We start from the raw sequence: 57,671 nt of genomic DNA, 5'->3' as shown, positions 1-57,671 counted from the left end.
TGATCGCGGTTGACGTGGGGTGAACGGCGCCGAGCGTGAAACAGCGGACGCGCCTGGGCGAGCTTAGACTCGAGAGCCTGCTCGGCTGTCTCTGGCTCAGCCAACGCGGGTACCAGCGGTGCGACTGCTGCAATCTCTCGAGCAGATGAGTCGCGCGTCGTCGTCGATGACGCGGCCAACGGGGCCGCCGTTGGCGCTTCAACCACGGCCAAGTTGTTCTGAGAATCACTGTTATCGGAAAGGAGGCCGTTGGCAGCGTTGCGCGTCGAGCGTTGCCCCGTGAACTTCTCCAGACTGCGCCGAAAAGTTGCGATAAGTGCCATCACCGTCGGTGTGAGTCGCACCCCTTGAAGTGACCTGATGGTGCATTTGTCTGCGGATGCCGACTGCGTCGATCGTCTCGGCCGCGGTCGGCGTCGTAGCCTGAGCAGCGAGCTAAAGGGGCTCTTCGGACATTTGGTGGGGGTGAGGCGCGCCGGGTGATGGTGAGCGGGTAGGGGCCGAGGTCCCCGAGGATCAGAAACGCTAACTCACTGATCATCACGAGGACCTCGACGTGCTTCACCCTACTTCGGGGTGCGCTGACGCGCGCTCCGCCGATCCGTGTTCCCGCTGTGACGTCCTGCTCGGACTGGATGGCGTCCACGTTGAGCGCGTCGATCGCTCTGATGTGCTGCTGCTGGTGACGGTCTCGACACCGACATCGCTGACAGGATGCCCGTCGTGCGGAGTCATCGCGACCGGTCGCGGACGCCGACGGCGGGTGCTGCATGACGTGCCCGGGACCACGCGGGTCCGGATCGTGTGGCGGCAACGGGTCTGGCGGTGCGACGACGACGGCTGCCACCGGAAGACGTTCATGGAGCAACTGCCTGCGCTGGTCGCCCGGCGCGGATCGATCACCACGCGCGCCGTCGGCTGGGCGGTCGGGCAGTTGCGCCGCGAGCACGCCACCCTTCACGGCCTCGCCCGTCAACTCGGCACGTCATGGAAGACGCTGTGGCGGGCGGTCGAAGCCGAACTCGTGCGACTCGCCGCGGATCAGTCCCGGTTCGAGTACGTGACCGCGCTCGGCGTTGACGAGCACATCTGGCATCACGTCGACCGATCTGAGCCGCGACAGCCACGGGAGAACGCGGGCGCGGCTGCTGGATCTCGTGCCCGGCCGGTCAGGCAACGCCTACAAGACGTGGCTTCAGGACCGCGGCGACGCCTTCCGGCAGGGCGTGAAGATCGCCGCGTTGGATCCGTTCGCCGGTTCCAAGACCGCGATCGACGACACGCTCGAGGACGCGACCGCCGTGCTCGACGCGTTCCAGGTCGTGCAGCTCGGCACCGCCGCCGTCGACGAGGTCCGCCGCCGCGTACAGCAGGACACCCTGGGCCATCGAGGACGCAAGGGCGACCCCCTCTACGGGATCCAGAACATCCTCCGCGCCGGCGCCGAGAACGTCACCGACAAACAACGATCCCGACTCGTTGCGGCGATCGAGGCCGACCCGGCACACGACGAAGTGCTCATCACGTGGCAGTGCGCAGGAACTCCGCTCCGCCTACCATGCGACAGATCTCCCAGAGGGGCGACGCATCGCCGAGAAAGTCATCGACACGTTCCACACCTGCCCGATCCCGGAAATCGCACGACTGGGCCGCACGCTCCGCAGGTGGCGGTCATCGTTCCTGGCGTACTTCACCACGCAGCGGGCGAACAACGGCGGCACCGAAGCCATGAACGGCATCATCGAACTTCACCGCCGCCTCGCCCGCGGCTACCGCAACCGGCACAACTACCGCCTCCGCATGCTTCTCGCCGCCGGAGGCCTCACACCCTGAGCCCCACCAAATGTCCGAAGAGCCGGTGAACTCGATCTTCAAAGCCGAATTGATACGCAACCGTGGTCCTTGGCGCGATATCGAGGACCTCGAGATCGCGACGGTCGAGTACATCGACTGGTTCAACCCAGGACGTCTAGCCAGCCCGAGGCGATCACGACGACGGGTAGAACGCTTCGCTACTGTTCTCGGCTGGCGACGACGGCGCGTCCGCAAGGGAGCAGCCCGCCCGGATGTGGCGTAGTGGATCGGGCGTCCTCGACCGTATCGATGTGCCAATCCGGTCGAGCGTGCGGCAATTTCGTCTGTGAGTGCGGCACGGACAGAGATACCAGCAGATTGGAGTGAAGCGTGAGACTCCGCCTCATGCTGCCGTTGGTGGGACGGGCTTCGATCCCGCGGCGACGACCGGCTGGTCGGACCCGAGTCAGTGCGTTCTGCCGACAGGTTGGAACACCGCGACGACGGCCGATGTGGGCACCATTGCGGCGCCGAGCAGGACCGCCGTACGTGCGGCGTCGACGTGGCCCGGGAGGCGCGCTGCTAGCCCGCACCGCGCCTCCCGTCTGCGACGCACGCGCTGGCTGGCTCGGCCAGGGTCTAACAGGCCGGCGCCGGGTCGACGTGCCGTCACTGACGACCCCGACCGAGGAGCACAAGTGACGAATGACTGGCCGCTGTCTTCGCAGAGCTTGAGGTCCGTCTCTGCTCGTGTCGAATCACTCACAATGACTGGCTGCGCTTCCGGGAAGCCTGTCCAGGCTCCTTGACGTACGGGCATTGTGTGAAGGTAAGCTTCACATGTGTCCGACGACCTGTACGAACTCGCCACCCAGCTGTACCGGGATGTCGGCGGCATCATCGCGTCTCCTGTGCTGCAGGAAGCCGATCAGCCGCTCGACCGGATCGCCGCGGTGCGGGCGCTCGGGGACCAGACCACGGCGATGCTGTCCGCCGCGGTCGTGGCCGCGCGGCGGTCCGGAGTCACCTGGCAGCAGGTCGGAGAGGTCCTGGGAGTCAGCCGACAGGCGGCGTTCCAACGGTTCGGCCGGCCCCAGCCGGTGTCGGGCCACGAAGCGGAGCCGCCGGTCGCTGCCGAAGAGGCTGTGGTCGAGCGTGCGACCACCGTCGTCGACGAACTGGCCCGCGGTTCCTGGCAGGCCGTTGTCGATCGGTTCGATGACGCGATGCGTGCCCGCCTCTCGGTGGACGGTTTGGCTGCGGCGTGGTCGCAGGTGGTGGACGCTATCGGTGCGTTCGACCATGGTGGTGAAACCCGGGTGTCACGCGCTTCCGGGTTTACGATCACGACCACGCCGCTCCGGTTCGAGCAGGACGAGTGCACCGCCCGGATCAGCTTCTGGGACGACGGTCGCATCTCCGGGCTGTTCATCCTGGCGGGATCGCCGTCGTGACCGATCTGCAGCGCACTCAGGGGAAGCCGATGGTCGACATCGACGGAGTCGTGGTCGTCGTGGACGACATGGTCCTGCTGCCGCCGACCAGTGCATCCGTCCGCGCGGGGGAGGCGCTGGTGGTCCGAGGGCAAAACGGGGCGGGCAAGTCCACGCTGCTCAAGGTGCTCGCTGGAGTGCGCACGCCCACGGGAGGATCGGTGGCGATCGGCGGGGAACCGGTCGACCGCCGGGACCGAACACTCCGACGACGAGTCGCGTCACTCCTCGGGCTGCCACCGACCGCGCCGGACCTGACCGTCGAGGACCACGTGCGTCTCGTCGCGGCGACGTGGTTCCGCGAGCGGGACGTTGCTGAGGAGACTGCTCTCGGTGGGCTGGCGGAACTGGGGTTGAACGGACTCCTCCGTCGGTTCCCGCACGAGCTCTCGTCGGGACAGCAGCAGCTCTTCGCACTTGCGCTCGTGCTCGCGCGACCGTTCGACGTCCTCGTCCTCGACGAACCGGAGCAGCGGCTCGACGACGAGCGCGTCGGGGTGGTCGGCGACGTGCTCGCCCGCCGTCGGTCGGGTGGCGCGGCGATCGTCGTCGCGACGCACAGCTCGGCCCTGACGGAGCGCCTCGCCGACCGCGTGCTTGAGCTGGACCGATCGTGAATCCGCGTCTGCGAGCCGCGACGGCGATTTGGCGCGGGCGACAGCAACGAGCGGCCGGTGACCGTGCTTTCATCGCGTACTCGCTCGTCCTGTTCGCCCTCATCGTCGGCGCACCCGTGCTGCGAGCCGCCTGGTTGGCGGTCACCGAGCGGACCACCGCGGTCGCGATGACCGAACCGATCGCCGCGGTCACCGCAGCGGCAGTCGTGCTCGCGGTCTGGTCGACTGCACTGATGGTGGGCAGGAGTCGCGGCCCCGCGGTCGCAGCGCCGTTCCTCGCCCACGCGCTGACGTCAAGTGACCTCCCCGGCCGGACCGCGTTCGGTCGGCAGACCCTGGTCGGGGTCGCAGCTCTGGCGGCCGTGGGTGGCGGCGCAGCGACGTTCCTCGGGGCAGCCTTGGCATTCGTCGGACTGGTGTCCGAAGGGAGCGCGCTCGGCTTCGCGGTGCGTGGTTTGCTCATCGGCGTGCTGACCGGACTGTGCTGGCTCCTCGGACAGGCAGCCCCGCGTGCAGCAGCGGTCCTCGCCGCGGTCCTCGCGATCGGGGCCGCCGCGCTCGCATTCCTCGGCACAAACGCTGCACCGAGCGCCTGGGCATGGGCCACCCCGACGGTCGACGTCCCGGGGATCGTCGTCCTTGGAACGGTTGCGGTCGTTGGTGTCGTGGTGATGCCGTGGCTGCTCGACAGGATTCGCGGGGCAACCATCGCCGCACAGTCGGCCCAGTGGAACGTCGCGATCGCCCACGCGGTCAGCCTCGATTTCGCTGCCGCATCCGAGTCATACCAAGCGCTCCCGACGGCAGGACGTCAGTTGCGCGCGGTACTCGACGGTGCGTCGCCCGTCGTGATGGTGTTGGTCCGTGACGCCGTCGGCGCGTTACGGACGCCGGCTCGACTCGTCGGCGGGGTGCTCACGATCGCTGCTGCCGGTCTGGCGCTCGTCCTCGCGGCGCAGAGTGTGACGGCAGCGCCCCTCCTCGGAGCGGTCGCCGCCGCCCTGGTGTACGTCGGGGCTGGCGCCTCGACCCGCGGCGTCCAGCATGTCGCACAGGTGTCGCGCGACCAGCCCTTGTACGGCTTCAGCGACGGATCGTTGCTCCTCCTGCACAGCATCTTCCCCGTAGCGTTCAGCGTCGTCATCACACTCGCGTCCACGGTCGGCGTCGGCACGTTCGTCGCTGCCAGTTCCCTCGCTGCGCCGATCTGGGGGGCAATCGCGCTCCCGACGGTCGTGGTCGCGGCGCGGGTCAGCAACGCCCTCCGGGGCCCCTCGCCGCTCTTCTTGATGACACCAGCACCGTCCGCGGTCGGCGATCCGATGCCGTTGCTTCGGATCCTCTGGGCTCTCGATGCCCCGCTCCTCGCGATCCTGGCGGGCTCATCCGCGGGGGCGGGATCCCTGCCGTCGGTCGTGGCGGTCGCCGTGGTCATCGCTCTCTTCCTGCTCGTCCGGTGGGCACGCCGAGGCTGACCGTTCTCCGTGGTGGACAGGTCGTTCTGCGTCTGTTAGCGTGCCAGCCATGGCACCCTTTCAAGGGGGAGTGGTGCCAAAGGCACGAGGCTCGTGGACCACGGCGGTCCAGGGCCCGGCGTCTGAAAACATGTCGAGCGGGGGCTTCGAGTGATGTTCAGTACCGAGTGATCTCGACTGCAGCCGCGCTGATCGGACCCGCGCGTGCTCGTCATCTCGCACTCCGCCACGCCGAGCGTTGAGCCGCAACGCCTGACGTCCCGTCGCACCGCACGCTCCCCGTCGGTGCCTCCCGCGCGCCCGGATGCCGGTCGCGCACGCAGCATGCTCCGACTGCGAGGCGCTGCCCCATTGCCACCTCCTCACGAGGTGCACCATGCCGGGACGACCGTTCCGGCACACGAGAAAGGGAATCCGATGAACAGTGAAGTCCTCGAAGTCCAGGCGTTCGCAAACACGGCGCTGTCGTCCGCAGAAGCAGGCGCACGCGCCGATGCCTCCATCCCGGCCATGACAACCCCGACGATCGTCGCCGCGGCCGAGTTCGTGGTCGCCGGCAGCACCATCTGCCTCATCTGCTAGGACTCGCGGCTCCCCGCTCGGCGACGAGCGGGGAGCTTCCCTCCTCGTCCGCACCCTCCGGAGGCCAACGTCTTGCTGCTGCACCGCATCCGTCCACCCCGCCGATCCGTCAACGACCCACGGCAACGTGCGATCAACGCCACCATGGCGCCGATCGCCGTCGGCCAGATCCTCAGCTCGGTCGAGGCGCTCACGATCGGACCCCTCTACCGGCGCGACGGGCTCCTCCGGGGCGTTTCCGCGCGCGGCACCGTCCCCGGGACGCTGCGGCACCGCCTGGCGACCGCCCTCGACGCCCCTGCCACCCCGAAGGTGCTGGCCGCCGTCAACTTGGCGGCGTCCGTTGCGCTCCTGCTCGGCCGGAACCGTCGCCCCGTGCAGATCGCCGCTTCGGCGGTAATCGGTGCATGCAACCGCTTGAACGAGGTACGCACTCCGTACGGCCGGGACGGCGCTGACCAGATGACCGCCGTCATCACGCAGTACCGGGCTGTCTCCGCACTCATCCCGGGTGCCGAGCGCTCGGACGACCTGTTCCTCCGTGCCGTGAACCTGCAGGCCGGGCTGAGCTACTTCGTCTCCGGGTTCGCGAAGTTGTTTGGGTCGAGCTGGGTGCAGGGCGATGCGCTCGGCGAGGTCGTCCAGACCCAGGCGTACGGCAGCGGTCCCGCGGCGAAGTTCCTCAAGTCGCGACCGCGGCTGACCCGGGCGCTGACCTGGGCGACGCCGGTTTGGGAGATCGCGTTTCCGATCGTGTACGTCGTCCCCGAGCGGTGGGGCAACGTCCTGCTCGTCGGCGTCAAGGGCTTCCACGTCGCCGTCGCCGCGGTCATGGAGCTTCCGCGCTTCATCTGGGGCTTCACGGGTTCGCATGGCGCGGTCCAGTACGTGGTCGGTCGGCATGCGCTGCCCTCCGTCAGGCTCGAGCGTCTCGTCCTGACGGCGGCCGTCGCGATCACCGCGACGACTGCCACGTACGCGGCCGGACAACGGGCGATCGACGTCGAGCGGCGGTGCGGCTTGAAGGGGACGGCGCTGCTCCCGGTCGGTGACGGCGAGGTCGAATATCTGCACAGTCCGCCGACGGCGGCCGGCACCGACCCCGCGACGGCACCCGTGGTGATCCTCGAAGCCGGCCTTGGCAACCCGCTGGACGCCTGGGCTTGGGTGTCCGCGATGGCCCGCTCCGACTTTCACCTCGTCGCCTACCACCGTCGCGGGTACGGTCAGACGACCTCGTCGGCGGACCCGCACACCGCCGTCGACGCGCTCGTTCGGCAAACCGGGTCGTCCGGTCCGCTCGTCGTGGTGTCCCACTCGATTGGTGTGCTGGCGCTCGCCGGCTACGCCGACCGTGACGTGGCCGGCCGGAGGATCACATCAGCGGTCGTGGTCGACGGGACTGACCCCGACCTCCTCGCGACCGACCGACGAGACCGCAAGCGGGTCGGGTCGTTCCTGCAGTCGCAGCTGCGCAGCATGTTCGCCGCGCTCACCGGCATCTACAACTTCGCCCCGCACGCCGTGGACCGCCAGTCCCGGTACGAACCGGACCAACAGATGGGCACCGTGCAGTTCGTATTCAGTCCGCGCAACATCTACCGCGCGACCCGCGAGTACTTCGAGTTCGACACGGATCGGGCGCTCGAGGTCCTTCGGGGCATCCCGAATCGGTATCTCGTCGCCTCCCAGGAGAACGCCGCACAGCAGGCCGAACTTGCCCGGAAGCTCGGCGCGGCACACCGACTCGTCGCGGACTCATCGCACCGGTCCGTCATCGGGTTCCGTCAGAACGCCGCACAGGTGGCAAAGGTCGTCGAGGAGGCCGTTGATGCGGCTGCGTAGAGTTCGCCGAGCGATCGGTGCGGTGGCCGCCGGCGCGCTCACCGCGCACCTCATCGCGACGACTTTGTTCAACACTCCGGACTCGTTCAACCTCGACCTCCGGCGGTACGTCGGTGGATGGACGCTGCCCGGCTGGCGGTTCTTCGCACCGAACCCCGGCGTGCAGAACGTCCACCTCCTCGTCCGGACTGGCGACGGTGACACGACGGGGACACCTTCCCAGTGGCAGGACATCACGCCGACAATCGGTCACCACATCGCGAACGTCGTCTTCCACCCGCGGAGCCGCGGGCCGAAGGCGCTCTTCGACGCCATGCAACAGCTGTCGGTGATGAAGGCCAACTACTCGCGGTTCGATTGGATCACGTCGAGCACGCCGTACGAACTCGTCACCGATGCCGCGCGCGGTCTCCTCCCCTCACGCACGGACGAGCGCTTCCAGTTCCTGCTCGTCAATTTCTTCCCTTCCGCAGTCGACGACCAGCGGGTACAGCCGATCCTGGTCTCCGAGTGGGAACACATCAGGCCAGAGGGGCGCGTCACGACTGGGGAGCGCAATTGACCACGCAGTCGTCGCTAACGCCCTTCGCAGGCCACGAGCTGCACCTGCACGTGTCGGGCTCGATCTCAGCCTCGCTCGTGCCCTGGTGGGTCAACTGGCTGCGCTTCACCACCCCGGACGTCGTGGTGAACCTGTCGGTCTCGACCCGCGCGACGGCGTTCGTGTCGGTCAATGCGCTCCGAGCCCTCGCCAACGGCCAGGTCTGGCTCGACGACTGGGACGAGCCGTCCGTCCCGCACTCCTGGCGGGACGGACAGAGCGGTACCTCGGAGTGCTTCGTGGTGTTCCCCGCGACGCTCGACACCGTGATGCGCTTAGCTCAAGGACGCGCTGATTCGCCAGCCCACATGATGCTGCAGATTACTGATTTACCCATCATATTCGCCGACGTCTTCCCCGCTGAGAACGAGGTCATCGAACACTGGCTTGAGGTCCTGCGCAAGCGTCCGAATGTGTCGTTCGCCCCGCGCATCGAGACTCCTCGAGTGACTGACCGGTCGACCACCTCGAGCGGTTTCAACCTCCCCGGTGCGCTGGCGCTCGCGAACCAAGCGATCGCAGATCGGCGAGGGTGACGGCGTCACACTCCTGAACACGACCACTGCGGACGGCAGGCGCGGTCTCGAAGCGCCTCGCGTCGATCCGGGCCGGCGCCGAGCAGCTGTTCGACGTCTAGTCCGAAGCCCCTCCTGATCAGGGTTTACCCGAAAAAGTGGGAAAATCGAAGCCGGCCCAGGGGAAACCCAGCCAGCGAGGCCGAGCCGGGGTGCCTGCGTCCGCCCAACCGCGCGGGTCCCCGAGAGCTGCAAAGGACCCGTCAGTGTGATCGATCTGCAGTCCGATCTCCAGTAAAGCTCTCGGCCTCGGCCGGGAGCTTTCTCTGGTTGGCGCCCACGGTCTCGACGATCCTCATCCTGCTGGCAGTGTTCGATCTTCTGCTTGCTCCTCATCGGAACGGCGCGTGGCTCCCACTGTTGGTGGTCATGCCCTGCATTCTTTGGCGTTCGCCATCGAGCGACCGGCGCGACCGACCCCGCCTGCTGGTGTTCCCGCTGAGGTTGTCGTTCACCTGAAGAAGTCGGCGTACTTCGGCCCCATGTCACCGAAGGGCGGTACGTACTCGCTGCGGTCTTCGATCGCGTCTGCGGCTTGCGGACTGACGGTGGTCGAGCTGTCCTCGCGGAGCCGAGCTTCGATCATCGCCGCGAGTTCGCTCGGAGGCGTCAGCCCTCGGCGTCGCCACTCCCGCGGTGACCGCCGCAAGGCATCGAGTTCCGAGTTCCCCAACTTCATCTGACATTCCCTCTTTGCGTGTGGTGATCGCGCCAGACGGAGCGGCAGCACACGATGAGCATGTGCTGCAGTGCCATGCCGCACAGCATCCGTGTCTGGCCCTGAGGAGCTGCATCTCGTGAGCGCCGCGGGCTCCGCGGAGCGTTGCCTCGCTCTGCCGCTGCGATGCGCGGCGCGTCCTTCACAGACGGCTTCTCGTACCCCGCCCGGAGGACGCCGCCCTCGAAGTGCGCGTCGTCCAGGCGCGGGAAGGATTCGGAGGAGCCGAACGCGCCCGTGCGAGTGGTGACCATCGCGGCGCGCTGCGTCTCGTTGTCGACGGAGACCTGGCCGACCGTTCCGGCGTTCGCGTCGTCGGCCCCGCGAACGTCGGCGCCGGTGAGCTCGTTGATGCCGCTGTTGTCGATCACGTACTTCTCCTTCTCAGCGGCGTCGTCGTCCGAGCGCCGATGCGGCGCGTCTCGAGGTGCGCGCACCGGGCACGCTCGTCCGGCTTACGGCGTAAGTCATGTCGGAACTTACGCCGTAAGCGCGGGTAACGTCACGGGGGCCGGTCCGCGCCTCCCGGTGCCGGCAGGCGCGGGATCGCGAACCAGCAGGGAGGCGTGTCCGTGGCGGAGCATCCGAGGACGAACCGATCAGGATCGGGAGCGCTGAGGCTCAGTCGCGACCTCGTGGTCGAGACCGCGCTCGCGCAGATCGACCGGTCCGGCACGCAGGGCCTGTCGATGCGATCCCTCGCGCAGGAACTCGGTGTCGAGGCGATGTCCCTCTACCGGTACGTCCACGGGAAAGAGGACCTCCTCGAGGGGGTCGTCGCGTCACTGATGGGCGAACTGACCTCGCAGCTCGAGGAAGCGCAGGGGGAGCACTGGCAGGTCTTCCTGCAGACGGTCGCGCACGAGGTACGACGGATCGCCGACAGCCACCCGAAGGCGTTCCCGCTCGTGGCCACACGCCACCCGGCAGCACCGTGGCTGCGTCCGCCGCTCCGGAGCATCGAGGTCGTCAACACGTTCCTCACCGCGCTCACCAGGAACGGTTTCACCGATGCGCAGGCCGTCAACGCCTACCGCGCCTTCAGCAGTTTCCTGCTCGGGCAGCTGCTGCTGCAGTCCGTCGTCCGCGGAGCCGAAGCAGGGCCCGCTGAGGAACCCCTCGACGAAGGAGGCGCCTCGGTCCCCGAGGGAGATGGATCGATGTCGTTGGACGCCGCGCCGGAAGTCCGTCGACTCCGGGCGTTGCTCAGCGAGGACCGGAGCGACGAGGAGTTCGAGGTCTCCCTCGAAAGTCTCCTCGATCGTCTCGACCGCGAGCTATCGCAATGAGCACCGCCAGAGTCGCCTGCTGTCAGGAGGGGGCCCTGGTCACGCGACACGCTCCGGGCCCGCCGACTCGGTCGGGGCAGCCCCACCCGTCGACGAGCGCGATGAACCTGCTGCCGATGCCGTAAACCTCGCTGCGCGTGGATCCCGGAGCGGGTGCCGGCGCTTCGTCGGGAAGGTGGTGGTCACAGACCAGGAGGTCCCAAGTCGGCCACCTTCTCTTCGACCGTGCTGCTTCGGAGTACCCGCACACCGCGCACTCGAGGTGCACCCAGACCTTCTTCGCACCGATGCGGTTCGCCCGTGACTGCACGAGCCAAGCGGGCGGGTCCTGCTCGATCGCGGGGCGAGGTCGGCCTCGCTCAGGTGCGCCGTCAACGGCGGTGTCGTTGTTGACACGTATCCGGGAAACGTGGCAATAGCGGCGACGCTGTTGACGTGCATCGGGGGAAAGTGGCAACAGCGGTGCCGTTGTTGACACTAGGCCGCGACAAGTGTCAACAACAGGCGGGATGCCGCCACAGTGGACGTGGCGGCGACCTCCCGGGTCAGGCAGGCAGGAAGCGCTGGCCGATGGCTGCGGCGGTGGCGGCGACGTCGACCTGCCCGTCGAGCGAGATGAGCCGCTTCGCGAGCTTCTTCGGCCAGCAGACCTCGACGCCGCGGGTGCTGAAGGAGCCTCCGATGAGTGGCCAGTCCGCGTCGACGAAGCAGAGTGCACCGGACACGGGGACCGGGTCGATGAGCTCTCGCACGAGTTGCATCTGGTGGAGCACGCTGTCGACGAGTCTGGTGCGGTCGCCACCGACCATGAGCTTCTCCACCCGCGGCCGGAACAGCCCGCCTTCGACACGTAGCGACGGGCGCTTGTCGCGGTAGCGCTTGGCGTCGACGACCCAAACGCCGGAGCGCGTGACTGCGATGTGGTCGATGTTCGCCCGGGAGCGGGGGATGCGGCGGTCGTGCAGCACGACGAGGTCGTCCGAGGCGATCGCATCGAGCGTGCGGCCGACAACAGCTTCCCCGACAGCGCCAGACTTCCACGCGACAGTGCTCTGGCGTTCGCTCGAGAGCGCGACCGCCATCGTGCCGAGGCGTCCCTCGCCCCACGTCTCGCGGATCTTGGCCTCGTCGCGCGCCCGTCGCCGGTCGTATTCACGCTGCGCGGAAGCGCCAGCGCTGGTGGTGTCGTTCGTCCCCATGGAGCAATCCAGTCAGATCAGGAGGTCCGGCGACAGCCCCAGAGCGCGGTGCATGAAGCAGCGCTCTGGAGACCACCTCAGTGCTGGATGGCAGGCACCAAGGGCAGGTCGCGTTCGGAGTCCAGCTGAGCCGCGAGGTCGTTGTGCAGGTCGATGAGCTCGGCGAACGGGACCGGCCGTTCGCTGGCGGATCTGACGTTCATGGCACTGATGGGTGCAAAGGCTCGGACGCTTGCCGACGCGGTGATCGATGAGGGTCCTGACAGCAACTACGTCCTCGGCCGCGGAATCACTGGGGACCCCTCGGACAGGGGCGCCCAGCGCTGTCACGCTGCTCGCTAGCATCGCGCCTGAGTGAGAGTCGCTCGTACTTCTCACCGATCGCACTCTGGGGGAAGCATGGCCGGCATCGTGGCGCGGGCGTATCGGCTATCGGCGTCAGCCGCATGAGCCACCACGGACGTGGCCTGCGCTCGAGAGCATCTCTGAGTCGGGCTGCCGTCGTCACGATCGGAGTCATGGCGGTCGTCGCAGCCGCGCTGACCGCGACACCGGCGACGGCCGCGTCGCTCAGCGCGGCCCCGGGGACGTCGGCCACCGGCCACGTCGCGAGCCCGGCGCTCGTCGCCGCCGCGCCGGCATCCTCCACGAGCGTCAGCACGCCCGCCGTCAGCCGGCCCTCCGGGACGTACACGGTGGCCCTGAATGCGACGCGCTGGACCGCGGTCGGCGGGACTGGCATCCAAGTCAAGTCGCAGGGCAGTTCGTCCAGTGCGGTCCGGAGCGTCTCGATCAGCGTCGTGAGCTCGACCACCGCCCAGACGCGACACCTCGACGGCCTGGCCCTCGACATCAAGCGGACCGATCGCACCACGAGGTCCGGGGCGGTCCAGCTCCAGGTGCCGAGGAGCCTGCTGACGAACGCCGGCGGCGCTGACGTCGCGGACCGGACGACCTGGGTGACCCTGCCCGCCGGAGCGGCGCTCTCGGCGACGAACGCGACGCCGGTGACGACGACGGCGAGCTCGGGCTCCGTCGTGCTCACCCCGAAGATCACCACGACGGCGGCCACCGTCGCGGCGACGAGCGGACCGGTGTCGGCGAGCGGCACGGGGTCGTTCGCCGCGGCCCCCACCGTGCCGACCGCGGCCCCCACCGTGCCGGCCTCCGCTCCGACCGTTCCGTCCTCCTCCCCGACCGTTGCGTCCTCCGCCGCGACCGTCCCGTCGTCCGCCCCGGACGTCGCCGCGCAGACGGGGTCCCTCTCGTGGACCTACCCGATGACGGTCCCGCCTGCGGCCGCGGGCCCGACCCCGCATCTCGCTCTCGCGTACGACTCGCAGTCGGTCGACCGCGAGACGGGTTCCACGAACAACCAGCCCTCGGCGATCGGCGACGGATGGAGCCTCACCGGCGGCGGCTCCATCCAGCGACAGTACGTCTCGTGCTCGCGGGACGACAGCGCCGCCGTCGCGACCTCCGGCGACCTCTGCTGGAGGACCGACAACGCGACCCTCGAGCTCGACGGTCACAGCACACCCCTGGTCCGCGACAGCGCAACGGGTGCGTGGCACCTGCAGACGGACGACGGGTCCCGCCTCGAGCACCTGGTCGGGACGGCGCACGGCTGCGCCGCGAACGGGACGTCCGACACCGACTGCTGGCGCCTCACGACCACCGACGGCACCCAGTACTGGTTCGGGCTGAACGAGCTGCCCGGCTGGGCCAAGGGCAAGGCCACCACGAACTCCGCCTGGACGGTCCCCGTGTTCGGGAACGGTGCCGGTGAGCCCTGCCACGCGTCGACCTTCGCGTCGTCCTCGTGCATGCAGGCGTGGCGGTGAAACCTCGACTACGTCGTCGACACGCACGGCAACGCCGAGGCGTACTACTACGACGCCGAGACGAACAGCTACGGGAAGGACGGCAGCAGCACCACCTCGTACATCCGCGGCGGACAGCTCGACCACGTCGACTACGGCCTGACCAGGAGCACGGTGTACTCGTCGAACGCGGCCACGGCCCGGGCCTCGTTCGGTTACGACGTTTACGGCCGGTGCAGCGACACCACGCACAAGACGTGCACCAAGGAGAGCATCACCGCGGCGGCGACCAAGCCGGCCACCGCCTCCGCCTACCCCGATGTGCCCTGGGACCAGTCGTGCAGCGCCAGCTGCTCCGCGCACCGCGTCCCCACGTTCTGGACCGACGCGATGCTCGACACCGTCACCACGAGCGTCCGTTCGGGTTCGGGTTCGGGCTACGCGACCGTCGACAAGTGGACCCTGTCGCACTCGTTCCCCTCGCCCGGCGACGGCACGAGCGCGGCCCTCTGGCTGACCCAGGTGCAACACACCGGGTACGCCGGGAGCACGAGCATCAGTGAGCCCGCGACCAGGTTCGCGGGTGTCAGGATGCAGAACCGGGTGTCCGCGACGGGCGGGCTGGCGCCGCTCGACAAGTGGCGGATCTCGTCGATCACCGCCGCGACGGGCGCGGTGACCTCGGTGAACTACTCCGCACAGCAGTGCACCGCAGCGCGGGCATCGGCGATCGAAGCGGCAGCGGCGAGCAACGACGAGCGGTGCTTCCCGCAGCCGTGGGCATCGTCCGTGGTGCCGGCGGCCGCAGCGCGCCAGGACCTGTTCCACGAGTACGTGGTCACGAGCGCGGTCCGCGACCCGAAGACCGGCGGCGGGAACGACCCCGCGCAGGAAACCGACTACGTGTACACCGGCGCGCCGGCCTGGAGGTACGACACGAGTCCGTCGACGCCGGCCGCGCAGCGCACGTGGTCGGTCCCGGTGGGCTTCGACCGGGTCGAGGTGCGCGAGGGCGCGCCCACGACACCGGCGGCCCAGAAGACCACGGACTACACGTTCTTCCGGGGCCTCGACGGCGATCGCGCTGCCGCCAGCGGTGGGACGAAGACCGTCGCCGTCACCGGGACGACGATCCCTGACGCGCGGTGGTTCGCGGGCCGGGTGTACGAGGAGAAGGACCTCGACGGGGTCGGCGGCTCGCTGTTGTCCGACACCGTGCACACACCGCGGGCCGGGAGCGTCGAAGCGGACGACGGCCTCGACACGGCCCGGGTCGTTGCCGACGGGAACAGCACCACCACGGAGCCGATCGCGTCCGGTGGGAGCCGCACCACGCAGACCACGGCGACCTACGACGCCCACGGGGACCCGACGTCCGTGACCACCGCGACGTCGGACGCCGGCACCACGTGTGTCACGACGTCCTACGCGCCGGCGAACACCGACGCTTGGATCGTCGACCTGCCACAGGAGGTGACGGAGACGGGCGCTGCCTGCGGTGGCGACCCGGGCCTCCCGGCCGATGTGGTGTCGGACACCGAGACGAGCTACGACGGGCACGCGTTCGGCGCCGTGCCGACCGTCGGCGACGCGACGTCGACCCGCAGGGTCACGTCGTACAGCGGATCCACACCCGTGTGGACGACGACCGACACGAGCACGTACGACGCACTCGGTCGGAGGACCGGATCCCGTGACGCGCTCGGCCGGACGACCACGACCGCGTACACGCCGACGGTCGGCGGGCCGGTCACGCGCGTGACCACGACCAACCCGATGGGCTGGACGAGCACCACCGGGTACGACGGCACGCGCGGCGAGGTCCTCACGCAGACCGCGGCGGACGGCGGTCTCACCACGACCGCGTACGACGCCCTCGGGCGCCGTACCGACGTGTGGCTGCCCGGTCGGCCACGCGCGACGTACCCGACGTCGCCGTCCTCGGCCTACGCCTACACCGAGTCGCAGACCGCGCCGTTCGCGGTCGCCACCACCACCTTGAACGCCACCACGAGCGTGACGACCGACACCCTGTTCGACGGCCTCGGGCAGCAGGTCCAGACGCAGGCGCCGTCGCCCTCCGGCGGCTCGATCGTCACCGACGACCAGTACGACGCCCAGGGGCGCGTGGTCGTCGTCGACCACGACTACTGGGCGAGTGCGGTGGCGCCGTCGGCCAAGCTGTTCGTGCCCGCGAACCAGCAGCAGATCCAGTCCTCGACCCAGACGCAGTACGACGCGGCCGGCCGCACGCTGGCGACGGCCACGCGGTCCTTCGGCAAGGAGCTGTACCGGACGACGGACACCTACCCGGGGAGCGACGAGGTCGTCACCACGCCGCCGAGCGGTGGGATCCCGACGGCGACCTCCACGGATTCCCTCGGGCGGTGGACGAAGCTCGTGCAGTACCTGGGCAGCACCCCGTCGAGCAGCACGGGAGCCGACACGACCACGTACGGGTACGACGCAGCCGGACGGATGACGTCGATGACCGACCCGGCCGGCAACGAGTCGCGGTGGACCTACGACCTCCAGGGCGACCAGGTGTCCGCCCTCGACCCCGACTCCGGGACGACGACCGCCACCTACGACCCGGACGGCGAGCAGCTCACCCGGACGGACGCGCGGGGACGGACGGTCGCGTACACGTACGACGACGACGGCCGGAGGACCGCCGAGTACGACGGCAGCACCAGCGGCGCGCTGCTCGACTCGTGGACCTACGACAGCCGCAAGGTCGGTCAGCTGACGTCATCGTCGAGCTACACGGGCTCGGTGCCCGGTGTTCCCGGCGCCGCGTACACGACGTCCTACTCCGGGTACAACGCGTACGACGAGCCCACGGGCGAGACGATCTCCATCCCGTCGTCGGCACCCGCGTTCGGTGGCACGACCTACACGCTCGCCTACGGGTACGCGGTGGATGGTTCGCTCCTCGCGACCACGTACGGAGCGATGGGGGGCCTCGCGGCCGAGAAGGTCGTGACGAACTACAGCGCGCTGGGTGACCCGGTCGGGATCGGTGGTGCGGCTGATTACGGTGACGTCCTCGTGAACGCGCTCGGCCAGGTCGCGCAGATCGACCGCGGCGGAACCGTGGCGAACTCCTCCGCCTACTCGTACGACGAAGCGACCGGGGCGCTCACCGGCATCGAGGACCGGACCGGCACCGGATCCGCCACCGTGGTCCAGGCCGACCGGACCTACCACCGGAACGACGCCGGCGTCATCACCTCGGCGGTCACGACCGGTGCGGCGGGGGCCGAGACGCAGTGCTTCGGACACGACTCGCTCCAGGAGCTCACCGACGCCTGGACCCCTGCCTCGGGTGCCTGCGCCAGCACTCCCACGGCCGCTGGCCTCGGCGGCGCTGCGCCCTACTGGCACAGCTACACCTACGACACCGGCACCGGGAACCGCCTGTCGGAGACCGATCACTCCGTGACCGGCGGTCCGGACACGACGAGCACGTACGCCTACCCGGCAGCGGGCTCCAGCCAGCCCCACGCCGCGCAGTCGGTCACCACGACCGACGGGACCACCACGACGACCGACCAGCTCACCTACGACGCGGACGGTGACACCACGAGTCTCGACGGGCGGACCGTGGCGTACGACGCCGGAGGCAGGGTGCAGTCGATCAGCACTGTGGACGGCACGCAGACCCAGGGCGACGTCTACGACGCCGAGGGCGACCTGCTGCTGCAGGATGACCCGGTCGACGGCGCCTCCCTCCTCATCGGCGACACCGAGCTCCATCAGGCGCCGGGGTCGACCACCCTGACCGCGTCGCGCACGTACTCCGTCCGGGGCATCCCCGTCGCCGAACGGGACACCGACGGCACCGGTGCCGCGACCGTCTGGTTGCTCGACGCCGACGTCGACGGGACCGTCGACCTCGAGAGCAACTCGAGGACCGGCGCGGTCGTGCGGCGGTGGTTCGACCCGTTCGGCGTCGCCGTCAGCAGCGGTGCCGGCTGGAGCTCCGACCACGGGTTCCTGGACCAGCGGACCTCGAGCTCCACGGGGCTGACCGAGGTCGGACCGCGGGTCCTCGACACCGCGCTCGGGCGGTACCTCGCCCCCCAGACCGTTGCCGGAGCCGGAGCCGGAGCCGACCCCGGACCGACGGGCGTGCAGCAGACGAACCGGTACACGTACGGCGCGAACGACCGGGTGACGCCGACTGGTCCGGGCGGCGCGTGGTCCTCTACGGTCACTGGCCCGCAGGCGTCGGCCGGCCTGGAAGACTGCCTCGACCATCACCTCTACGAGTGCGGATGACGGGATTCGGGTTGTGGTGAGTCGGGAGACGGGCCGAGTTGTGGCGATGAGACCTCAATGATCGACGACGGTACGCGTGCTCGAGGCAACATCGCTCACGCCCAGCGTCTCATCCTCCTATTGCAATCCGGAGCCACGTCGTTCCGGGTTTTCTGCTCGGAGATCGAGAATTCGCTGCGAGAACTCGACGGATACTTCGATGCTCATGGGTCGCTCATCGATAGTTGGGAGTACTTCGAGACCGTGAATGCCCTGATGCTGGAGAGTGAAGCTTTTCGCCCAGACGTACGGACGGTAGAACAGCACGTGAATAGACTGCGCGAAAACCTCATGCGCCTCTCCGAGACGTCATCAGGAGAATGACGGCATGGGAGTGCAGCGAGAGCGAACACGGAGTCGGCTCAATCCTTCTGCGCCTTTTCGCTGCTTGCTCCGGTCCGCGTGTTCGGGTCCCGACAGTCCCGTCTCGGTCCCGACCGTCAGTTCGCCGCCGAGCGCGCGAACCAGCTCGATGCGCTGACTGGGATTCGGGGATCCGTCGGAAGTGATGAACAAAAAGGAGATGGGATGGCTGGTCGAACGGCCCGCGATGCACTCGAGCAGTACGCTCCCGTTACCTGGTCGATAGGGCTACTGCAAGCACCGGCTGAGCAGGTGGCCGAGCAGCTGTGCAGTTGGCGTGAGGAGATCGGCCGAGCGGTCACGTCTGCAGCGCTGCCGTCAGGGCTGGGCGCAGCGATCGACGCGCTTGCTCCATACACCGCACCCTGGACTCGCGAGGTGGTGCTCGGAACGAACGGACAGTGGTCGGCGATCTTCGACAACAGCGCCATCGGCGGGGACCCGACGTCGAGTGTGAGTTACCTAGCGGGACGGCTGCGAGTGCCAGGACTGGTCGTATTGAGAACGCCTTATCGACCTGACGCGAAGGGTGCGCGACATTCGTACCAAGGGACCGCGTTTCGCCTGTACAGCCCAGATCCTGTTCCGGGCGCTCGAGATGGCAGTGGCCTGCGTTCGGTAGACCTCATCCAGGATGACAACCGTTGGCATTTCGGCGCATGGGGTGAGCAACAAGAGTACGAAGACGTCGCTCGCTACGCGAGTCGGCGAGTACGGGACAGGTTCGACGAGGAACTCCTCAGGACGTACTGTTCCGCTCTCGGCGCGGACTACCTGGCGGACGACTTCTTCCGTGGCCCCTCGTACCTGATCCGTTCACACCCCGCGCGCGGCTTGCGGAATGCCGGGAGTACGTTCGCCGAGATCCGACAGAGTGCGGGACTGCCGCCCGATTGGCCCGAATCCCCGAGCGTTCCCGACTGATCGAGTCCGAGGAGGCGCGCTCGCATCTGCTGAGGATGGGTCCTGCTCAGGGTGCCCCAGAGTCAGAGACAGCATCACCGGGCTGCTTCGGTCAGGGCTGATCAGCTGACCCGCACAGACCCCGTCTCGATCCCGACGTTCCCGTGCCCGTCGAGCGCGTACACCGCGATCTTCCACACGCCCGCCGTGCTCGGCGCGCTGATCCGGAGGGTGCCGGCGCCGGTGCTCGTGGCCGAGACCTGCTGCATGGCGGCATTGCCGTCGATGTACTTGCTCGTCTCCCATACCTGGTAGGTGATCGGGTCGCCGTCGGGGTCGGTCGCGGGCGCAGAGACCGCGATGAACGAGCCCGGGGCAGCGCCGGTCGAGGGCGTCAGCGTCAAACTCTGGATCACCGGCGGGGTGTTCCCGGTGACGGACCCGCGGTAGGCCTTCCCGATGGCGTAGTAGCCGAGCCGCTTGAGCCCGTCGGTCCGCAGGTTGAGCCAGACGCCCGGCTCGTCGTTCTCGGTGCCGTAGTTGAACATCGTCGCGCCGAGCGCCACTCCCGGGTCACCGACGATGTCGCTCCAGGCGTTCGTGTAGGCCTGGGCGGCCGCGGTGTCCGTGGGCTGGCGAGGGATGCCGTTCGCGTCGTCCGCGACCTCCCACGAGCCGGCCGGCCCGGTCTCGGTGACGAGGTAGGGCTTGCTGTACCCGCCGCTCGCCCAGGCCTGCTTGACGCCGGAGATCCCGTTGTAGGTGTTCACGGCGTACAGGTCGAGGTCCGGCGCGTACTTGGCGTAGTACGCCCAGGCGCCGGTCCAGGCGTCCGTCGAGGTCACCGGGTGGTTCGGGTCGATGGCGTGGATGGCCTTCGCGACCTGCTCGACGTACTTGGCGTACGCCACCCGCTCGGTCTCGCTCTGCCCGATCATGACCTCGTTCCCGACGTCCCACATGAGCAGGCCCGGCTTGCTCCGGTAGGCCGTGACCGTCGCCTGGATGCTGGCGAGCGTCGACGACTCGTACGACGTGTTGGTCGCGTAGTCGGCGTTCTGGTCGAGCCACAGCCCCGCGACGACGTGCAGGCCGTTCGCCGCGGCGGCGTCGAACAGCTGCCCCGACGACGAGTCCGTGCCCCAGGTGCGGACGGTGTTCGCGCCCATCGCGGCGATGTCCGCCAGGTAGGTGGCGGCCTGCGCATTCGCGGGCCCGAACGTCACGCCCTTGACGAGGTACGGCTTGCCGTCGACCGCCAGCTGCCAGTGCCCCTGCGTGCCGGTGACGTGCACCCCGGTGGTCGGGGCGGCGCTCCGGGTCGGGGTGGGCGTCGGCGTCGCGGCGACCGGGGTGCCCGACACCTGGAACTCCCACAGCGAGTACCCGTACTGCGTCGCCCGCTTGACGCCGAGCATCCGCACGTAGCGACCGGTGGCGGCGACCTTGGTCGTGGTGACGCCACCCGTGCCGGCGGTCGTGCTCGCGACGGTCTTCCAGGTCGTGGCGTCGCTCGAGACCTGCAGTTTGTAGGCCTTGGCGTAGGCGGCCTCCCACCGGAGCGTGATGCTCGAGATCGCGGCCCGCGCGCCGAGGTCCACCCGCAGCCACTGCGCGTCGCTCCGAGCACTCGACCATCGCGTCGTCGTGTTGCCGTCGACCGCCATGGCCGCCGTGTGCGCCGAGCTCTCGACCGAGGACGCCGTGACGGGCTTGCCCTGTGACAGGAGGGTGGCGGCCGCGCTCGCCGAGGACGGCGTGCGAACGGCGGCCAGCAGGACGGCCAGGAGGACCGCGGCGGCCACCATGACCCCGGTCCGGACAGCGGCGCTGGCGCTGGTGTTGGATCGCATCGAGTTCCTCCCGTCGGCCGGACCAGGGTAGGCAGCGCCGCGCGGATCACGCGACCCTCGGACGAGGGGATGTGGTTGAACAGCGAGCCGAAGGCCTTGGTCGCAACTGATGACCACACCTCCCTGCTCCCGCACATCGAGTTCTGCACACCCTGGACCCCACTCGACGCCACTGCACCGAATCCGGGCGGTTGCACGAGAATGTTCCGCGTGCGGGAGTGCGAGAGCTGCTGCGATGATCGACAGGGGACGGTGGTGGACATGGTGACGATGTACCGCTGTCCTGTGTGCAGATATCCCGGCTTGTACGAGCCGGCGCGTAATCGGTACGGTCTTCCCTCGTTCGATATCTGCCCCTGTTGCGGCTATCAGTTCGGAGTGTCGGATGACGACAGGGGCATCGATTACGACCGATGGCGGCAGAACTGGCTTGATTTTGGTGCGCCTTGGTGGTCTCGCGAGAGTCCACCAGAAGGATGGGATCTCGAGCGGCAGCTCAGGGATGTGTGAGCGTGAAGATCACGGATCTGGATCAGCCCGTCGCGTTCGGGACGCGCACGTTCCCCCTCTCGACCCTGATCGAGGATTGGGCGGCCAGGGTTCTGAAGTTCGCCGACGACTCGAGGACGGAGACCGTGCGCCCGTGGACGCTCGACGACTACCTCGGCGCGCTTCACCTCCGCGACGTCATCGACCGTGAATTGGTCGGGTCTGCCTCAGGGACAGCGCTCCCCCCGACGTTGCGGCTCGCGGATTGGGTGCTCTCCGACATCTCCGAGACCGTCGAACCACTCGTGCTCGAGGCCGATGTGGGGGAGGCGGCGACCCGTTGGTGGTGGTCACGGATACCCGCAGCTGGGCCCGTGGCGGAGGACTATCGCGAGAGTATGGAATGGCAGCGCGCGTCAGCGCGGGAGCAGGCAGACAGCGAGATCCTCACGGCACTTCGGGGCGTTGGTATCGACGTCGGGTCGGTCCTCGAGATGACGGAGTTGACTCCGGAAGGAGCCCGCGTGCTCGCCGAGTCGTTGCGAGATCGCGAGCTCAGCGACCACGTCGCGAGCGATGTCGGCGCAACGCTGGCGCGTCCTGGTGGGCAGACTGCGTGGAAGCTCATGGTGGAGGCGTACACGGTCCTCTCGCTGTATCCGAATAAGGCGATGGGTCTTGCTGCGGCGCTGGCCGAGCACGTCACGCCGGACACCGTGGACGATCTCTTCCCCCTCGTTTCCGATGTCCGCCGGTACAACCGCGACTGGTTGGTCAACGCGGTGTTGCGGGCGGGTGGCGCACGCGGTCGCGACGTCCTGTTCGCCCTGCGTGACGATCCGCAGATCGGGGGGATGGTGAAGGCCGATCTCGAGGACGAAACGAATAGGTGATCCAGTGGCCGGCTGCGCGCCCGGAACAGCGGTCGTGGTACTCGCAGGCTGCTCCGCACTCAGCCTCGCTCGACCCCCGCGTAGACCGCCCGCCGAGTGAGCAGGTGGTCTCGCTCGGCCGCGTTCTCGACCAGGGCGAGTGCGCGATCGCACGCGACCACGGCCTCCTCGGGCTGCCCGCTGCGGTGGAGCAGCTCGGCGCGCGTCGCCGCGAGGTGGTGGTTCCGGGCGAGCTGGGGATCGTCTCGCAGCCGGTCGAGTTCGACGAGCGCGGCGTCGGGGCCGTCGACCTCGGCGGTGGCGACCGCCCGGGCGAGCAGGACCATGGGGGACGGCCACGCGCGGACGAGCGCGTCGTACAGCGCCCGGATCTGCCTCCAGTCCGTTGCCGCGGTGGACGGCGCCTCGGCGTGCAGGACGGCGATGGCGGCCTGCAGCGCGAAGCGTCCGGGCGGGGGCCGGAGTGCCCGGAGTGCTCGGGCGCGCGCCTCGTCGATCATGGCGCGGTCCCACCGGCTCCGGTCCTGGTCGGCCAGGGGGACGAGCGCGCCGGCGGCGTCGACCCGCGTGCTGCGTCGGGCGTCGGTCGCGAGCATGAGCGCGAGCAGGCCCTGCACCTCGGGGTCGTCGGGCAGCACGGCCACGAGCATCCGTCCGAGTTCGATGGCCCGGTCCAGGAGGTCCGGCTGCAGCAGTCCCGCACCGGACGGAGCCGTGTGGCCGGCCGTGAACACGAGGTGCACGGTGGCGAGGACCATCGGCAGCCGGTGCGGGAGCTCGGCGGTCGGCGGAGTGCGGAACGGGATCCGCGCGTCGTGGATCTTCCGCTTCGCCCGGGTGAGCCGAGCCGCGACGGTCGCCTCCGGCACCAGGAGCAGCCGCGCGGCGTCCGCGGTGGGGATCCCGCACACCAGACGGAGCGTCAGCGCGAGCTGCGACTCGGGGGCGAGCGCGGGGTGGCAGCACAGGAACACCAGGTCGAGGCGGTGATCGGGGGCGTCCCGCGGCTCCGACGGGGATGGTGACCGATCGGGCTCGACGAGCAACGGGAGCTTCCGCCGCAGCGTCACCGCCCGGCGGACGGCGTCGAGTGCGCGACGACGGGCCACGGTCGCGAGCCAGGCCACCGGGTCGTCGGGCACGCCGCCGGTCGACCAGGCCTCGATCGCCGTGGCCGACGCCTCCTGCACGCACTCCTCGGCCAGGTCGAGATCGCGCGTCACCCGCGCCGTGGCGGTGAGGAGGCCCGCCCACCCGCGGCGGTGGGCCTCCTCGAGCGCTGCGCGCACGACCGCCGGGGTCGTGCCCGTCATGCCCCGTCGGCGGCGGGGACGCCAGGAGCCTGCCCGGAGGCCGCTCTCACGTCGCCTCGGACCCATCCGCCGACCACCGGCCGGACCTCCACCGCGCCGCCCTGCCACGTGGCCGGGTTGCGGGCGGCGATCGCGAGTGCGGCGTCGAGGTCGGGCGCCTCGATGATGCCGAGGCCGGCGATGACCTCCTTCGTCTCGGGGAACGGGCCGTCGCTGACCACGCCGTCCCGGACCGTGGTGGTCACCTCGGGCGGTGTCAGTGCGAAGGCCGCCACGAGCGCGCCCGACGCGATGAGGTCGGCCGCGTGCTGGTCGTGTTCGGCGAGGTCCTCGGCGGTGGCCGGACCTGCACCGGGGTAGATGAGGATCGCGTACTGAGTCATGTCGTCTCCCGTCGTCGTCGCCGGTGGTTCCACCGGTACTCCCTTGTCGAACGGGGTGTGCGGGAATCGACAGGCGGCGGGGACGACGTTTCCACAGGGGCAGGGTCGGGACGGACTCCGACTACCCGCGGCGCTCTGCCGTGATGGCGTTCCGGATGCGCAGGTCGAGGTCGTCGAGTTCGTCGAGGACGTCGCGCGCCGCGAACACACGGTCACGCTTCCGGTCCGTGACCTCGTGGATCACGCCGGAGTCCTCGAGTCGAGCGACAGCGCGGAACACCGTCTGCTCGTCGCGATGCGTCTCATGGGCCATCTGCTCGACGGTGAACACCGGGAGCGCGAGGAGATGGTCGATGACGTCCTCCGCGCCCGAACCCCGGCGTGGGCTGGCGGCGGCACGCCAATCGGAGGGCAGGGTGCGGAACAGCGCGGCCGTGTGCTCCGACTCACGGGCGGCGATCTGCGTGGAGAGCGCGATGTCCTCGACGATGCGGTCCGCGTCGCCATCCCGGTAGGCAGTGAGCGAGTCGAAGTAGTGCTCTGTGTCGGCCGAGAGCGCCGAGGCGACCGGCACGACCGTGCTCCGGGCAACGCCGCGACGGCGGAGCACGGCACCGAGGAGCGCTCGTCCGATGCGGCCGTTGCCATCGGTGAACGGGTGGATGGTCTCGAACTGCGCGTGCACGATCGCGGCCTGCGCCACGGGATGGACGTCGTCGGCGTTCGCGAACGTGATCAGGTCAGTCATGAGGTCGTCGACGGTCTCGGCCGGTGGCGGGACGTAGAGCGCGCCTCGCGGACTGTGGTCGCTGCCGCCGATCCAGTTCTGGACGTCGCGGAGTCGCCCGGCGTAGATGCGCTCGGACGGATCTTCCGACATCAGGGCGTGGTGCGCGGCCAGGATCGCGTCGAGGGTGATCGCCGGGTGCGCCGTGTCGATCAACTCCGTCATGGCGCGACCGGCGGACACCATCGAGACGGCCGACGAGTTCGACCGGACCCCGCCCAACGCACGCGCGAAGTCCTCGACGGACGCCGTGACGTGCTCGATCTTCGACGAGGCGACGGACTCGGTCCTGACGAGGAACCCGGCGAGCGGTCGGAGGACGTCGGCGTAGGTCTCCTCGAGCGTCCGCACCTCGCGCATCGCGCGCTCGAGTTCTCGCGTGGCCACGGCCGTGAAGGGGAGCCCGGCGATGTGCGGTGGCACCGAGACGTCGACCTCGGTCAGGCGCCGATCGGCAGAGGACCCACGCCGTGAGGACGGAGTCCACGGAACGGTCCGGAACGTCCGCGCGGGCCAGGACACCACGTCTCCCTCCTGCACACAACTGACATCAGCGAGGGTCAAACTATCAGTTGTGGCCCGTAAGTGACAGTAACGGCGCCGCTATTCTCACTTAGAAGCGACAAGTGACAGTAACGGGAGCGTTGCTGTCACTTCCGAGGCCAGCGGGCGGGCCCCCGCTCAGCGTCTCAGCGTCTCAGCGGCACCGCGGATCGCGACTCGGCACGAGCCCCTGCACGAGGTACGCGTCCACCGTGTCGTCGACGCACTCGTCGCCGTAGTTGTACGCCAGGTGCCCCTCGCCGACGTGGGTGACGAGGTGCCCGGACGGGAACAGCGCGGCCAGGGTCTTCGCCTGGTGGTACGGGGTCGCGGGGTCGCCGGTCGAGCCGATGACGAGCACGGGGTCCTGCCCGCCGTGTGTCGGGGGCGGCGGGGACGCGACCATGCCGTCCGGCCACTGCCCGCAGGTGACGTCGCCGTACGCCTGGTAGCGGCCGAGCGTCGGTGCCGCGTGCGCCAGCTGCTTCGCCTCGTGGCGCATGTCCGCGGTCACGTCGTCGGCGCCGCCGTCGAGGCAGCCGATCGCGGTGAACGCCTCGGTCGCGTTGTCCCAGTACTTCCCGTTCGATCGCCGGCCGTTGTAGGCGTCGGCCGCGTGGAACGCCTTGGCGGGGTCGCCGGCCGCGACGCCGCGGAGCATGGTGGTCAGGGCGGGCCACTCCGTGGTGCTGTACAGGTCGTTGACGATCGCGGTCGAGAGCGTCGCCCCGTCGAGCCGCCGACCGTCGCTCGCCGTCAGGGGATCCGTGTCCGCCGCGTGCAGCAGGTGACGGATCCGGCTCATCGCGTGGTCGACGGTGCCCGTGAAGGGGCAGGTGGCGTCGCCGACGACGGCGCTCTCCGATCCGCGGACGCAGGCCCGGGCCCAGGCGCGGAGGTCGCCCTCGAAGCCCTTCGCCTGCGCCACGACGCCGTCGGTGGAGGTCGGGGTCCAGATGTCGACGGCGCCGTCGAGCACGAACCTGCCGACGTGGTGGGGGTAGAGGGACGCGTAGACGCTGCCGAGTTCGGTGCCGTACGAGTACCCGAGGTAGTCGAGGCGCCGCGTGCCGAGATCGGCGCGGAGGAGCTCCATGTCGCGGGCGGCGCTCACCGTGTCGACGTGCCCGAGCAGCGCTCCGGTGTGCTCGGCGCAGTCGTGGGCGAACGTCCGGGCACGCTCGCGGTCCGCGGCGAGCCACGTGCTCGATCCGATGGTGCCGGGGAGGACGCTGTAGAGGTACCGGTCGAGCTCGGCGGCGCCACCGCAGTGCACCGCGCTGGAGTACCCGACGCCGCGGGGGTCGAACCCGACGACGTCGTAGTGCCGAGCGACCGTGGCCGTGACGGCGTTCCGGACGCTGCTCCCGACGAGGTCGACGCCGGATTCGCCCGGCCCGCCGGGGTCGACGAGCAGCGTACCGAGGCGCTTGCCGGTGGCGCGGTGCTCGATGAGCGCCAGGTGGATCGCGCGCGTGCCCGGGTCCTCCCAGTCGAGCGGGGCCTCCACGGCGGCGCAGCGGTCGTGACCGCACGCGGTCCAGTGGACGGCCTTCGTGAACTCGTCGAGGACCAACCGGTGCGCGATCACCGGCCCGGTCGTGAACGCGGCGATCGCCCCGCCGATCAGCCCGGCGAGCACCGCCACCACGATGAGCAGCAGGACACCCCCGGTACGGCGTTCGGTGGTCCCCGGATGCTCCCCAGTCGTCCAGTAGGTCACGTGCTCCCCCTCGTCGGCCCGGGAACGCTACCAGTCGTGCCGTCCGCCGCGGTCCTCCCCAGAACGGGGATGTGGAGGGTCCCCGCAGCACACCCGGTGGGGAGGGCCGTCACGGCCTCACCCCGAGGGTCCCTCCGCGTGGACCCTCGGGGTGGGCCGTCTGGTCAGGGCAGGCGCGTGGCGCGCACCACGACGTCGTGGAGCACGACCGGGCCGCTGCGGCGCACGATCTCGCGCCGCGGCTCCTCCGCGCGGTCGACGCGCCAGTCGGGTCCGTCGAACAGGGCGGCGACGTCGGCGGCACCGACCGTGGCCTCCTCGGGCGGTGCGGCGTCGTGCCGGTGGTGCGACCCGTGTCGATGCCCGACGACGAGCAGCGTGCCACCGGGCGCGACCCACCCGCCGATCCGCTCGTAGAGCGCGAGCTGCGGGATCGTGGCGTGCGCGTAGGCGGTCGTCACCAGGTCGAAGCGGCGCTCGGGTTCCCAGGTGGTCAGGTCCGCGGCCACCCAGCTGACCGCGTCGGGGACCTCCGCCACGGCTGCGCGCCGTGCGGCGCGTTCGAGCGCGGTCGGCGCGATGTCGACGCCGGTCACGTGCCAGCCGTGCTGCGCGAGCCACACCGCGTCCGTCCCGGTGCCGCACCCCGCGTCGAGCGCGGAGCCGGGAGGCCCGGCCTCCGCCGCCTGCACCAGGTACGGGGTCGGAGTGGTCGGTCCCTCGGCTTCGTCGCCGTCGGCGTCGCGCCAGTGGGCGTCCCAGGAGTCGCGGTCGAAGCCGATGGTCATGACGGCATCATGCACCCCGGGCCGCGCCCGGGCGAGCCGTGCGTGGGCGACTCGTGCTCGGCCGACCTCGCGCGGGGGCCCGGGCGCGAGGGCCCGGGCGCGCAGGGCGGAGCCGTCAGGGACGCCCGGTCGCGTACTGGTTCGCCGTGATGAGCCGGTACGTCACGTCGGGGCCCGAGTCGGCGACCTTCACCCACACCCGCTCGCGGTCGCTGAACTTCATCGACACGCGGTCGTAGGCCTCGCCGCCGATGCGGTGCCCGGCGAAGTACGACGGCCGCCCCTCGGTGCTCGACAGCAGGACGCCGACGAACTCCGCGTCGGTCGGGGGTTCGCTCAGCAGCTCCGCCGGGTCGAGCTGCAGGATGATCACCTCACCGCGGACCACGTTGCCGGGGGTGCCGTCGGAAGCGTTGCGTTCGGTCATCGTCGACTCCTGCTCTCCGGGCGATCTGAGGACAGCGTAGGCGCGGGCCGATGGAAGCGGTAGGGCCGCGGGAGCGGTCGGGCTGCAGAAGCGACCGTGCCGCAGAAGCGACCGTGCCGTCGATCGCGCCGGACGGGTCAGGCGTCGAGCTCCGCGACGAGCGCCGTGACGCGCCGCCGGATCTCGTCACGGACGGGCCGCACCTGCTCCAGCGGCAAGCCCGCGGGATCGGTGAGCTCCCAGTCCTCGGAGCGCTTGCCGGGGAACACCGGGCACGCGTCGCCGCACCCCATGGTGATGACGACGTCGGACGCGCGGACGGTGTCCGTCTCGAGCACGGTCGGCCGACCGGCGGTGATGTCGATGCCGTCCTCGGCCATGGCCGCGACGGCGACGGGGTTGATGTGGTCCGCCGGTTCGCTGCCCGCCGACAGCACGGTCACGCGGTCGCCCGCGAGGTGCTGCAGGTAGCCCGCGGCCATCTGCGATCGCCCGGCGTTGTGGACGCACACGAACAGGACGGTGGGGCGGTGGTCGGTCATCGTGCTCCGGGGCCTCGTGGGGCGGTGCGTGCCGCGGGACGTGCGGCACGGTGAGCAGGTTGCCCTCCCCGTCGCTCCGGTGCAACCCGACCGGCGGCCGATCTCGGGAACGTGCCCCCGGCCCTCCCGGCTGGCGCTACGTTGGGGGCGTGACCAGCGCTGGAGCCGCCGAGGACGCCCCACGGCGCGGGTACCGCAAGGGGGCGGAGCGGCGCGCGCAGATCCTCGACGAGATGATCCGGATGGTCGCCGAGCAGGGGGTCGACGCGTCGTCGATCCGTTCTGTGGCGGACGCGCTCGGCATCTCGCACGCGGCGCTGCGGCACTACTTCTCGTCCCGGGACGAACTCCTCGTCGCCGTGTACCGGGAGCACGAGGTCCGCACCGTCTCGGCGGCCGACCCCCCGACCTCGGCGATCGGGGACATGCGCGAGAGCACCGACCGCAACCGGTCCGTGCCCGGGCTGGTGCAGCTCTACACGACACTCGCGGCCGACGCGGTGCAGGAGGGCCACCCGGGGACGCGGGAGTTCATGCGCGAGCGTTTTCGATCGCTGCGCCACGACCTCGCCGAGCTCATCCGACGCGACCAGGAGGCCGGGCGGATCCGCGCGGACCTCGACCCGCAGGACCTCGCCTCGCTGAGCATCGCGGCGTCCGACGGGCTGCAGGTGCAGTGGCTGCTCGACCCCGAGGCCGTCGACGGCGCGCGGGTCCTCCGGCTCCTCGAGTCGATCGTGCCGCCGGGGCCGGCCGCCTGATCGGGACGGCGCTGCCGATGGGAACGGGGCGGGGCCGCGCCGGATCACCCGGTGCGGCCCCGCCGTCGAGCTCAGCTCAGTGGTCGTTCTCGCGCAGCCAGGCCAGGGACTCGGCGATGCCCTCGAACACGTCGCCCTTGTAGGCGTCGAACTCGACGACACGCAGGGCCTGCGGGGCCGCGGCGAGGATCGCGGCGACGTCGACGTCGCCCTGACCGGCGGGGGTCTGGTTCTCGAACGCCGCCTTGAGCGCGTCCGGCACGACGAGCGCGCTCTCGCTCGACGGGAGGGCCGTGGCGATGTCCCCGGTCACCTTGCCGTCCTTGACGTGGATCGCGACGACGCGGTCGCCGAGCCCGCGGAGCACGGCCGGTGCGTCGGCACCGCCGACGGTGGCCCAGAACGTGTCGACCTCGAGGACGACCTCAGGGGCGAGCTGCTCGACGAACAGCTCGTAGATCGGACGACCGTCGACCTTGTTCGTGAACTCCCACTGGTGGTTGTGGTATCCGAAGCGCAGACCGGATCCCGCCGCCTGCTCGGTGAGCGTGTTGACGCGCTCGGCGAGGCGCTTCGCGTCGTCAGCGGTCTGCCACCGGTCCGTCGGGATGAACGGGTCGATGACGGTCGTGATGCCGAGGCGCACGGCGGCCTCGAACACGGCCTCGGGGGCCTCCGAGTCGATCACGGCGGCGTGACCGGACGGCGCGGTGAGGCCGGTCGCGGCGAACACGCGCTCGTAGTCGTCGACGCGCTCCTGGAACGCGTACGGCTCGACGTGCTCGTAGCCGATCTCGCGGACCCGCGCGACGGCGGCGTCCAGGTCGGCCGCGACGGCGTCCCGCAGCGAGTACAGCTGCACGGAGGTGGTGGGCATTCGGAACTCCTTCGGTCCTGGCAGGGGTGTCCACCCGTCGCGGCCGTGGGATGCTCCGGCGTCGTCGACAGGATCGGGACGACGCTACACGCAATACCTTCCGGTGTGTAGTTTCCCCGGCGCGTCCCGCGGCGCCGTTACGATCCGGAGCGTGACCGACTCCCGTTCCGGTGCCGACGCCGTCGTCGACCGCCGTGTCCTCGTCCGATGGCGGACCGCGATCATCGTCGCGTTCGGCATCGGTGGCATCACCCTCGCCGCGTGGGGACCGCGCCTGCCGGAGCTCCGCGCGGAGCTCCACGTGACGACCGGCACCATCGGCGTCGTGCTCGCCGCCGTCACCGTCGGGTCCGTCGCCGGGCTGCTGCTCGCCACCCCGCTGCTGCGGACGCTCGGGAGCCGACGTGCGATCGCGAGCACGATCCTCCTGGTCGCCGTCGCGCTCGCCGTCATCGGCCTCGCCGCCGCCCTCGGGTCCGTTCCCCTGGTCGCCGTCGCGTTCGTCGCGGCCGGGCTCGGGATCGGGTCCCTCGACGTCATGATCAACGTCGAGGGCACGGCTGTCGAGGCCGCGATGGGCCGCACCTTCCTGCCACTCATGCACGCGGCATGGTCGGGAGGCGCGGCACTCGGGTCCGGGATCGGTGCGGCTTGCGCGGCGCTCGGCATCGCACCGTCGGTCCAGTTCGTCGGCGAGGCGGTCGCGATCGCCGTGGCGGGCCTCGTCCTGACCCGCTCGATCCCGGCCGGCGCCCGGACCGAGGGGCCGGGGGAGCCCCAGACCACCGGCCGCAAGGTGCTCGAGTGGCTGCGCGGATGGGCCGACTGGCGGCTCCTGCTCATCGGGGTCGTCATGCTCGGCGTCGAACTCGGCGAGGGGTCTGCGAACAACTGGCTCACCCTCGCCACCCGGGACGACCACGGCGAACCCGCAGCGGTCGCCGCGCTGTTCTTCACCGTGTTCGCGCTCACCGAGGCCGCCACCCGGGCACTCGGCGGCCCGTTCGTCGACCGGTTCGGCCGCGTGTGGACCGTCCGCGTGACGGCGGCGCTCGGCGTGCTCGGCGCGGTCGCGTTCATCCTCGGCGGGACCTGGTGGATCGCGCTCGTCGGGGTGCTGCTCTGGGCGGTCGGGGTGTCGATGGGGTTCCCGCTCGGCATGTCCGCCGCGGCCGAGTCCGGCCCGGACCCCGCCGCGCGGGTCAGCGTCGTCGCGTCGATCGGGTACTTCGCGAACTTCGCCGGTCCGCCGGCCATCGGGCTCCTCGCCGAGCGGTCGAGCGTCCTCACCGCGCTGTGGCTCGTGGCGGCCGCGTTCGTCGCCGCGTTCGTGGCCTCCGGGGCGCTGCGGCCGCGGACGGCCGGGCCGAGGGGAGCGGCGGCGGCCCGGGCCTGAGTGCGGTCGGACGGGGCTGCGTCGTCGGGCTGCGCGCGGGGACGGATGCTGCTGCGTCGTCGTGCTGCCCGCGGTCGGCTGCGTGGTCGTGCTGTGCGAGGGCGGCTGCGGCGCCGGCGTCGTCCGCGGCGTCCTGGGACCGGTGGACCCAGGACACCGCCGCGCCGGTCGCGGAGACTGGACGGATGCAGACCTGGGAGTTCGGACGGACCGTGCGGCGCTGGCGAGACCGCGTCGCGCCCGAGACCGTCGGCGTGCCCGTGGGCGGCCGCCGACGTGCGGTGGGCCTCCGGCGCGAGGAACTCGCAGCGCTCGCCGGGATCTCCGCCGACTACCTGACCCGGCTCGAACAGGGGCGGGCGACCTCGCCCTCGGCGCAGGTCGTCGAGGCGATCGCCCGAGCCCTGCGGCTCTCCGACGCCGACCGCGACCTCCTGTACGACCTCGCGGGACACGCCGCACCCGGCCCCGACCTCGTGCCGTCCCGGATCTCGGCGAGCGTGCAGCGCCTCCTCGACCGGCTCGCGACCACCCCGGTCGCCGTGTACGACGCCACGTGGACGCTCATCGTCGCCAACGCACCGTACGACGCGCTCATGGGACCCACCTCGACCTGGCGCGGGATCGAGCGCAACGCAGTCTGGCGCAACCTGATCGGCCCCGGCACCCGCGTGGTGCACAGTCCGGAGGAGCTCGCCGCGCTGCAGGCCGGACAGGTCGCCGAACTCCGTCGTACCGCGAGCCGCTACCCGGCAGACCGGTCCGTGCAGGCCCTCGTGTCCGAACTCGCCGCCGGGAGTCCACGGTTCGTCGAGCTCTGGGAGGCGGAGACGGTCGCCGGGGACCGTGGCACCGTCAAGCGCAAGGTCGTGCAGCACCCGACCGTCGGGCCGATCGCGCTCGACTGCGACGTGCTGGTCGTGGCCACCGACGACGTCCGCATCATGCTCTACACGGCCGAGCCCGGCACCGAGGACGCCGAGCGGCTCGCCCTCGCGATCGTGCTCGGGACGCAGACGCTCGTCGACTGAGCCCGCGTCGGACGGAGGTCCGCTGCTGCGGTGGGCGCGCCTCCCGGATGGCTGGCGAGTCCGGTTGCCGCTCGAAGGTGGGTCGCGGGTTCCGGCTGCCGCCTCGGGTGGCTCGGGGCTCGTGGGGCTCGGGCGGCTCGGGGAGGGGCTCCCGGGTGGCTCCCGGGCGCGCTCGGCCAGGATGAGCCGATGGACACGCGACCCCGGACCGCCTCGAGCCGGGCACGCGTCGCCACCGCGGGTGCCGTGCTCGTCGCGCTCGTCCTCGTCGGCGTCGTCATCACGCACGACGCCGACTGGCACGCCGCCGAGCTCGCCGTGGACCAGGCCGCGATCGACGGCGCGCCGCCGTGGGCGCACGCGATCGCGCTGGTGATCGGGATCACCCTCGCCCCGGGTGGGGCCACCGTCATCGTCCTCGTCATCGCCGCGATCACGTGGGCGGTCCGGCGCCGGTCGGAGGCGGTGCTGACCTCCCTGGCGCTCACCGTCGTGCCGTGGTGGGCGACCGAGGCGCTCAAGCTCATCGTCGAGCGGCCGCGTCCAGCCGTGCGGGGCGTCGCGGCGATCTCGACCCCGTCGACGTGGTCCTACCCCTCCGGTCATGCCGCCGTGGCGACCGCGCTCGTGATCGGCGTGCTGGTCTTGCTCGCGCCGACGCTCCGGGAGCGGCCCGTGGCGCGGCGGGTCGCCATCGGCCTGGGCGTCGTGGTGGTGGGGGTGGTCGCGGTGTCGCGTGTGGTCCTGGCGGTGCACTACCCGAGCGACGTCGTGGCGGGACCGCTCTGCGCGGCCGCGTTCGCCGTCATCGTGGGGGAAATCCGCCGGGCGATCATGCGGCGGAGCGGGCGCGCGTCATCGCGTCGGTGACGAAGCGGGAGCGGAGGCCCGACCGGACGACCGGCTCGAACAGCCCGGCAGCTCCGGTCAGGCGTCTCGGCGCTCGGCGGCGAGCACGCCGAGACCGACGAACACCCCGGCCCAGAGCCCGAGTACGAGCGCGGCTTGCCAGGGGTCGAGCGACGACGTGAGGCCGTGCGGGTCGTACGACGACATCGTCGAGGCCGCCTGGCTCGGCAGGTAGGCGATCAGGTCGGTCACCCAATGCGCCTGGGTGACACCGCTGAGGATGCTCATGATGATCGGGAGCACGAACAGGATGCCGACCGAGAGCGTGATCGCGAAGGCCGAGTTCCGGACGAGCATCCCGATCCCGACGGCGAGCAGACCCACGAGTGCCAGCGCTCCCGCTCCGCCCAGCAACGCCCCCCACAGACCCGGCTCGCCGAGGTCCGGGTGGAGGCCCGCGCCGGTGACCACGGCGATCGCGATCCCGGTGCTGATCGCGACCGCGACGATCCCGACCCCGAACGCGACGAGGACGAACACGAGCGCCTTGGCGCCGAGGGCGTCGAAGCGGCGCGGCGCGGCGAGGAACGTCGTACGGATCATGCCGGTGCCGTACTCGCCAGTCACGATCAGGGCGCCGAGCACCGCGACCACGAGCTCCGCGATGCTGGTGCCACCCGTCGCTGCCTGCGCGAGCGCCGAGGTCGCTCCCGGGCGGCTGCCGGTGTCGCCGAGCCCGGTACTCGAGATCGCGACGGCGACGAGGAAACCGAACCCGACCGTCAGCGCGACCGCGATGAGGAAGCACCAGTACGTCGACCGGAGCGTCCAGAGCTTGATCCACTCGGCATGGAGCAGACCGCCGAAGGTCAACCGGGCGGCGACGCCGGAGCGGGGAGCGGTCGACGCTGCCCGCTCGGTGGACGTCCCGGTCTCCACGCCGCTCATCGCGCGCCTCCTGACACGTACTCGGTCTGGTCTCGGGTCATCGCGAGGTAGGCCTCCTCGAGCGAGGCGGAGCGTGGCGTGAGTTCGTGCAGCACGAGTCGGTACTCGGCAGCGAACTCGCCGATCCACGCCGCGTCGGGCCCGGTGATCTCGAAACGATCCGGGGCGACCTGCTGGACGCGTCCGCCGCCCCGCGCGACCGCCTCGGTGAGCGGATCGAGCGCCGGGCCGGCGACGACGACGGACGACCCGGACCGCGCGAGCAGGGCCGCCATGGGTTCGTCGACGAGGAGCCGACCCTTGCCGACGATGACGATGCGATCCGCCGTCTGCGCCATCTCGCTCATGAGGTGGGACGACAGGAACACGGTCCGGCCCTCGGACGCCAGGTGCTTGGCGAGGCCGCGGACCCAGAGCACGCCGTCGGGGTCCAGGCCGTTGACCGGCTCGTCCAGGATCACGACGGCCGGGTCACCGAGCAGCGCAGCCGCGATCCCGAGGCGCTGACCCATGCCGAGCGAGAACCCGCCGACGCGCTTGCCCGCCACGCTGTCGAGCCCGGTCAGGCCGATCACCGTGTCGACGCGGGCCTGGGAGATGCCGTGCGTCGCGGCGAGGGCTCGGAGGTGTGCTCGCGCGCTCCGCCCCGGGTGCACGGCCTTGGCGTCGAGCAGCGCGCCGACCTCGTGCAGGGGCGCGCGGTGGTCGGCGTAGCGACGGCCGTTGATGGTGGCGGAGCCCGCGGTGGGACGGTCGAGGCCGAGCATGAGCCGCATGGTCGTCGACTTGCCCGCGCCGTTCGGCCCGAGGAACCCGGTCACGAGCCCCGGTTGCACCGTGAACGTCAGGTCCTGCACGGCCGTCGTCGCGCCGAAGTGTTTCGTCAGTCCTGCAACGTCGATCACGTCGTCGCCCTCCCCCTGGCTCCCGCGCCTGTGCGGCGGTGGCACTCACCATAGGGGAGGAACGGGTCACTCCGGCAGGGTCAATCGGCGCGGATGTGGATCGACTCGGCACTCGACGCGCGTGTGGAGGACCTGGCACGCTGTGGCTGACGAGGGGAGCGACCGATGGCCGAGGACGAGCGAGATCGCGCACCCGCGCCCGAGGGGGTCGGACGCTTCGCGCATCTGCCGCCGGAGGTGGATCCCGCCGAGGTCGTCATCGAGATCCCGGCGTTCGAGGACGACCGCCTTGCTCCGCCGCCCGTTCCGCCCGCCGCGGCACCCGAGCTCGTCGCCGCGACCCAGGTCGCCGAGGCGTCCGGCGGTCGGAGGACGATCCACCGGACGCAGGTCCGCGCCGGACTGGTCATCGCGGGCGTGCCGATCGCGGGCGTCGTGGTGGTCGCCCTGCTGGAGATCCTGTTCGGGGAGTGAACCCGAGGGCGGTCAGCGCACCCGGAGTTCGGCCACGAGCGGGCAGGCGAACGGGTCGCGCGCGGCGAGGCCGACCTCGTTGAGGTACCGGACGACGATGCCGTAGGACCGCACGAGCGTGGTCTCGGTGTAGGGCACGTCGAGCGTCGCACAGTGGTCGCGGACGAGCAGACGGGCCTGCTTGAGCGCCGGCCGCGGCATGCTCGGGAACAGGTGGTGCTCGACCTGGTAGTTGAGGCCGCCCATGAGGAACGACACCCACCAGCCGCCGCGGATGTTCCGGGAGGTCCGCACCTGTCGCGAGAAGAAGTCGACCTGGGCGTCGTGCGCCAGCACGGGCATGCCCTTGTGGTTCGGGGCGAACGAGGCGCCCATCATCACGCCGAACACCGCGAGCTGCACCCCGAGGAACGCGAACGCCATGCCGAGCGGCAGGAACCAGAACACCACGGTCAGGTAGATGCCGAAGCGGGCCGCCAGGAGACCGCCCTCGATCCAGCGGTGTCGGGCGTCCGCCTTGGTCGCGGCACCGGTCACGACCGAGCGGACCGCGAGCCAGTGGAGGTTGATGCCCTCGAGGGTGAGGAGCGGGAAGAACGCGTACCCCTGGACCCGCACGAGCAGGCGGAGCGGACCGCGCGCCGCGGCGGCGTCCTCCGGACGGAACCGGATGGTGTCCGGCGCGATGTCCGGGTCCTTGCCGACCGTGTTCGGGTTCCCGTGGTGCCGGGTGTGCTTGTTCATCCACCAGGAGTAGCTCAGCCCGACGAGGAAGGTCCCGAGCAACCGGCCCGCCTGGTCGTTCCACTTGTGCGATGCGAACACCTGCCGGTGCGCGGCTTCGTGCGACAGGAACGCGAACTGGGTGAACAGGACGCCGAGCGCGGCCGCGACGATGAGCTGGAACCAGGAGTGGCCGAGGAGCGCGAACGCGGCCCACACGACCCCGAGCGACCCGATGAGGGCACCGAACAGCGCCCAGTAGAAACCGATGCGGCGGCCGAGGAGGCCTTGCTCCTTGACCTGGGCGAGGATCGAGGAGTACGTGGACGTGCCGCTCGTGGTGCCGGAGCGGGGACGCGTGCGGACGATGCGCGGCACGGTCGGATCGGTGGTCGTCAGGGCGACTGCTTCCGTGGGGGGAGCGGCCCTTCGGCCGGCTCCTGTCGGGTTCCCCCGCGGGTGCGAGGTTGGCGTCAACGTAGGGGGACGAGATGCGCGTTCGCTGTCCATGCGCCCTGAGTCGGCCTGGCTCGCCCGTACCCCGTTCGGTCCTCGCTGCCATCCCCGAAAGCCCGGGTGCCCGCTGTGTCGCGGGCCGGTGCCGCCGATCAGCCCAAGGACGACACGAATCGGCCGAGGCGCGCCAGGCCCTCGTGCAGTGCGTCCATCGACGCCGCGTACGACAACCGGACGTGCGACTCCGCCGTGTGGACTCCGAAGTCGCGGCCCGGCGTCAGGGCGACGTGCGCCTCGTGCAACGCCCGCTCGCAGAACTGCCACGAGCTGAGTCCGGTCCCGGTCACGTCGAAGTACACGTAGAACGCACCGTCCGGCGGGACCGGCACGGGGAGGCCGATCCGCGCGAGGCCGTCGAGCACGACCGCCCGCCGCTCGGCGAACTCCGCTCGCCGCGCCTCCGCCACGGCGAGCGATTCCGGGGTGAAGCACGCGAGTGCCGCCGCCTGCGCCGGGGCGGACGCGCACAGGAAGTAGTTCTGCGCCAGGCGTTCGGTCACGGGCACGAGTTCCTCGGGCACGACGCACCAACCCAGGCGCCACCCCGTCATGCCGAAGTACTTCGAGAAGCTGTTGACGACGATGGCGTCGGGATCGATCGACAGCACACTGCGCGGACGCCGACCCTGCTCGTCCGGGTCGCTGAGGTCGAGGTAGATCTCGTCCACGATCCGCCATGCGCCGCGCTCCCGCGCCGTCGCACAGATCGCCGCGAGGTCCTCGGGACGGATCGAGGTGCCCGTCGGGTTCGAGGGCGTCGCGATCATCACGCCTGTGGTCCGCTCCGTCCAGTTCGCCCGGACGGCGTCGTCGTCGAGCTGGAACCGCGTCTCGGCGGTCGTCGGGACGAGGGTCACCCGTCCCCCGAACGTCTCGACCAGTTCGCGGTTGCAGGGGTACGACGGGTCCGCCATGAGCACCTCGTCACCGGCGTCGACGAGCGCGGCCGTCGCGAGGAGCAACGCCGCCGACGCGCCCGCCGTCACGACGATCCGCGCGGGGTCGATCTCGACGTCGTGCTGCGTCCGGTAGAACGCGGCGATCGCCGCGCGCAGCGCCGGGAGGCCCAACGCGGCCGTGTAGGGGAGTGGCCGTCCGTCGGCCACCTGGCGCAGGGCCTCCAGGACGGCGGGTGGTGCGCCGGAGTCGGGCTCGCCGAGGCTGAGCTTGACGACGTCGTGGCCCTCGGCCTCGAGGGCTGCCGCCTGCTTGCCGAACTCCATCGCGTAGAAGGGTGCGACGGCACGGGCGCGGTGCGAGAGCTGCATGGGGACCTCCGGATGCTGCAGGCACTCGATTCTCCCTCAGCCGCCCGGCAGGTTCCGGCCCCCGAGCCCTTCCGCCGCTCGCCGCTCGCCGCTCGCCGCCCGCCCGAGCCCGAGCCCTTCCGCCTGTTCTCGGCGACCGGCTCCGCGGGAACCAGCGGTTCCTGGGGAGGTCAGCGCGGCGGGCGGACCAGCACCACCGCGACGAGGAGCAGCACGATGCCGACCACACCCGCGACCGTGAGCGGCTCGTGGAGCACCACGACCGACAGCACGGTCGCCACCAGCGGCTCCACGAGTGACAGCACCGCCGCGGTCGTCGCCGCGACCCCGCGCTGGAGTCCGCCGTAGAACGCCAGGTACCCGAGCACGGTCTGCACGAGCGCCAGGAACGCGACCCCGCCCCACGCCGAGGGCCCCGCGCTCGCCAGGTGGAACCCGGTGCACAGCGCGAACACGGCGGACAGCACCCCGGCGAGGGTGAACGACACGGCGATGAGCGTCGACGGCCCGAGACCCGGGATCACACGCCGGTTCACGATCGAGGTCCCCGCGAACGCCAGCCCGGCCACGAGCGCGAGCAGCACGCCGACCGTGTTCGAGGACCCGACGGCAACGCCGGCGCCGGAGACACTCGCGCTGCCGGCCCCGGGCTCGGAGCCCGAGACCTCGCTGACGAGCAGGAGCCCGACGACCGCGGTGGCGAGCGCGAGGACCACCGTGGCGCGGGGCGGCCGGCGCTCGTGCAGTGCCGTGGCGACCGCGACCGCCACGGGCGCGACCCCGAGGGAGATGACGGTCGACACCGCGACGCCGACGAGCGAGACCGACTCGAAGTACGCGGTGCCGTACACGCCGGTCAGGACGGCCGTCAGGAGGACGTGCCCCAGGGCCTCCCGACTGCGCGGCACGCGCCGGAGGCCGCCCATCGCCGCGGTGACCGCGAGCATGACGATTCCGCCGCCGAGCAGACGGAGCGCCGAGATCGCCGGCCAGGACATCGCGCTGTCCGCGGCCACGATCGTGCCCGCGACGCCACCGGTGCCCCAGAGTGCGGCGCCGAGTGCGACCAGGACGCTGCCGGAACGGGCCGAGCGGGGAACGGCTCGGCCGGTGTCGCGAGGATCGCGCACGACTCAGTCCTCGATCAGGCGCTTCCCCATGCTGACGGCCTCGTACGGGGCGTAGCCGAGGTGCTCGTAGAAGTCGACGACCCCGGTGTTGTCGGGCCGGACCTGGAGCTGCACCTTGGGGCACCCGAGCGCCAGGAGCGCCCCCTCCGCGCGTTCGACGAGCGCGCGACCGAGTCCCGTGCCGCGCTGGTCGCCTCCGACCGCCAGGTAGTTGATCCAGCCGCGGTGCCCGTCGTACCCGGCCATCACCGCGCCGACGATCCGCCCGGCGTCCTCGGCGACGAAGAACATCTCGGGCTGCACGGTCTGCTTGCGGCGGACGTCCTCGTGCGGGTCGTTCCACGGGCGGGTCAGCCCGGCCGCACTCCAGAGCGCCACCACGGCCTCGGTGTCGGTGTCCTCGAACGAACGGATCTCCATCGCACACACTCCTTCTGCGGCCATCCTCTCGTGCACGGCTTCTCCGCTCGGGCGCGGGGAGCCAGCGACGGCGTGTCAGATGAGCCCGTCCGACAGGTGGTTCGGCGTACCTTGCCATCGCTAGTAAGAAATCGCCCTCATGGCGCGTGAGCCGAGCGCCGACGAACACCTACGCGCGGCACTCACCCACAGCTAACCCCACCCGACACAAGCCCCGACCGCACTCCGGCGAACGGACTGAAGGCACTCCATCCGTAAGTCGGACGGTAAACGGTAGACACCTATGCCCGACCGACTACGACGATCCGATCGCCCTCTTCGAGGTGCTGGTTGCCCAAGGGCTGAGAGAACTCAGGCGGGCCGCGCTTGCCTGACGGTCGCAGTGGGCATCTCGCTCCAGGTGCGGCCTTCCAACTCGCGCCCGTGCTGCTTGGGCGTCCGTCCGCCCCACTGCTTGAAGAAAAAAGGAACGTTCGTCGCGACGCACTGGTCGCGGATGTCTTCCACCCAAGCGGACTCGATCGGGCGGTGACTAGGGCCCGACTCCCCACCTGCGATGACCCAATCCATCCCGTTCAGGTCCATGGCGGGCAGGGGTGCGATCAGTGGTTCGCAGGACAGGAATCTGACAGCAGCTGGCACGTCCCGAAGGTGGTCGATGCGGTTCAATACCTTCGGCTCTTCAACGGAGACACCCATCCATACGTTTGCTGGCCAGTTGAGCTTGTCGGCCATGCGTCGCAACCGCAGCGACCTCTTGGTCAGCACCTGGTATGTGTGCTGAGGGGTGTCAGCCATCACATCGAACACGTCCTGAACGAAGCCCGCTGGCACTTTGGCGTGGAACAGATCGCTCATGGAATTGACGAACACGGTGACGGGCTTCCGCCACCCGTAGGGCTGCTTTAACGAGGCAGGGTGAGTCGTGATGCCGAATCCTGGCCCCGACGTTCGCGGATCGCCGTCGTTCTGGTACTTCTGAGCCCCCATCGCTTTGAGCCGTTTCGACAGGGCGAGCGCGTAGCAGTTGTCGCAACCCGCCGACGTCCTGTCGCAACCCGTGACCGGGTTCCATGTGACCTCAGTCCACTCGATCGTTGTCTTCGACATGGTGTCTCCTCACGGTCGCCGGATCAGTTGCTTCTCAAGGTCGCCCTTCGGACAGTCAACTATCTGTCCCTCCTTGGCTAGTTCCTTCCACGCCGCGCGGACGTGAGTTGTGCGCCCGACGCCAAGTGCGTCGCCCATCACGAGCGCGAAGTCGTTGCGCATCGAGAACGAGCTCCTAATCGCGAGCGAGGAGACGATCGACGCCTTAATTGCGTCTATAGCGGCGCGATCGATGCCCTCCTCGCTGGCAGCGAAGACCGCTTGAAGCTCTGCGACACGCGGATACAGCTGCGGGTCCTCCGCGTCCTGCCGTTCGGCCTCCGCCAAGTCAAGGTCGTGCAGGAACGCCCGCCAGTCTTTCAGCGCGAGGCTGACGCACTCGTTGAACTTGGCGAGCGCGAGTCGACGAGGGCAGAACAAGGTGAGGATGAACAGCGCCTTGTCATTCGCGTTCCTTCGGATCGGAACGGCATAGGAGATGCACCCCGTCGCTTTAGCGATCATCTGGCGGTGGGCCCTCGCGACCTGCTCAGCAGCGGCGTTAGCCCGCTCGGGCTTCGGCAGAGCGCCGACTTCGGGAGCAAGGAAGTGTTGGCGCCACCACTGGCCACCGAGCCACGCATCCACGCGATCGAGGGTGGCGCGCCTTCCGGAAGCTCCGTCTTCCTCCCAGATTCGTGCACCCATGCGGCGGAGCGCTTGGAGCGAGAAGTTGAGCAGAAGTTCGGTGGGCTGGTTGCCGTCACGCTTGAGGATCGCGTTGACAGTCGTCTCGTGGTCGAGTGCGCTGCCGAACGGATCGAGGAAGACTAAGGCGGGAACGTTCGCGAACCTGGCGAGCGCTGGCCCGAGGTGTACGCCGATGTCGCCTTGGTAAGCCACCGCGTTGGCGGACGAGTAGCTCGAGACGACGCTCTCGAGCGCCGCGAACGCGCTCTTGTCCTTCTCGACGAAAACGCAGTCAAGAATCGAGCCCCGCGCCAGCAGATCCTGGGCGATGTTCAGCGCGATTCGCGGGGATCCCTCCGCCGTGCGCCCAGTGGTCGGATTGAAATACTCGCCTTCTCCAGCATAGCCGTCGAGGAAGCCGACGCGGCGATCGGGCGCGGTCGTGGACAGCGCACCCGCGAAGATCGCGAGGTGGCGACGCAGCACGCCATGCTTGAGCACCGCTGCGGCCTTCTTGTCTTCGCTGAAGAACGTTGCATTGCTGACCATCCGCGCCCCTAGTTCGAAGATAAACCTACCTCTGGTCGACCGCGCGATGGGTAGGGCTCGCCTGTGCAGGGGCGTCCACCGAAGATGGGTTCCGGAGGGGTAGGTCCCGAGCGCCCGTCGCATAGACGGACCTACTTCACAGGAGCTACAAGTGAGTGGACGGCGGTTTCGAACCCGCGTATCCAGCTTTGAAGCCTGACTGGCTGCCTCCGTAGCTCGACTGGAGCGTGGTGCCGATCGTCAAGGTTCTCGCTCCGCTCGTGGCGCAGTCGCTCCGGCCACCGTGGCGTCCTTATGTCGCAAGGGGCGTCGGCATGCTGTCCGGCATCGTCGTGTCTCGCCACGCCCGTTTACAACTTCTACCTGTCCCGTCGCACGCCTGGAGGCATTCGATGCAATACAAAATCACCCCCGCCCGAGCACACGCCGTCGCCATGCATACCCCTCGCGCCGTGGGGAAAGCGCAGGCCCGCGGCGGCGACCTCCCGTCGTTGAGGCGTGCGCAGCAGTACGGCACACACCCATCGGCCGCGCGGGACTGGGACCGGCACGTGCCCAGTCGCGGCTTCGCGTACTAGCCGACTAGGACTAGCCCGTTCCGTTGCGCCATGTTCCATGCCGGTCCGACTCTCGTGCCATCGCCACGAGTTAGGACTTTCACGCTGCTCAGCACCGCCTACGTCGCCGCCGCCTTCGACACAACCGAAGCTGTCATCACGGACTGCCTCAACCTCGACGACCTTTGGGAGGACGACGGCACCGGTACCGCCGCTCTGCCTGCCGATGCCATTGCACTCATCGCCGTCCGCCTCGATGCCTGGCCTCGCTAGGTAGCCCAGGCCGTCGCAACAGCGACCGGCGCGGACCTCTTCGCGACGCTCTGGGCCTCGCGTCTCGACGCCGCCGCATGAAGCCACCGCGCAAGCGCCTGCTCATCCGCCTGCGCACCGCGCCTGACCCGACGCCACGGCTGGCACTTAGCCTCAACGTCTACCGGAATCTGCATCCGGGCCAGACGCTCATCGGCCTCATCGGTGAGGTCGCGGCGCTCTACCCAATCGGCTCCGAGGTGACGCTCCTTAGTCACACGGTGAAACCGGTCGATTGCCCGCTATACACCGCGGGCTACACATCGGTCATCGTCGGCGACGAGCACGACGCCTTCCGAATAAAGAAACGTCTTCGCGAGCGCCGCCGACAGAGCGACTGGGAGTGAGATGAGCGGCCTCGGCCGCGACCACAACGCACAGCCCCCGTCACTGCCCCGGCAGCGGCGGGGGCTTCTCGTCGTTCAGTCAGGGCCTGACGCACGTGGAAACCCTGGCAAGTGACCCCCCGTTGCACTCGCGGGACCTAGGATTCACTCATGTTCTTCGGAAAGCGCCGTGCATCGCAAGTGTTCACCCCAGGCGAGCTACCACTCGAACGAAGTAACGTCTACGTCTCGCGTCGGGCGAGTGAGGAACTGCTGACCCGAGGTGTCGAGCGAAACTGGTGCCCTGTCGTTTACGGCGATTACGGCGTCGGCAAGAGTACGCTAGTCCGACGCTACTTCCGCCACGAAGAATCCGCTAACTGGTTCGAGCGGACATTCAGGGGGAAGCCTCGGCGAGGCCGGCTCGTGTATTTCGCGAGTACCAACGGTCTTACTATGCCCAAGGTGTTTGCGACGATCCTGGAGCACCTTCAGTACAGGGTGGAGACAGAAGTCACGACTTCTTCCTCCGTTGACTCCGGGCTGAGCTTCGAACGATCAAAGCTGACCGCAAACCTGACGGCGAAGCGCGGTCGAGAGGCCGTGAGGAAGCTTGTCGTAAGCGCGCCAACTGACGAAGCGATGCTACGAATCATCAACGAGAACCGTCTGACCATCATCATCGACGAGTTGCATCAGTCGACAAAGTCGTTCCGGGATGAACTCGTGCCGTTCATCAAAGCCAGCCGCATCAGCGCGAAAAAGTCGACCCTCGTGCTAATCGGCACAAGTGCCGAGCCGTTCTCCCTCGTCTCCTCGGACCCGGGCATCGACCGCTTCGTGATCGACACGCCAGTCGCCTCAATGGGGCCGGATGAAGCCCGCTCGCTCATCACTGACGGATTTTCGAAGCTAGGTCTTGAAATCGACGACAGTATAGTCAACGTCACCGTTTCTTCCGCATCCGGCGCACCCTCCATCCTGCAAGCTCTTTGCCTGGACATGGCGGAGGCGACGATGGACGACGGACGGCGACGCGTTTCTCAAGCTGACCTCATTTCAGCGGTCAAACACTACGTCGAGGACCGGCACGGCCGGATGACCCGGAAGTACATGGCAGCCATTGAAACGACCGGTCCGAAGCGCTACCGCAAACGCATCCTCCACGCGATCGCCGGTTTGGAAGGCGATTACGCGACCATGGATGATATTCGAGCAGCAGTCGTAAAGGAGCTCGGTACGGAAGTCCGGTCCTCCGATCTCAGTGGACCCCTTCGCGCTCTCAAAACAGCGGAATACGGATCAGTATTGCAGGATGTCGACCGCGAAACGGGTGGTCGTATTCAGAACCTGAACAGCTTCACCGATCCAATGATGAAGTCGTATGTGCGCTTCATGGCAACAATCACGACGACCGAAATCATCCACGAAGATGAGTTGAGAGAAAGCCTCGCCGCTGACAGTTCCCTCTAACTCAGAGCGACCGTCGCCAAGCTGCCGGACACGGCGCCCTCTGCCGCCAATGCGGCTTACTCGCCGATCCGGACCGACCCGATGGCTTTCCAGAGATGGTTCGGTGTCCCGAAGCGGTGGGCCGTGATCGCGATGGACTGCTCTCGCAGGAACGGCAGCAGCTCGATGCGGCCCGCCTCGGTGACCGGTCCGGCGTACACGGCGAGGTCGGGCCTCCCGTTCGTCGCGACGGCGAGGGCACGCACGGCCTCGGCATCCCCGTCGATGAGCCGGATCCGCCCGCCGCCGAGTCGGCCAGCACGGGCCTGGAACGCCTCGGCGGACTCGACGGCCACCGATCCCACGTGGGGCTCGGCGCGGAGTGCGGTCCGCACGGCCTCGGGGAGCGTGCACTCCGGGTCGACCGAGACGGCGACCGCCGCCCCCGCGGCCGCCGCCGCACCAACCAGCGGACGAGCGACGCGACGGGGGCGCCTGCGACGAGCCGGACGAGCACGGGTTCTGGCCACGGCAGGTACCGGGCCACGTTCCGCTCGGCGCTGAGCCCGGAGATGTCCGCGGCGGCGCCGAACAGCGTCGACCACGCGTGCGCGTCGGACCGGAAAGCGCGCGCGAGCAGCGCACGGTCCGGCTCGGACAGCCCGGCACCGGCATCAGCCTGGAGGCGCGCCACGGCCGCGGACGTCACCGCATCACCGGCGCTCGCCGCGGTCGGCTCCCACGAACCGAGGCCGATGAGGTAGTTGACACCCCCGGCCTTGGTGCCCGGCCCGACGGCGGATCGCTTCCACCCGCCGAAGGGCTGCCGCCGGACGATCGCGCCCGTGATCCCCCGGTCGACGTAGAGGTTCCCGGCCTCGACCCGCGACAGCCATGCGCCGATCTCGGCGGGGTCGAGCGCGTGCAACCCCGAGGTCAGCCCGTAGTCGACCTCGTTCACGATGTCGATGGCCTCGTCGAGGGTGTCCGCGGTCATGACGCCGAGGATCAGCCCGAAGTACTCCGTGCGGTGGTAGTCCGATCCGCGCCGGACCCCACCGCGCACCCCGGGGCTCCAGAGCAGACCGCGATCGTCGAGCTGCTCGGGCCGGAGCTGCCACGTCTCGCCAGGGCCGAGCTCGGTCAGGCCCGTGAGCAACTTGCCGCTGGCTGGCTCGATGATCGGGCCCATCTGCGTCGTCGGGTCCCAGGGGTACCCGACGGTCAAGGACGACACCGCGTCGAGCAGCTGGTGCTTGAACCGCTTCGAGCGGGCGACCGAGCCGACCAGTACGACGAGCGACGCTGCGGAGCACTTCTGCCCGGCGTGCCCGAAGGCGGACTGCACGACGTCCTTGACGGCGAGGTCGAGGTCCGCGGACGGCGTCACGATGATCGCGTTCTTGCCGCTCGTCTCGGCGAGGAGCGGCAGATCGGGCCGGAAGGACCGGAAGCGCTCCGCCGTCTCGTACGCGCCCGTGAGGATCACCCGATCGACGAGCGGGGAGGCGACGAGGTCTCGGCCGAGGTCCTCCTCCGACACCTGTATGAGCGTGAGCACGTCCGCCGGCGCATCCGCGGCGGCCAGCGCGTCGATGATGACGCCGGCGAGCACCGCGCCGCAGCGCTCGGCCGGACCGGCGGGCTTGAGCACGACTCCCGATCCGGCCGCCAGCGCCGCGAGCGCCGACCCGGCCGGGATCGCGACGGGGAAGTTCCACGGCGGCGTCACGAGCGTCAGCGCAGCGGGGACGAACCGGGCACCGTCGACCGCGTCGAGCGACCGCGCGAGTTCGGCGTACCAGTGCGCGAAGTCGACGGCCTCGGACACCTCGACGTCGGCCTGGTCGATCGTCTTGCCGGCTTCGGCTCCCATGACCTCGACCAGCTCGGTGCGGTGCGCCTCGAGCGCCGCACCGATGGCGTGCAGGACCCTCGCTCGGTCCTCGCCGGACCACGATCCCCACGTCGAGCCTGCCTCGCGCACGCGCTGCAGGGCGGCGGCGAGGGTGTCGGGATCGGTGATCCGGGCCTCCTGGACGGCATCGATGCCGAGCGCGCTCGTGGACATCCGCTCGATGACGCCGCGCGCCCACGCGCGGTGCTCGGCGACCGACGGATCCGTGTCCGGCGTGTTCTCGAAGTGCCCGAGGGTCGGCCGCGGGACTGCCGCGAACCGGTCGGCGACCCGATGCGGAGCAGGAGCCTCGAGGCCGCCGGACTCGGCGAGCGGAGCGAGTGACGCGCGGAACCGGTCGGCCTCGCGCTCGAACAGCGCCTCGGACGTCGACAGCTCGAACACGGCGGACATGAAGTTGTCCGGCGAGGCGCCTTCTTCCAGGCGACGGATCAGGTACGCGATCGCGACGTCGAACTCGCCCGGGTGCACCACCGGCGTGTAGAGCAGGAGACCCCCGACGGTCCGCTTGACGGCCTCGGCCTGCCCCTGGGCCATGCCGAGGAGCATCTCGAACTCGATGCCGCTCTGCACCCCGCGCTCCTCGGCGAGGAGCCACGCGTGCGCGATGTCGAACAGGTTGTGCCCGGCGACCCCGACCCGGACGTTGGCGATGCGCGACGGCGTGAGGGCCCAGTCGAGCACGCGCTTGTAGTTCGTGTCGGAGTCCTGCTTGGTGTGCCAGGTCGCCAGGGGCCAGCCGTGGATCGAGGCCTCGACCTGCTCCATGGGCAGGTTCGCGCCCTTGACGAGCCGGACCTTGATCCCGGCGCCACCGCGGGCGCGGCGTGCCGCGGACCACTCCTGGAGCCGCTGCATGGCGCCGAGCGCGTCCGGCAGGTACGCCTGGAGCACGATCCCGGCCTCGAGGTCGAGGAACGCCGGATCGTCGAGCAGCGTCGTGAAGACCGCGATCGTCAGGTCGAGGTCCTTGTACTCCTCCATGTCGAGGTTGATGAACTTGTGAGGGGAGGCGGCGGACGCTCGGGCGAACAGGGGGCGGAGCTTGGCGACGACGTCGGCGACGGCTTCGTCGAAGGCCCAGGGCGAGTGCGGGTGCACGGTCGACGACACCTTGATCGACACGTAGTCGACGTCGTCGCGGGCGAGGAGCCGCTCGGTGCCTTCGAGTCGACGCGCGGCCTCGCGCTCGCCGAGGACCGCCTCGCCGAGCAGGTTCATGTTGAGGCGCACGCCCTCGCGCTTGACCCGTCGGATGGCCGGCCCGAGCGCGGAGTCGGACGCGTCGATGATCAGGTGCCCGACCATCCGCCGGAGCACGCGGCGCGCGATCGGCACGACGACGTCCGGCAGGACCGGGGCGAGCCCGCCACCGGCGCGCACGAGCGCACGCATGGCGGCCGGGAGGAACGTGGGGACGTTCGGCGCGATCCGATGGAGCGTCCGGGCGGCGACGGTCCGGTCCTCCGGCCTGACCACGCCGTCGACGAAGCCGACGGTGAACGCGAGGCCCGTGGGGTCGCGGAGCACGCCCGCGAGTTGAGCAGCCGAACCGTCGACGGGGTGGCCGTCGGCCTCGGCGAGCCACCGACGGACGAGCACGATCGTGGCGTCGACGAGGGGATCCGCGGCGGCGCCATCGATGTCGTGCCGTGGGGTGGCGAGGTCGGTCATGCGCCCAGTATCGGGCTCCGGTTGCGGTAGCACCAGTGACGGTTGGTTCACGGTTATCGGTAGCGTTCCTACCGGGTTATCCACAGGCATGACAGGTGGACCCGCGCACTGGTCGCGATCCAGCCACAGTGACATCCCACGGTCCACACACCCACACGAGGAGTCCGCATGCTCGACGTCCGGCGCATGGTGATCCTGCGCGAACTCGCCATCCGGGGCACGATCGCCGCCGTCGCCGAGGCGATGTCCTTCACGCCGTCGGCGGTGTCCCAGCAGCTGAACGCCCTCGAGCGCGAAACGGGCCTGGAGCTCCTCCGACCCGCCGGGCGGCGTCTGCAGCTCACCCCGCAGGCCGAGGTGCTCGTCGCCGCGGCGAGCGAGGTGCTCGACGTGCTCGAACGGGCCCAGGGTGCGCTCGACGAGTCACTCCCGAGTGTGCAGGGGCGGGTCCGCGTGGCGGTGTTCCAGTCCGCGGCGCTCGCCCTCATGCCGCCGGCCCTCCGCGCCATGGCCCGCACCCACCCCGACGTCCGCGTGGAGATGGTCCAGCACGAACCGGAGAGCGCCCTGCGCGCCACGTGGGTCCGGGACTTCGACCTCGTCATCGCCGAGCAGTACCCGGCGCATGCCGCCGCGTGGCACGCCGGGTTGGACCGCCAGGACCTGACCCGCGACGCCGTGCGCCTGGCGCTCCCGCCGGTCGACGCACTCGACCAGTCGGTGGACGACCTGCTCGGCGCAGCCGCCATGCCGTGGGTCATGGAGCCGCGCGGGGCCGCATCACGACACTTCGCGGAGCAGGTGTGCCGATCAGCGGGGTTCGAACCCGACGTGCGGTACGAGACGCCGGACCTGCAGACCCAGATCCGCCTCATCGAGTCCGGCAACGCGGTCGCGCTCATGCCGGACCTCGTGTGGACCGGCCGGAGCACCACCTGCCGCCTCGTGCCGCTCCCCGGGCGTCCGCAGCGGACCGTCTTCACGGCACAGCGGGAAGCCGGGGCCGGCTCCCCGGCGCTCCGAGCGCTGCGGCGGACCCTGGAGGCGGCGGCACGGCAGCTCCGGGCATGACCGGACGACGCGGGCGACCCTCAGCCGTCCGACGACCGACGACTCCCGCCGAGCGCCGGGACGAGCACCGCGACCGCGACCGCGACGATCGCCACCGCCGCGAGGACGGCGATCCACGTGATGCCGTCATCGGCGCCGCCACGGACCCCGACCAAGCGCACCACGGCCGCCACGAGCTGCGTCCCCGCCTGCACCGCGACGAACCGGAGTGCCGACGGCCGCAGTGCCCGCAGTTGCACGAGGGCTCGCCGGGGTACGACCGACGCCACCATGCCGACCGCGACGATCAGGTGCGTGCTGAGGAGCACGACTGCGAGCGGACCCCATCCAGCCCCGGCACCCCCGGCGACGGCGGCCACTGCGAGCTGCACGACCAGTCCGGCGGTGAACGGCCCACGCGGGAACACCGCCGACGCGGCGACGAGCGCCACCGCGAGTGCGAACCACCACCCGCTCGGACCGACGGCCACCCACGCCCCACCGAGGCCCGCGACGACACCGAGCGCGGTCAACACCCACGCCGGCAGGGCACGTCCGACATGGGGGAACGACCGGGAGGCCCGGCTCGCCTCCGCACTCACGGCCGCCGCCTCGCCCTGCTCAGCAGCCGCACGGCGACCGCGGGCGGCGTCCCGTCGGCGGTCCGCCAGGTGATCGGTTCCACCCCGGCCGCTCGCATCCGATCGAACCGGACCCGGCGTTCGAGCTCGACGAGCCGCGACGCGACGCGCTCCTGCCGGTCCGCGTCGGAGCGATCGAGCGGCGGGAGCACGTCGACGGCGACCACGCGGCGGCCGGTCGCCGCCCAGGTGATCGCCATCGCTGCGGGATGGTCGTCGAGGAAGGTCGAGAGCACCACGACGAGCGAGGCCGCGGGCACGGTCGGCGCGCGCACCGGCCCCGGGGTGTCGCTCGTCGGGACCGCTCGTGCCGTCGCTGAGCGGAGGCGGTCGAGCTGCCGCACGCCTCCGCGGGGTTCGATGCCCGTCACCGCACCGGCGAGGTCCCGGAAGCCCACTCGGTCGCCTGCGCCGATGTACGCCGAGGCCAGGGTGGTGGCGGCCTCGCGGGCGAGGTCGAGCGACGTCGCGCTCCGCTCGGGTCCCGCGGTACCGGACCAGCGGGTGACGTCCGGCCCGACGTCGTCACGGTCGTCGAGCACGATGACGACCACGGCGTCGGCGGTGGACGACGTGCGCCGCACGTACAGCTCGCCGGGCTGCTGCGCTCGTCGTGCCGTTCGTCGCCAGTCGATCCGTCGGAGCCGGTCCCCGGGGGCGAAGAGCGCGAGGTCGCGGAACTCCCCGCCGTCGCCGCGGCTGCTCGACTCGTGGGTCCCCGTGGTGCCGACGAGCCGGTGCGGCATGGGCAGCTGTTCGATCCGCAGGCGCGGTGGCGGGACGACCGCGCGGAGCGTCGGTCCCTCCTCCGGCAGGGTGACCGCGGTGCCGCCCTGCGCGATGAGCGCGAGGTCGAGCCGGACCACGGCCTGCGGCCCGGAGTGGAGGACCGTGACCGGCCCGCGGAGTGCCGCCGCGGTGGACGGCGTGACCAGGACACGCCGGGCGGATCCGTCGGCGAGGGTGGCCACGACGGCGACCGCCTCGGCGACCTGGGGTGCCCGGAGTTCGACGTCGACCATGACGCCCCGCCCGTTGTCCTCGGGTCGCACCGCGGTTCGGGTCCGGATGACACCGGCGCGGCCGCGAGCGGGGTCGTGCCCGAGCGCGGCGATCACGAGCAGCGGTGCGGCCACGAGGGCGAACTCGACGCGGGCCGTCACGAGCGCGAGCCCGGCGAGGAACACCGCGGCTGCGATCGCAGCGGTGATCGGCGGGTTCGGCACCCACCGCACGCGGTACGCCTGGTCCGTCGAGCGCACGCCGGGCGTGGCGTCCTCGCGCACGGCGGCGGACGAGGACCCGGGGGGCGCCCCTCCGGGCAGCAGCGCTCCGGACGGCGCCCCTCCGGACGGGACAGCTCCGGACGGGACCCCGACGGGCAGGTGCCATCCGTCGTCGTCGCTCACCGGGCCTCCCGACCGGCAGTGGCGTCCGTCGCCCGACCCGTGCCGATGCCGCCACCCGTGCCGATGCCGCCACCCGTGCCGGCGCCCCGACCCGAGGCCACCGCGGGCGGCCCCGCCACCTGCCCGGCCACCGTCCGGACGACGGTCGCCGGATCGACGCCGTTGGCCCAGGCCTGCGGGGTGAGCGAGAGTCGGTGGGCGAGCACCGGGACGGCGGCGGTCTTGACGTCCTCGGGGGTGACGAAGTCGCGGCCGGCCATCACCGCACGGGCGCGTCCGACGAGCAGGAGCGCCTGTGCACCGCGCGGCGAGGCCCCGACCTGGACGTCGCGGTGCTCCCGTGTGCCGACGGCGAGGTCGACGCAGTACAGCGCGATGTCCTCGTCGACGTGCACCTGCTCCACCGTCGCCTGCATGCGCAGGAGATCTGCCCCGCTGATCACCGCCGGCACCGTCGCGACCTCACGCTGGCGGTCGACGCGGTTGAGGAGCACGCGCTGCTCCTCGGTCCTGCTCGGGTAGCCAGCGGCGAGACGGACCATGAAGCGGTCGAGCTGCGCCTCGGGCAGGGCGTAGGTGCCCTCGTACTCGATCGGGTTCGACGTCGCCACGACGTGGAACGGCCGCGGCAGCGGGAAGCGGTCACCCTCGACGGTGACCTGCCCCTCGGCCATCGCCTCGAGCAGTGCCGACTGGGTCTTCGGCGACGTCCGGTTGATCTCGTCGGCCAGGAACAGCCCCGTGAACACCGGGCCGGGCCGGAACACGAACTCCGCCGTGCTCGGGGCGTAGACGAACGAGCCGGTGATGTCCGCGGGCAACAGGTCCGGCGTGCACTGCAGGCGCCGGAAGTCGAGCCCGGAGGCCTGCGCCAGGGACCGTGCCGCGAGGGTCTTGCCGAGCCCGGGCACGTCCTCGAACAGGACGTGCCCGCCGGCGAGGATGCTCGCGAACGCCAGCTCGAGGGGCTCCCGCATGCCCACCACGGCGGTCCCGACGGCGTCGAGGACGGCGGCGCTGAGCCGGGCGACCTCGGCCACGGACAGCGGGCTGGGGGTGGTGGTGTCGGCGGTCTGATCGGTCACGGGAGCCTTCCGGACGGTTCCCCGAGCGCCTCCACGGCGATCAGGAGGGACGAGAACGTGGCGAGGTCGAGTTCGGGGTGCCGCGGACTCAGGAGCACGCGGACGACGTCGGGCGGGAGCAGGCGCTCGACCGCGGGTCGGGCCTCCGGGTCGTCGATGTCGACCCCGTGGTGCACGAGCAGCAGGTGGCCTGCGGCCGCGCGGAGGCGCACGACGGGTCGCTCGGGCACCCCGCCGCGTGAGCGCAGGGACCACGCCAGCGCCTGGACGTCGCGGCGCGCCCCGCGGACCACGTCGGTGGGTGGTGCCGGCCACGTGAGCCGTTCGTCGTCGCGCACCGCCGACCAGGTCAACCCGACCGCGGTGATCACGGCCGCGACGACGACGGCCTGGGGCACCGGGAGTCCGAAGAACCACCCTGCGGCACCGACGACGACCGCGACGACGACCACCTCGACGACCCGGCGCCGAGCGGGTAGTCCCACCGTCCGGCCGCTCACCGGCGCTGCTCCGAGGCCGCGGTGGGTGTCCCGCCCGGCCACCGCTCCTGCAGCGTCCGCAGCGCCACGCGGGCCGCCTGCACCTCCGTCGGCCCGGCCGGCGTGGTGCCGAACCGCACCATCACGTAGAGGTCCCGGAGCGTCCCGACGGCGTTCCGGTCCAGCTCGAGCCGGAGCAGCACCCGCGCCGTGAACTCGGTCGGGGTCTCCGCGATCTGCCGCCGGTAGCCGGCGTCCTCGGCGGCCTCCTGCAGGCCGAGCCACGCGGCGGTGATCGCGTCCGACGCCGGTCGGTCCTGGTCGATGACGTCGAGCGCGCGCGCGAGGCCGCGGTGCACCGTGCGCATCGCGGCCGCCGTGGTCGGGACGTCGACGTCCGACACGTCGTCCGTCAGCAGGCCGGTGGGGAGGCCCGGCTCGGCTCCGCCACGTCGCCGCCGTCCCAGCAGGCGGACCAGGAGCACCACGACGAGTGCGAGCACGACCAGGCCGGCGATCAGCAGTGGCCAGGTCAGGTCGACGTGGAGGGTCGAGCGGTGTCCGGCGGCGCCGGGCTGCGCCGTCGGGGTGGTCGCCGCGGTCGGTCCCGGTGCGGTCGTGGCGGTCGGCAGCGCGATCGTCGGGGACCATCGTGGTCCGCCGAACCGCAGCGGCCCGGCGAACGCCGCTGCCGCGACGACGAGCAACGCGGACACGATCGTGACCACCAGGACCGCGGGGGACCGCCGTCCGGATCCACTCGCGCCCGCGCTGGCCCTCATGGCAGCACGGTAGCCCATGGGTCTGAGCCGCGAATCGGACTCCGAACCGGGACGTTCCCCGGCTCGGAGTCCGATTCGCGGCTCGACTCGAGCGGATCGCCGCGGCTCAACGGCGGCTCAGCGGCGGCTGCGGATCACCGACTCGCGGTGCAGGAACAGCAGCGCGAGTCCCACGAGCAGGAGCAGCAGTCCGATCCCGCCGAAGACCGCGATGCCCGTCGACCCCGTGTACGCGAGCGCCGCCGTGGAGGCGGTGGTCGCCATCGCGGCGATCGTGCCGGTGGTGGAGGCGGTGCGGGTCATCGCCGCGGCCGGAGCCGTCGAGACCACCGTGGCCGGGACGATGCCCGCGGCGCGGCCGGTCACCGTGCCCTCGTCCCCCGTCGTGGCGGTCGGGTCGTTCCCGGCCGGCGTGGTCGACACGGGGTCGGTGCCGTCAGCGGGGTCCGTGGTGCCCACCGGCGTGGTGGGCTCGGCCGGGCTGGTCGGGTCGGCCGGGCTGGTCGGATCCGTGACGACCGGGTTCGTCGGCCCGGCGGGCGTGGTGGGGTCCGGCGTCGTGGTGCTGTTGCCGCCGACCGCCACGGTGGTACCGCCGATGGTGACCGGCAGGCTGATCACCGGGGCGATCTGGGTGCCGGACGCGGTGCCGTCCGAGCCGGAGGTGGTGGTGCCGCCGGTCGTGCCGGTGTCCGTGCTGCCGGTGCTGGTGCTGGTGCTGGTGCCGGTGCCGGTCGTGCCGGAGGTGCCGCTGCCCGAGGTGCCGGTGGAGCTGGCGTCGCCGAGGAGGGCGATCCCGTTGCCGCCGATCGTGACGGGTGCGCTCACCACGGGCGCGACCTGCGTCCCCGAGGCCGTCCCGTCCGAGCCGGAGGTGGTGGTGCTGCTCCCGCCGGTCGACCCGGACCCTGTGGTGCTGCCGCTGGCACCGCTGCCACCGTTGCCGGTCGAGCCGGAGGTGCCGCTGCCCGAGGTGCCGGTGGAGCTGGCGTCCCCGAGGAGCGCGATGCCGTTGCCGCCGACGGTGACGGGTGCGCTCACCACGGGTGCGACCTGCGTCCCCGAGGCCGTCCCGTCCGAGCCCGAGGTGGTCGGACCCGACCCCGACGCCGGGGTGGACCCGGCGTTCGTGGCCGGTGCCGAGCCTCCCGAGCTGGTGCCGGTGGCGTCCCCGAGGACCGCGATGCTGTCCCCGGTGGCCCCGATCGGTGCGGCGACGTCGGGGGCGACCTGGGTGCCGCCGAGGACGCTGTCGGAACCGGAGGTGGTGGCGGCGGGAGCCGCCGGAGCCGACGCCGCCGACGCGGAGGCGGCCGCCGGAGCCGGGGCAGCGGCCGGAGCGGGCGCGCTGGTCGCGTCACCGCCGATCGCGACCGCCGTCGAGCCGAGGTCCACCGGAACGCTCACGGTCGGCACGACCTGCGTGCCGGACGCGATGCCACCGGAGCCCGAGGTGGACGCCGACGAGGACGCCGCCGCAGCCGGAGCGGGCGCAGCCGGTGCGGACGCCGCCGGCGCGGTGGAGGTGCTGGTCGCGTCCCCGAGGACGCTCACGGCGTCACCGGTGGCGGAGACGGGGAGGCCGAAGCTCCCGGCGACCTGCGTGCCGGAGGCGATGCCGTCGGTCCCCGTGGTCTCGGCGGCGTGGGCGGCGAGCCCACCCCCGAGCGAGAGACCGCTGACGAAGAGGGTGAACCACAGCCCTCTCGAGACGTACTTGTTCATGGTCGTGCTCCTGATCTGATCGAGACTGGTGCGCCGCGTGTGCGGCGATGACGCGTCCTGCCAGCGGGGCAGGTGCGTCGGGCTCAATCAGGAGCGACGTCGTGGTCGGCGACGACGGATGCGGGGAGCACGTCGTCACCGGTGGGGAGGATCGGGCCGGCCGCCAGGACGACGGACGCGGGAGTCGAGATGGTCGCCACCGGGGTGGTGGGCGCACCACCGGCGGCGGCGCTGCTGCCACCGGTGGTCCCGGTGGGGGCCGCGGGGGCGGTCGGTGCGGCCGGCGCTGCCGGGAGGACCGGGGTCGCGTCGCCGGGGCGGGTCCCGCCAGCGGTGGAGACGGTCGGGACGGAGTCCGTCGTGCCGAGGCCCGATGCGCTGGAGGCCGAGGTCCCCGCGCCCGCGCCCGAGCGGACGAGCGTGCTGTCGGCCACGGCGGAGTCGGTCGCGCTGCCGGGCGTCCCGGCGGGCTGACCCTGGGCGGGCTGGCCGTCGCCGGGCTGACCCTGGCCGGGTGCCACGGGGAGGACCGGACCCACGACCGGGGTCGTCGGGTCGAGGACGGTGGTCGCGGGCGGGAGGGTCGACGTCACGGGCGAGAGGACCGGGGCGATGCCGCCGAGCACGGGATCGACCACGGAGCCGATGCCCCCGAGGACGGGTGTGACGACGGGGGAGACCGCGCCGAGCACCGGGCCGACCACCGGGTCGAGGACCGGCGAGGTGACCGGGTCGACCGCACCGGGGAGTTCGCCGACGGCCGCGCCGGCGCCCCCGAGCGCGCCGTCGACGAGGCCCGTCACGGGAGCGGTCACGGACCCGAGGGCGCCGGCGCCGAGGACGGGTCCGACCACGGGCAGCGCACCGACCGGCCGCGACCCGAGGACACCCGCGACCGGCCGGAGGGCGCCGTCGAGGGTGCCGGCCGTCGCGCCGAGCGTGCCGCGCGTCCCACGGTCGGCCGTGGGCGTCGTGCTCGTACCGGTGCGCGTGCTCGCGCCGGTGGGTGCGGGCCGGGTGCTCGGGGTCGTCGCTGCGCCGGAAGTGGTCGTCGGCGCGGTGCTGCCCGGAGCCGGCGTGCTGCCCGCGGACCTGCTCGGCGCGGAGCTGATCGGGACCGCCGTGCTCGGGGCCGGGGTGCTGGGGGCCGGACTGTGCGCACTCGGGGCCGGGGCCGCCGGGCGGGGCGCGGGGGCTGCCGGGCGGGGCGCGGGGGTCGGAGCTGCCGGGCGGGGCGCGGGGGCTGCCGGGCGGGGCGCGGGGGCTGCCGGGGGGGGCGCAGGTACCGCGGGAG

At 70.8% G+C, this 57,671-nt stretch carries 50 protein-coding genes and 4 pseudogenes; 25 read left to right on the top strand and 29 right to left on the bottom strand.

The window, feature by feature from the left end:
- Positions 1-859: 859 nt before the first annotated feature.
- The 10 genes and pseudogenes from DEI81_RS16685 to DEI81_RS08510 form a co-directional block, all read left to right on the top strand.
- A pseudogene (locus DEI81_RS16685) lies at positions 860-952 on the top strand (hypothetical protein); the annotation flags it as partial.
- Between the two features lie 205 nt (positions 953-1,157).
- A pseudogene (locus DEI81_RS16680) lies at positions 1,158-1,445 on the top strand (transposase); the annotation flags it as partial.
- Between the two features lie 34 nt (positions 1,446-1,479).
- On the top strand, positions 1,480-1,833 hold the full coding sequence (locus DEI81_RS16675) for a transposase (protein WP_309146666.1): 354 nt from the start codon (positions 1,480-1,482) through the stop codon (positions 1,831-1,833).
- Positions 1,834-2,636: 803 nt separating this feature from the next.
- Positions 2,637-3,248: a DUF3887 domain-containing protein gene (locus DEI81_RS08535; RefSeq protein WP_111010296.1), complete on the top strand. Its 612-nt coding sequence runs from the start codon at positions 2,637-2,639 to the stop codon at positions 3,246-3,248.
- 29 nt (positions 3,249-3,277) lie between these two features.
- Positions 3,278-3,904: an ATP-binding cassette domain-containing protein gene (locus DEI81_RS08530; RefSeq protein ID WP_111010295.1), complete on the top strand. Its 627-nt coding sequence runs from the start codon at positions 3,278-3,280 to the stop codon at positions 3,902-3,904.
- On the top strand, positions 3,901-5,379 hold the full coding sequence (locus DEI81_RS08525; RefSeq protein WP_111010294.1) for a hypothetical protein: 1,479 nt from the start codon (positions 3,901-3,903) through the stop codon (positions 5,377-5,379). Before DEI81_RS08530 ends, DEI81_RS08525 begins: the two co-directional genes overlap by 4 nt.
- A 417-nt stretch (positions 5,380-5,796) precedes the next feature.
- The gene (locus tag DEI81_RS16205; RefSeq protein WP_146244375.1) at positions 5,797-5,961 is read left to right on the top strand and encodes a cypemycin family RiPP; all 165 of its coding nucleotides are present in this window, start codon (positions 5,797-5,799) and stop codon (positions 5,959-5,961) included.
- Positions 5,962-6,105: 144 nt separating this feature from the next.
- The gene (locus DEI81_RS08520) at positions 6,106-7,806 is read left to right on the top strand and encodes an alpha/beta fold hydrolase (protein WP_220035654.1); all 1,701 of its coding nucleotides are present in this window, start codon (positions 6,106-6,108) and stop codon (positions 7,804-7,806) included.
- Entirely contained in the window at positions 7,793-8,368 is a 576-nt protein-coding gene (locus tag DEI81_RS08515; RefSeq protein WP_111010293.1) for a DUF5819 family protein, read from the top strand. Before DEI81_RS08520 ends, DEI81_RS08515 begins: the two co-directional genes overlap by 14 nt.
- Entirely contained in the window at positions 8,365-8,943 is a 579-nt protein-coding gene (locus tag DEI81_RS08510) for a CypD family RiPP peptide-cysteine decarboxylase (protein ID WP_111010292.1), read from the top strand. The genes DEI81_RS08515 and DEI81_RS08510 overlap by 4 nt, the downstream gene beginning before the upstream one ends.
- Before the next feature lie 490 nt (positions 8,944-9,433).
- On the opposite strand, the gene DEI81_RS15980 is transcribed toward DEI81_RS08510, so the two are convergent.
- Together DEI81_RS15980 and DEI81_RS08505 are read right to left on the bottom strand one after the other, a co-directional pair.
- On the bottom strand, positions 9,434-9,661 hold the full coding sequence (locus DEI81_RS15980; protein ID WP_146244054.1) for a hypothetical protein: 228 nt from the start codon (positions 9,659-9,661) through the stop codon (positions 9,434-9,436).
- The gene (locus tag DEI81_RS08505; protein WP_146244053.1) at positions 9,658-10,071 is read right to left on the bottom strand and encodes a hypothetical protein; all 414 of its coding nucleotides are present in this window, start codon (positions 10,069-10,071) and stop codon (positions 9,658-9,660) included. The genes DEI81_RS15980 and DEI81_RS08505 overlap by 4 nt, the downstream gene beginning before the upstream one ends.
- Positions 10,072-10,335: 264 nt before the next feature.
- Between DEI81_RS08505 and DEI81_RS08500 the strand changes: the two genes are divergently transcribed.
- Entirely contained in the window at positions 10,336-10,989 is a 654-nt protein-coding gene (locus DEI81_RS08500; protein ID WP_258368575.1) for a TetR/AcrR family transcriptional regulator C-terminal domain-containing protein, read from the top strand.
- A 545-nt stretch (positions 10,990-11,534) separates the two neighbouring features.
- On the opposite strand, the gene DEI81_RS08490 is transcribed toward DEI81_RS08500, so the two are convergent.
- Entirely contained in the window at positions 11,535-12,188 is a 654-nt protein-coding gene (locus DEI81_RS08490) for a nuclease-related domain-containing protein (protein WP_111010290.1), read from the bottom strand.
- Positions 12,189-12,265: 77 nt separating this feature from the next.
- Complete coding sequence (locus DEI81_RS16535; protein WP_258368574.1) at positions 12,266-12,391, bottom strand: hypothetical protein; 126 nt, start codon at positions 12,389-12,391, stop codon at positions 12,266-12,268.
- Between the two features lie 315 nt (positions 12,392-12,706).
- Here DEI81_RS16535 and DEI81_RS08485 point away from each other — a divergent pair, with 315 nt between their 5' ends.
- From DEI81_RS08485 to DEI81_RS15975, 3 genes are all read left to right on the top strand, one after another.
- Positions 12,707-14,032 (top strand): hypothetical protein, encoded by a 1,326-nt coding sequence (locus DEI81_RS08485; RefSeq protein ID WP_111010289.1) that lies wholly within the window; start codon positions 12,707-12,709, stop codon positions 14,030-14,032.
- Between the two features lie 153 nt (positions 14,033-14,185).
- The gene (locus tag DEI81_RS08475; RefSeq protein ID WP_146244052.1) at positions 14,186-18,295 is read left to right on the top strand and encodes an RHS repeat domain-containing protein; all 4,110 of its coding nucleotides are present in this window, start codon (positions 14,186-14,188) and stop codon (positions 18,293-18,295) included.
- Positions 18,296-18,352: 57 nt separating this feature from the next.
- Positions 18,353-18,658, top strand: coding sequence for a hypothetical protein (locus DEI81_RS15975; RefSeq protein ID WP_146244051.1), 306 nt, complete (start codon positions 18,353-18,355; stop codon positions 18,656-18,658).
- A 1,064-nt stretch (positions 18,659-19,722) separates the two neighbouring features.
- Here DEI81_RS15975 and DEI81_RS08470 read toward each other — a convergent pair.
- Positions 19,723-21,453, bottom strand: a complete 1,731-nt coding sequence (locus tag DEI81_RS08470; protein ID WP_111010286.1) for a discoidin domain-containing protein — start codon at positions 21,451-21,453, stop codon at positions 19,723-19,725.
- Positions 21,454-21,965: 512 nt separating this feature from the next.
- Between DEI81_RS08470 and DEI81_RS08460 the strand changes: the two genes are divergently transcribed.
- A complete protein-coding gene (locus DEI81_RS08460) occupies positions 21,966-22,835 on the top strand; it encodes a hypothetical protein (RefSeq protein WP_146244050.1) in 870 nt (289 codons plus the stop codon).
- Between the two features lie 59 nt (positions 22,836-22,894).
- Here DEI81_RS08460 and DEI81_RS08455 read toward each other — a convergent pair whose 3' ends face one another.
- From DEI81_RS08455 to DEI81_RS08425, 7 genes are all read right to left on the bottom strand, one after another.
- Positions 22,895-24,148: an RNA polymerase sigma factor gene (locus tag DEI81_RS08455; protein ID WP_111010284.1), complete on the bottom strand. Its 1,254-nt coding sequence runs from the start codon at positions 24,146-24,148 to the stop codon at positions 22,895-22,897.
- The gene (locus tag DEI81_RS08450; protein WP_111010389.1) at positions 24,145-24,531 is read right to left on the bottom strand and encodes a YciI family protein; all 387 of its coding nucleotides are present in this window, start codon (positions 24,529-24,531) and stop codon (positions 24,145-24,147) included. Before DEI81_RS08450 ends, DEI81_RS08455 begins: the two co-directional genes overlap by 4 nt.
- 121 nt (positions 24,532-24,652) lie before the next feature.
- On the bottom strand, positions 24,653-25,843 hold the full coding sequence (locus tag DEI81_RS08445) for a Fic family protein (protein ID WP_111010283.1): 1,191 nt from the start codon (positions 25,841-25,843) through the stop codon (positions 24,653-24,655).
- Between the two features lie 172 nt (positions 25,844-26,015).
- A complete protein-coding gene (locus DEI81_RS08440) occupies positions 26,016-27,584 on the bottom strand; it encodes an alpha/beta hydrolase (RefSeq protein WP_111010282.1) in 1,569 nt (522 codons plus the stop codon).
- Between the two features lie 164 nt (positions 27,585-27,748).
- Positions 27,749-28,372: a bifunctional 2-polyprenyl-6-hydroxyphenol methylase/3-demethylubiquinol 3-O-methyltransferase UbiG gene (locus tag DEI81_RS08435; protein ID WP_111010281.1), complete on the bottom strand. Its 624-nt coding sequence runs from the start codon at positions 28,370-28,372 to the stop codon at positions 27,749-27,751.
- Between the two features lie 115 nt (positions 28,373-28,487).
- A complete protein-coding gene (locus DEI81_RS08430) occupies positions 28,488-28,799 on the bottom strand; it encodes a hypothetical protein (RefSeq protein WP_111010280.1) in 312 nt (103 codons plus the stop codon).
- A gap of 137 nt (positions 28,800-28,936) precedes the next feature.
- The gene (locus tag DEI81_RS08425) at positions 28,937-29,341 is read right to left on the bottom strand and encodes an arsenate reductase ArsC (protein WP_111010279.1); all 405 of its coding nucleotides are present in this window, start codon (positions 29,339-29,341) and stop codon (positions 28,937-28,939) included.
- Between the two features lie 149 nt (positions 29,342-29,490).
- On the opposite strand from DEI81_RS08425, the gene DEI81_RS08420 reads away from it, so the two are divergent.
- The gene (locus DEI81_RS08420) at positions 29,491-30,102 is read left to right on the top strand and encodes a TetR/AcrR family transcriptional regulator (RefSeq protein ID WP_111010278.1); all 612 of its coding nucleotides are present in this window, start codon (positions 29,491-29,493) and stop codon (positions 30,100-30,102) included.
- 76 nt (positions 30,103-30,178) lie between these two features.
- Here the strand turns inward: DEI81_RS08420 and DEI81_RS08415 are convergent, their stop codons facing one another.
- Positions 30,179-30,979, bottom strand: a complete 801-nt coding sequence (locus DEI81_RS08415) for a sugar phosphate isomerase/epimerase (RefSeq protein ID WP_111010277.1) — start codon at positions 30,977-30,979, stop codon at positions 30,179-30,181.
- Between the two features lie 151 nt (positions 30,980-31,130).
- On the opposite strand from DEI81_RS08415, the gene DEI81_RS08410 reads away from it, so the two are divergent.
- The 3 genes from DEI81_RS08410 to DEI81_RS08400 all read left to right on the top strand — a co-directional run bounded on the left by DEI81_RS08410 (position 31,131) and on the right by DEI81_RS08400 (position 34,276).
- On the top strand, positions 31,131-32,375 hold the full coding sequence (locus tag DEI81_RS08410) for an MFS transporter (protein WP_111010276.1): 1,245 nt from the start codon (positions 31,131-31,133) through the stop codon (positions 32,373-32,375).
- A gap of 185 nt (positions 32,376-32,560) precedes the next feature.
- Positions 32,561-33,406 (top strand): helix-turn-helix transcriptional regulator, encoded by an 846-nt coding sequence (locus DEI81_RS08405; protein ID WP_111010275.1) that lies wholly within the window; start codon positions 32,561-32,563, stop codon positions 33,404-33,406.
- Between the two features lie 189 nt (positions 33,407-33,595).
- Positions 33,596-34,276: a phosphatase PAP2 family protein gene (locus tag DEI81_RS08400; RefSeq protein WP_111010274.1), complete on the top strand. Its 681-nt coding sequence runs from the start codon at positions 33,596-33,598 to the stop codon at positions 34,274-34,276.
- 57 nt (positions 34,277-34,333) lie between these two features.
- Here DEI81_RS08400 and DEI81_RS08395 read toward each other — a convergent pair whose 3' ends face one another.
- Positions 34,334-35,203 carry an ABC transporter permease subunit gene (locus DEI81_RS08395; protein WP_111010272.1) on the bottom strand — a complete coding sequence of 290 codons (870 nt, stop codon included), beginning with the start codon at positions 35,201-35,203 and terminating at the stop codon, positions 34,334-34,336.
- Complete coding sequence (locus DEI81_RS08390; protein ID WP_111010271.1) at positions 35,200-36,108, bottom strand: ABC transporter ATP-binding protein; 909 nt, start codon at positions 36,106-36,108, stop codon at positions 35,200-35,202. The genes DEI81_RS08395 and DEI81_RS08390 overlap by 4 nt, the downstream gene beginning before the upstream one ends.
- A 165-nt stretch (positions 36,109-36,273) precedes the next feature.
- Between DEI81_RS08390 and DEI81_RS08385 the strand changes: the two genes are divergently transcribed.
- Positions 36,274-36,582, top strand: coding sequence for a hypothetical protein (locus DEI81_RS08385; protein ID WP_111010270.1), 309 nt, complete (start codon positions 36,274-36,276; stop codon positions 36,580-36,582).
- A 12-nt stretch (positions 36,583-36,594) separates the two neighbouring features.
- Here the strand turns inward: DEI81_RS08385 and DEI81_RS08380 are convergent, their stop codons facing one another.
- The 6 genes from DEI81_RS08380 to tcmP all read right to left on the bottom strand — a co-directional run bounded on the left by DEI81_RS08380 (position 36,595) and on the right by tcmP (position 42,967).
- Entirely contained in the window at positions 36,595-37,683 is a 1,089-nt protein-coding gene (locus DEI81_RS08380) for an acyl-CoA desaturase (protein ID WP_111012065.1), read from the bottom strand.
- Positions 37,684-37,913: 230 nt separating this feature from the next.
- Positions 37,914-39,089: a pyridoxal phosphate-dependent aminotransferase gene (locus DEI81_RS08375; protein WP_111010268.1), complete on the bottom strand. Its 1,176-nt coding sequence runs from the start codon at positions 39,087-39,089 to the stop codon at positions 37,914-37,916.
- A 170-nt stretch (positions 39,090-39,259) separates the two neighbouring features.
- On the bottom strand, positions 39,260-40,219 hold the full coding sequence (locus tag DEI81_RS08370) for a DMT family transporter (RefSeq protein WP_111010267.1): 960 nt from the start codon (positions 40,217-40,219) through the stop codon (positions 39,260-39,262).
- A 3-nt stretch (positions 40,220-40,222) separates the two neighbouring features.
- Positions 40,223-40,639: a GNAT family acetyltransferase gene (locus tag DEI81_RS08365; RefSeq protein WP_111010265.1), complete on the bottom strand. Its 417-nt coding sequence runs from the start codon at positions 40,637-40,639 to the stop codon at positions 40,223-40,225.
- A 351-nt stretch (positions 40,640-40,990) separates the two neighbouring features.
- A complete protein-coding gene (locus DEI81_RS08360) occupies positions 40,991-41,749 on the bottom strand; it encodes a DUF5131 family protein (RefSeq protein ID WP_111010263.1) in 759 nt (252 codons plus the stop codon).
- A 9-nt stretch (positions 41,750-41,758) separates the two neighbouring features.
- On the bottom strand, positions 41,759-42,967 hold the full coding sequence (gene tcmP, locus DEI81_RS08355) for a three-Cys-motif partner protein TcmP (RefSeq protein WP_181435357.1): 1,209 nt from the start codon (positions 42,965-42,967) through the stop codon (positions 41,759-41,761).
- A gap of 608 nt (positions 42,968-43,575) precedes the next feature.
- Here tcmP and DEI81_RS08350 point away from each other — a divergent pair.
- The 3 genes from DEI81_RS08350 (at position 43,576) to DEI81_RS08340 (ending at position 45,635) form a co-directional block, all read left to right on the top strand.
- A complete protein-coding gene (locus tag DEI81_RS08350; protein WP_111010259.1) occupies positions 43,576-43,797 on the top strand; it encodes a hypothetical protein in 222 nt (73 codons plus the stop codon).
- 77 nt (positions 43,798-43,874) lie between these two features.
- Positions 43,875-44,183 carry a hypothetical protein gene (locus DEI81_RS08345; RefSeq protein WP_111010257.1) on the top strand — a complete coding sequence of 103 codons (309 nt, stop codon included), beginning with the start codon at positions 43,875-43,877 and terminating at the stop codon, positions 44,181-44,183.
- A 150-nt stretch (positions 44,184-44,333) separates the two neighbouring features.
- On the top strand, positions 44,334-45,635 hold the full coding sequence (locus DEI81_RS08340) for an AAA family ATPase (protein WP_111010255.1): 1,302 nt from the start codon (positions 44,334-44,336) through the stop codon (positions 45,633-45,635).
- A gap of 56 nt (positions 45,636-45,691) precedes the next feature.
- On the opposite strand, the pseudogene DEI81_RS08335 reads toward DEI81_RS08340, so the two are convergent.
- A pseudogene (locus DEI81_RS08335) lies at positions 45,692-49,206 on the bottom strand (bifunctional proline dehydrogenase/L-glutamate gamma-semialdehyde dehydrogenase).
- 168 nt (positions 49,207-49,374) lie between these two features.
- On the opposite strand from DEI81_RS08335, the gene DEI81_RS08330 reads away from it, so the two are divergent.
- On the top strand, positions 49,375-50,277 hold the full coding sequence (locus tag DEI81_RS08330; protein ID WP_111010253.1) for a LysR substrate-binding domain-containing protein: 903 nt from the start codon (positions 49,375-49,377) through the stop codon (positions 50,275-50,277).
- Between the two features lie 20 nt (positions 50,278-50,297).
- Here DEI81_RS08330 and DEI81_RS08325 read toward each other — a convergent pair whose 3' ends face one another.
- The 7 genes from DEI81_RS08325 to DEI81_RS08295 form a co-directional block, all read right to left on the bottom strand.
- Positions 50,298-50,858 (bottom strand): hypothetical protein, encoded by a 561-nt coding sequence (locus DEI81_RS08325; RefSeq protein ID WP_111010251.1) that lies wholly within the window; start codon positions 50,856-50,858, stop codon positions 50,298-50,300.
- Positions 50,855-52,306, bottom strand: a complete 1,452-nt coding sequence (locus DEI81_RS08320) for a DUF58 domain-containing protein (RefSeq protein ID WP_111010249.1) — start codon at positions 52,304-52,306, stop codon at positions 50,855-50,857. Before DEI81_RS08320 ends, DEI81_RS08325 begins: the two co-directional genes overlap by 4 nt.
- Positions 52,303-53,391 carry a MoxR family ATPase gene (locus DEI81_RS08315; RefSeq protein ID WP_258368573.1) on the bottom strand — a complete coding sequence of 363 codons (1,089 nt, stop codon included), beginning with the start codon at positions 53,389-53,391 and terminating at the stop codon, positions 52,303-52,305. Before DEI81_RS08315 ends, DEI81_RS08320 begins: the two co-directional genes overlap by 4 nt.
- Positions 53,388-53,891, bottom strand: a complete 504-nt coding sequence (locus tag DEI81_RS08310) for a hypothetical protein (protein ID WP_146244049.1) — start codon at positions 53,889-53,891, stop codon at positions 53,388-53,390. The genes DEI81_RS08315 and DEI81_RS08310 overlap by 4 nt, the downstream gene beginning before the upstream one ends.
- Positions 53,888-54,652 (bottom strand): DUF4129 domain-containing protein, encoded by a 765-nt coding sequence (locus DEI81_RS08305; protein WP_146244048.1) that lies wholly within the window; start codon positions 54,650-54,652, stop codon positions 53,888-53,890. The genes DEI81_RS08310 and DEI81_RS08305 overlap by 4 nt, the downstream gene beginning before the upstream one ends.
- A gap of 117 nt (positions 54,653-54,769) precedes the next feature.
- Positions 54,770-56,377 carry a hypothetical protein gene (locus DEI81_RS08300; RefSeq protein WP_146244047.1) on the bottom strand — a complete coding sequence of 536 codons (1,608 nt, stop codon included), beginning with the start codon at positions 56,375-56,377 and terminating at the stop codon, positions 54,770-54,772.
- An 83-nt stretch (positions 56,378-56,460) separates the two neighbouring features.
- Positions 56,461-57,231 (bottom strand): hypothetical protein, encoded by a 771-nt coding sequence (locus tag DEI81_RS08295; protein ID WP_111010243.1) that lies wholly within the window; start codon positions 57,229-57,231, stop codon positions 56,461-56,463.
- 109 nt (positions 57,232-57,340) lie between these two features.
- Between DEI81_RS08295 and DEI81_RS16390 the strand changes: the two are divergent.
- Positions 57,341-57,671: pseudogene (locus tag DEI81_RS16390) on the top strand (hypothetical protein); the annotation flags it as partial.

The sequence above is a fragment of the Curtobacterium sp. MCBD17_013 genome (genome assembly GCF_003234565.1).
Lineage (GTDB): Bacteria > Actinomycetota > Actinomycetes > Actinomycetales > Microbacteriaceae > Curtobacterium.
The sequence above is the reverse complement of the archived record's forward strand: the minus strand, read 5'-3'. Positions and strand labels throughout refer to the sequence as shown.

Excerpts from the sequence above, each read along its gene's own strand:
- DEI81_RS08365 (WP_111010265.1), bottom strand. The coding sequence starts at position 40,639 with ATGGAGATCCGTTCGTTCGAGGACACCGACACCGAGGCCGTGGTGGCG.
- DEI81_RS08350 (WP_111010259.1), top strand. The coding sequence starts at position 43,576 with ATGTTCCATGCCGGTCCGACTCTCGTGCCATCGCCACGAGTTAGGACT.
- DEI81_RS08430 (WP_111010280.1), bottom strand. The coding sequence starts at position 28,799 with ATGACCGAACGCAACGCTTCCGACGGCACCCCCGGCAACGTGGTCCGC.
- DEI81_RS08330 (WP_111010253.1), top strand. The coding sequence starts at position 49,375 with ATGCTCGACGTCCGGCGCATGGTGATCCTGCGCGAACTCGCCATCCGG.
- DEI81_RS16205 (WP_146244375.1), top strand. The coding sequence starts at position 5,797 with ATGAACAGTGAAGTCCTCGAAGTCCAGGCGTTCGCAAACACGGCGCTG.
- DEI81_RS08375 (WP_111010268.1), bottom strand. The coding sequence starts at position 39,089 with ATGCAGCTCTCGCACCGCGCCCGTGCCGTCGCACCCTTCTACGCGATG.
- DEI81_RS08490 (WP_111010290.1), bottom strand. The coding sequence starts at position 12,188 with ATGGGGACGAACGACACCACCAGCGCTGGCGCTTCCGCGCAGCGTGAA.
- DEI81_RS08455 (WP_111010284.1), bottom strand. The coding sequence starts at position 24,148 with ATGACGGGCACGACCCCGGCGGTCGTGCGCGCAGCGCTCGAGGAGGCC.
- DEI81_RS15975 (WP_146244051.1), top strand. The coding sequence starts at position 18,353 with ATGATCGACGACGGTACGCGTGCTCGAGGCAACATCGCTCACGCCCAG.
- DEI81_RS08360 (WP_111010263.1), bottom strand. The coding sequence starts at position 41,749 with ATGTCGAAGACAACGATCGAGTGGACTGAGGTCACATGGAACCCGGTC.
- DEI81_RS08485 (WP_111010289.1), top strand. The coding sequence starts at position 12,707 with ATGGCGGTCGTCGCAGCCGCGCTGACCGCGACACCGGCGACGGCCGCG.
- DEI81_RS08450 (WP_111010389.1), bottom strand. The coding sequence starts at position 24,531 with ATGACTCAGTACGCGATCCTCATCTACCCCGGTGCAGGTCCGGCCACC.
- DEI81_RS08305 (WP_146244048.1), bottom strand. The coding sequence starts at position 54,652 with ATGAGGGCCAGCGCGGGCGCGAGTGGATCCGGACGGCGGTCCCCCGCG.
- DEI81_RS15980 (WP_146244054.1), bottom strand. The coding sequence starts at position 9,661 with ATGAAGTTGGGGAACTCGGAACTCGATGCCTTGCGGCGGTCACCGCGG.
- DEI81_RS08470 (WP_111010286.1), bottom strand. The coding sequence starts at position 21,453 with ATGCGATCCAACACCAGCGCCAGCGCCGCTGTCCGGACCGGGGTCATG.
- DEI81_RS08300 (WP_146244047.1), bottom strand. The coding sequence starts at position 56,377 with ATGAACAAGTACGTCTCGAGAGGGCTGTGGTTCACCCTCTTCGTCAGC.
- DEI81_RS08340 (WP_111010255.1), top strand. The coding sequence starts at position 44,334 with ATGTTCTTCGGAAAGCGCCGTGCATCGCAAGTGTTCACCCCAGGCGAG.
- DEI81_RS08400 (WP_111010274.1), top strand. The coding sequence starts at position 33,596 with ATGGACACGCGACCCCGGACCGCCTCGAGCCGGGCACGCGTCGCCACC.
- DEI81_RS08415 (WP_111010277.1), bottom strand. The coding sequence starts at position 30,979 with ATGCCCACCACCTCCGTGCAGCTGTACTCGCTGCGGGACGCCGTCGCG.
- tcmP (WP_181435357.1), bottom strand. The coding sequence starts at position 42,967 with ATGGTCAGCAATGCAACGTTCTTCAGCGAAGACAAGAAGGCCGCAGCG.
- DEI81_RS08435 (WP_111010281.1), bottom strand. The coding sequence starts at position 28,372 with ATGACCATCGGCTTCGACCGCGACTCCTGGGACGCCCACTGGCGCGAC.
- DEI81_RS08395 (WP_111010272.1), bottom strand. The coding sequence starts at position 35,203 with ATGAGCGGCGTGGAGACCGGGACGTCCACCGAGCGGGCAGCGTCGACC.
- DEI81_RS08520 (WP_220035654.1), top strand. The coding sequence starts at position 6,106 with ATGGCGCCGATCGCCGTCGGCCAGATCCTCAGCTCGGTCGAGGCGCTC.
- DEI81_RS08425 (WP_111010279.1), bottom strand. The coding sequence starts at position 29,341 with ATGACCGACCACCGCCCCACCGTCCTGTTCGTGTGCGTCCACAACGCC.
- DEI81_RS16535 (WP_258368574.1), bottom strand. The coding sequence starts at position 12,391 with ATGAACGTCAGATCCGCCAGCGAACGGCCGGTCCCGTTCGCCGAGCTC.
- DEI81_RS08385 (WP_111010270.1), top strand. The coding sequence starts at position 36,274 with ATGGCCGAGGACGAGCGAGATCGCGCACCCGCGCCCGAGGGGGTCGGA.
- DEI81_RS08345 (WP_111010257.1), top strand. The coding sequence starts at position 43,875 with ATGAAGCCACCGCGCAAGCGCCTGCTCATCCGCCTGCGCACCGCGCCT.
- DEI81_RS08405 (WP_111010275.1), top strand. The coding sequence starts at position 32,561 with ATGCAGACCTGGGAGTTCGGACGGACCGTGCGGCGCTGGCGAGACCGC.
- DEI81_RS08530 (WP_111010295.1), top strand. The coding sequence starts at position 3,278 with ATGGTCGACATCGACGGAGTCGTGGTCGTCGTGGACGACATGGTCCTG.
- DEI81_RS08515 (WP_111010293.1), top strand. The coding sequence starts at position 7,793 with ATGCGGCTGCGTAGAGTTCGCCGAGCGATCGGTGCGGTGGCCGCCGGC.